General features: G+C 38.3%; 77 protein-coding genes and 1 pseudogene. 27 read left to right on the top strand and 51 right to left on the bottom strand.

What is annotated here, in order from left to right; genetic code table 11:
* Window positions 1-247 precede the first annotated feature (247 nt).
* Entirely contained in the window at window positions 248-475 is a 228-nt protein-coding gene (locus PR761_RS00560) for a helix-turn-helix domain-containing protein (protein ID WP_154610584.1), read from the top strand.
* Window positions 476-506: 31 nt separating this feature from the next.
* Here the strand turns inward: PR761_RS00560 and PR761_RS00555 are convergent, their stop codons facing one another.
* Entirely contained in the window at window positions 507-776 is a 270-nt protein-coding gene (locus PR761_RS00555; protein ID WP_126437142.1) for a helix-turn-helix domain-containing protein, read from the bottom strand.
* 239 nt (window positions 777-1,015) lie between these two features.
* On the opposite strand from PR761_RS00555, the gene PR761_RS00550 reads away from it, so the two are divergent.
* Window positions 1,016-1,315, top strand: coding sequence for an HdeA/HdeB family chaperone (locus PR761_RS00550; protein ID WP_112837107.1), 300 nt, complete (start codon window positions 1,016-1,018; stop codon window positions 1,313-1,315).
* Between the two features lie 190 nt (window positions 1,316-1,505).
* Here the strand turns inward: PR761_RS00550 and PR761_RS00545 are convergent, their stop codons facing one another.
* From PR761_RS00545 to PR761_RS00515, 7 genes are all read right to left on the bottom strand, one after another.
* Window positions 1,506-5,078, bottom strand: a complete 3,573-nt coding sequence (locus PR761_RS00545; RefSeq protein ID WP_154610585.1) for a host specificity protein J — start codon at window positions 5,076-5,078, stop codon at window positions 1,506-1,508.
* Window positions 5,079-5,138: 60 nt separating this feature from the next.
* Window positions 5,139-5,741 carry a tail assembly protein gene (locus PR761_RS00540; RefSeq protein ID WP_154610586.1) on the bottom strand — a complete coding sequence of 201 codons (603 nt, stop codon included), beginning with the start codon at window positions 5,739-5,741 and terminating at the stop codon, window positions 5,139-5,141.
* Window positions 5,738-6,448 carry a C40 family peptidase gene (locus tag PR761_RS00535; protein WP_154610587.1) on the bottom strand — a complete coding sequence of 237 codons (711 nt, stop codon included), beginning with the start codon at window positions 6,446-6,448 and terminating at the stop codon, window positions 5,738-5,740. Before PR761_RS00535 ends, PR761_RS00540 begins: the two co-directional genes overlap by 4 nt.
* Window positions 6,445-7,188 carry a phage minor tail protein L gene (locus tag PR761_RS00530; protein ID WP_154610588.1) on the bottom strand — a complete coding sequence of 248 codons (744 nt, stop codon included), beginning with the start codon at window positions 7,186-7,188 and terminating at the stop codon, window positions 6,445-6,447. Before PR761_RS00530 ends, PR761_RS00535 begins: the two co-directional genes overlap by 4 nt.
* Entirely contained in the window at window positions 7,185-7,529 is a 345-nt protein-coding gene (locus PR761_RS00525) for a phage tail protein (protein WP_115164514.1), read from the bottom strand. The genes PR761_RS00530 and PR761_RS00525 overlap by 4 nt, the downstream gene beginning before the upstream one ends.
* A 61-nt stretch (window positions 7,530-7,590) precedes the next feature.
* The gene (locus PR761_RS00520) at window positions 7,591-7,803 is read right to left on the bottom strand and encodes a hypothetical protein (RefSeq protein WP_112837118.1); all 213 of its coding nucleotides are present in this window, start codon (window positions 7,801-7,803) and stop codon (window positions 7,591-7,593) included.
* 33 nt (window positions 7,804-7,836) lie between these two features.
* Window positions 7,837-10,878 (bottom strand): phage tail tape measure protein, encoded by a 3,042-nt coding sequence (locus tag PR761_RS00515; protein WP_154610589.1) that lies wholly within the window; start codon window positions 10,876-10,878, stop codon window positions 7,837-7,839.
* A gap of 154 nt (window positions 10,879-11,032) precedes the next feature.
* Here PR761_RS00515 and ivy point away from each other — a divergent pair, with 154 nt between their 5' ends.
* Window positions 11,033-11,479 (top strand): Ivy family C-type lysozyme inhibitor, encoded by a 447-nt coding sequence (ivy, locus tag PR761_RS00510; protein ID WP_112837121.1) that lies wholly within the window; start codon window positions 11,033-11,035, stop codon window positions 11,477-11,479.
* A gap of 78 nt (window positions 11,480-11,557) precedes the next feature.
* Here the strand turns inward: ivy and PR761_RS00505 are convergent, their stop codons facing one another.
* From PR761_RS00505 to PR761_RS00490, 4 genes are all read right to left on the bottom strand, one after another.
* Window positions 11,558-12,235 carry a hypothetical protein gene (locus PR761_RS00505; protein ID WP_126437154.1) on the bottom strand — a complete coding sequence of 226 codons (678 nt, stop codon included), beginning with the start codon at window positions 12,233-12,235 and terminating at the stop codon, window positions 11,558-11,560.
* Window positions 12,236-12,367: 132 nt separating this feature from the next.
* On the bottom strand, window positions 12,368-13,123 hold the full coding sequence (locus tag PR761_RS00500; protein WP_154610590.1) for a BRO-N domain-containing protein: 756 nt from the start codon (window positions 13,121-13,123) through the stop codon (window positions 12,368-12,370).
* Between the two features lie 74 nt (window positions 13,124-13,197).
* On the bottom strand, window positions 13,198-13,767 hold the full coding sequence (locus PR761_RS00495; RefSeq protein WP_154610591.1) for a BRO-N domain-containing protein: 570 nt from the start codon (window positions 13,765-13,767) through the stop codon (window positions 13,198-13,200).
* A 35-nt stretch (window positions 13,768-13,802) separates the two neighbouring features.
* A complete protein-coding gene (locus PR761_RS00490; protein WP_115164875.1) occupies window positions 13,803-13,985 on the bottom strand; it encodes an Arc family DNA binding domain-containing protein in 183 nt (60 codons plus the stop codon).
* Window positions 13,986-14,116: 131 nt separating this feature from the next.
* Here PR761_RS00490 and PR761_RS00485 point away from each other — a divergent pair, with 131 nt between their 5' ends.
* Both PR761_RS00485 and PR761_RS00480 read left to right on the top strand, forming a co-directional pair.
* The gene (locus PR761_RS00485; protein ID WP_154610592.1) at window positions 14,117-14,572 is read left to right on the top strand and encodes an Arc family DNA-binding protein; all 456 of its coding nucleotides are present in this window, start codon (window positions 14,117-14,119) and stop codon (window positions 14,570-14,572) included.
* A 9-nt stretch (window positions 14,573-14,581) separates the two neighbouring features.
* Entirely contained in the window at window positions 14,582-15,265 is a 684-nt protein-coding gene (locus PR761_RS00480) for a DUF4145 domain-containing protein (protein WP_154610593.1), read from the top strand.
* Window positions 15,266-15,322: 57 nt separating this feature from the next.
* Here PR761_RS00480 and PR761_RS00475 read toward each other — a convergent pair whose 3' ends face one another.
* The 16 genes from PR761_RS00475 to PR761_RS00400 all read right to left on the bottom strand — a co-directional run bounded on the left by PR761_RS00475 (window position 15,323) and on the right by PR761_RS00400 (window position 26,819).
* Window positions 15,323-15,787, bottom strand: coding sequence for a hypothetical protein (locus PR761_RS00475; protein ID WP_154610594.1), 465 nt, complete (start codon window positions 15,785-15,787; stop codon window positions 15,323-15,325).
* A 60-nt stretch (window positions 15,788-15,847) separates the two neighbouring features.
* Window positions 15,848-16,045 (bottom strand): hypothetical protein, encoded by a 198-nt coding sequence (locus tag PR761_RS00470; RefSeq protein WP_154610595.1) that lies wholly within the window; start codon window positions 16,043-16,045, stop codon window positions 15,848-15,850.
* Between the two features lie 90 nt (window positions 16,046-16,135).
* Complete coding sequence (locus PR761_RS00465; protein WP_154610596.1) at window positions 16,136-16,426, bottom strand: DUF1799 domain-containing protein; 291 nt, start codon at window positions 16,424-16,426, stop codon at window positions 16,136-16,138.
* A gap of 17 nt (window positions 16,427-16,443) precedes the next feature.
* The gene (locus tag PR761_RS00460) at window positions 16,444-16,746 is read right to left on the bottom strand and encodes a phage tail assembly chaperone (protein WP_154610597.1); all 303 of its coding nucleotides are present in this window, start codon (window positions 16,744-16,746) and stop codon (window positions 16,444-16,446) included.
* 34 nt (window positions 16,747-16,780) lie between these two features.
* Window positions 16,781-17,434 carry a phage tail tube protein gene (locus tag PR761_RS00455; RefSeq protein WP_154610598.1) on the bottom strand — a complete coding sequence of 218 codons (654 nt, stop codon included), beginning with the start codon at window positions 17,432-17,434 and terminating at the stop codon, window positions 16,781-16,783.
* Window positions 17,435-17,482: 48 nt separating this feature from the next.
* A complete protein-coding gene (locus tag PR761_RS00450) occupies window positions 17,483-17,884 on the bottom strand; it encodes a phage tail terminator-like protein (protein WP_154610599.1) in 402 nt (133 codons plus the stop codon).
* The gene (locus tag PR761_RS00445; protein WP_154610600.1) at window positions 17,885-18,463 is read right to left on the bottom strand and encodes a hypothetical protein; all 579 of its coding nucleotides are present in this window, start codon (window positions 18,461-18,463) and stop codon (window positions 17,885-17,887) included.
* A gap of 1 nt (window position 18,464) precedes the next feature.
* Window positions 18,465-18,815 (bottom strand): hypothetical protein, encoded by a 351-nt coding sequence (locus PR761_RS00440; RefSeq protein WP_154610601.1) that lies wholly within the window; start codon window positions 18,813-18,815, stop codon window positions 18,465-18,467.
* 2 nt (window positions 18,816-18,817) lie between these two features.
* Window positions 18,818-19,300, bottom strand: coding sequence for a DnaT-like ssDNA-binding protein (locus PR761_RS00435; protein ID WP_154610602.1), 483 nt, complete (start codon window positions 19,298-19,300; stop codon window positions 18,818-18,820).
* An 83-nt stretch (window positions 19,301-19,383) separates the two neighbouring features.
* On the bottom strand, window positions 19,384-20,349 hold the full coding sequence (locus tag PR761_RS00430; RefSeq protein ID WP_154610603.1) for a major capsid protein: 966 nt from the start codon (window positions 20,347-20,349) through the stop codon (window positions 19,384-19,386).
* A 13-nt stretch (window positions 20,350-20,362) separates the two neighbouring features.
* Window positions 20,363-21,139, bottom strand: a complete 777-nt coding sequence (locus PR761_RS00425; RefSeq protein ID WP_126437174.1) for a hypothetical protein — start codon at window positions 21,137-21,139, stop codon at window positions 20,363-20,365.
* 112 nt (window positions 21,140-21,251) lie between these two features.
* Window positions 21,252-22,373 (bottom strand): hypothetical protein, encoded by a 1,122-nt coding sequence (locus PR761_RS00420; RefSeq protein ID WP_154610604.1) that lies wholly within the window; start codon window positions 22,371-22,373, stop codon window positions 21,252-21,254.
* On the bottom strand, window positions 22,370-23,740 hold the full coding sequence (locus PR761_RS00415; protein ID WP_154610605.1) for a DUF4055 domain-containing protein: 1,371 nt from the start codon (window positions 23,738-23,740) through the stop codon (window positions 22,370-22,372). The genes PR761_RS00420 and PR761_RS00415 overlap by 4 nt, the downstream gene beginning before the upstream one ends.
* Entirely contained in the window at window positions 23,740-25,227 is a 1,488-nt protein-coding gene (locus PR761_RS00410; RefSeq protein WP_154610606.1) for a terminase, read from the bottom strand. The genes PR761_RS00415 and PR761_RS00410 overlap by 1 nt, the downstream gene beginning before the upstream one ends.
* A 2-nt stretch (window positions 25,228-25,229) precedes the next feature.
* Window positions 25,230-25,829 (bottom strand): hypothetical protein, encoded by a 600-nt coding sequence (locus tag PR761_RS00405; protein ID WP_174217595.1) that lies wholly within the window; start codon window positions 25,827-25,829, stop codon window positions 25,230-25,232.
* A gap of 474 nt (window positions 25,830-26,303) precedes the next feature.
* Window positions 26,304-26,819, bottom strand: coding sequence for a lipocalin family protein (locus PR761_RS00400; protein WP_154610607.1), 516 nt, complete (start codon window positions 26,817-26,819; stop codon window positions 26,304-26,306).
* Between the two features lie 472 nt (window positions 26,820-27,291).
* Between PR761_RS00400 and PR761_RS00395 the strand changes: the two genes are divergently transcribed.
* The 3 genes from PR761_RS00395 (at window position 27,292) to PR761_RS17140 (ending at window position 28,969) form a co-directional block, all read left to right on the top strand.
* Complete coding sequence (locus tag PR761_RS00395) at window positions 27,292-27,423, top strand: entericidin A/B family lipoprotein (protein WP_112837156.1); 132 nt, start codon at window positions 27,292-27,294, stop codon at window positions 27,421-27,423.
* A 188-nt stretch (window positions 27,424-27,611) separates the two neighbouring features.
* Window positions 27,612-27,845: a DUF1161 domain-containing protein gene (locus PR761_RS00390; protein WP_154610608.1), complete on the top strand. Its 234-nt coding sequence runs from the start codon at window positions 27,612-27,614 to the stop codon at window positions 27,843-27,845.
* Between the two features lie 911 nt (window positions 27,846-28,756).
* Window positions 28,757-28,969, top strand: coding sequence for a KTSC domain-containing protein (locus PR761_RS17140; protein ID WP_154610609.1), 213 nt, complete (start codon window positions 28,757-28,759; stop codon window positions 28,967-28,969).
* Between the two features lie 115 nt (window positions 28,970-29,084).
* On the opposite strand, the gene PR761_RS00385 is transcribed toward PR761_RS17140, so the two are convergent.
* From PR761_RS00385 to PR761_RS00285, 21 genes and pseudogenes are all read right to left on the bottom strand, one after another.
* The gene (locus tag PR761_RS00385) at window positions 29,085-29,555 is read right to left on the bottom strand and encodes a lysis protein (protein ID WP_154610610.1); all 471 of its coding nucleotides are present in this window, start codon (window positions 29,553-29,555) and stop codon (window positions 29,085-29,087) included.
* Window positions 29,552-29,758 (bottom strand): hypothetical protein, encoded by a 207-nt coding sequence (locus PR761_RS00380; protein ID WP_154610611.1) that lies wholly within the window; start codon window positions 29,756-29,758, stop codon window positions 29,552-29,554. Before PR761_RS00380 ends, PR761_RS00385 begins: the two co-directional genes overlap by 4 nt.
* Window positions 29,755-30,339, bottom strand: a complete 585-nt coding sequence (locus PR761_RS00375; RefSeq protein WP_154610612.1) for a Rha family transcriptional regulator — start codon at window positions 30,337-30,339, stop codon at window positions 29,755-29,757. The genes PR761_RS00380 and PR761_RS00375 overlap by 4 nt, the downstream gene beginning before the upstream one ends.
* Window positions 30,340-30,531: 192 nt before the next feature.
* Window positions 30,532-31,017 (bottom strand): TIGR02594 family protein, encoded by a 486-nt coding sequence (locus PR761_RS00370; protein ID WP_154610613.1) that lies wholly within the window; start codon window positions 31,015-31,017, stop codon window positions 30,532-30,534.
* The gene (locus PR761_RS00365; protein ID WP_112837165.1) at window positions 31,010-31,315 is read right to left on the bottom strand and encodes a phage holin family protein; all 306 of its coding nucleotides are present in this window, start codon (window positions 31,313-31,315) and stop codon (window positions 31,010-31,012) included. Before PR761_RS00365 ends, PR761_RS00370 begins: the two co-directional genes overlap by 8 nt.
* A gap of 1,148 nt (window positions 31,316-32,463) precedes the next feature.
* Window positions 32,464-32,610, bottom strand: a pseudogene (ymcF, locus tag PR761_RS00360) (cold shock small protein YmcF); the annotation flags it as partial.
* Complete coding sequence (gene cspE / locus PR761_RS00355; RefSeq protein ID WP_112837166.1) at window positions 32,594-32,806, bottom strand: transcription antiterminator/RNA stability regulator CspE; 213 nt, start codon at window positions 32,804-32,806, stop codon at window positions 32,594-32,596. The gene cspE and the pseudogene ymcF, both read right to left, overlap by 17 nt.
* Before the next feature lie 523 nt (window positions 32,807-33,329).
* Complete coding sequence (locus PR761_RS00350; RefSeq protein ID WP_154610614.1) at window positions 33,330-34,325, bottom strand: YbgA family protein; 996 nt, start codon at window positions 34,323-34,325, stop codon at window positions 33,330-33,332.
* Window positions 34,326-34,563: 238 nt separating this feature from the next.
* The gene (locus tag PR761_RS00345) at window positions 34,564-34,932 is read right to left on the bottom strand and encodes an antiterminator Q family protein (protein ID WP_112837168.1); all 369 of its coding nucleotides are present in this window, start codon (window positions 34,930-34,932) and stop codon (window positions 34,564-34,566) included.
* A gap of 122 nt (window positions 34,933-35,054) precedes the next feature.
* Window positions 35,055-35,447 (bottom strand): hypothetical protein, encoded by a 393-nt coding sequence (locus PR761_RS00340; protein WP_272519327.1) that lies wholly within the window; start codon window positions 35,445-35,447, stop codon window positions 35,055-35,057.
* 66 nt (window positions 35,448-35,513) lie between these two features.
* The gene (locus PR761_RS00335) at window positions 35,514-35,729 is read right to left on the bottom strand and encodes a DUF7740 domain-containing protein (protein ID WP_154610616.1); all 216 of its coding nucleotides are present in this window, start codon (window positions 35,727-35,729) and stop codon (window positions 35,514-35,516) included.
* Window positions 35,726-35,908: a hypothetical protein gene (locus tag PR761_RS00330; protein WP_154610617.1), complete on the bottom strand. Its 183-nt coding sequence runs from the start codon at window positions 35,906-35,908 to the stop codon at window positions 35,726-35,728. The genes PR761_RS00335 and PR761_RS00330 overlap by 4 nt, the downstream gene beginning before the upstream one ends.
* Window positions 35,905-36,378 (bottom strand): recombination protein NinB, encoded by a 474-nt coding sequence (locus PR761_RS00325; protein WP_154610618.1) that lies wholly within the window; start codon window positions 36,376-36,378, stop codon window positions 35,905-35,907. The genes PR761_RS00330 and PR761_RS00325 overlap by 4 nt, the downstream gene beginning before the upstream one ends.
* Before the next feature lie 271 nt (window positions 36,379-36,649).
* Window positions 36,650-36,904 carry a Lar family restriction alleviation protein gene (locus PR761_RS00320; RefSeq protein WP_154610619.1) on the bottom strand — a complete coding sequence of 85 codons (255 nt, stop codon included), beginning with the start codon at window positions 36,902-36,904 and terminating at the stop codon, window positions 36,650-36,652.
* Window positions 36,905-37,974: 1,070 nt separating this feature from the next.
* Window positions 37,975-38,142 carry a hypothetical protein gene (locus PR761_RS00315; protein ID WP_154610620.1) on the bottom strand — a complete coding sequence of 56 codons (168 nt, stop codon included), beginning with the start codon at window positions 38,140-38,142 and terminating at the stop codon, window positions 37,975-37,977.
* A 10-nt stretch (window positions 38,143-38,152) separates the two neighbouring features.
* Window positions 38,153-38,404 (bottom strand): hypothetical protein, encoded by a 252-nt coding sequence (locus PR761_RS00310; protein ID WP_154610621.1) that lies wholly within the window; start codon window positions 38,402-38,404, stop codon window positions 38,153-38,155.
* A 25-nt stretch (window positions 38,405-38,429) separates the two neighbouring features.
* Window positions 38,430-39,338, bottom strand: coding sequence for a recombination-associated protein RdgC (gene rdgC / locus PR761_RS00305; protein WP_154610622.1), 909 nt, complete (start codon window positions 39,336-39,338; stop codon window positions 38,430-38,432).
* Window positions 39,339-39,347: 9 nt separating this feature from the next.
* On the bottom strand, window positions 39,348-40,034 hold the full coding sequence (locus tag PR761_RS00300) for a replication protein P (RefSeq protein WP_154610623.1): 687 nt from the start codon (window positions 40,032-40,034) through the stop codon (window positions 39,348-39,350).
* A complete protein-coding gene (locus PR761_RS00295; RefSeq protein ID WP_230083537.1) occupies window positions 40,031-40,981 on the bottom strand; it encodes a replication protein in 951 nt (316 codons plus the stop codon). The genes PR761_RS00300 and PR761_RS00295 overlap by 4 nt, the downstream gene beginning before the upstream one ends.
* Window positions 40,982-41,048: 67 nt before the next feature.
* Entirely contained in the window at window positions 41,049-41,375 is a 327-nt protein-coding gene (locus PR761_RS00290; protein WP_112837175.1) for a hypothetical protein, read from the bottom strand.
* A gap of 132 nt (window positions 41,376-41,507) precedes the next feature.
* The gene (locus tag PR761_RS00285) at window positions 41,508-41,717 is read right to left on the bottom strand and encodes a helix-turn-helix transcriptional regulator (RefSeq protein ID WP_154610625.1); all 210 of its coding nucleotides are present in this window, start codon (window positions 41,715-41,717) and stop codon (window positions 41,508-41,510) included.
* Between the two features lie 107 nt (window positions 41,718-41,824).
* Between PR761_RS00285 and PR761_RS00280 the strand changes: the two genes are divergently transcribed.
* The 7 genes from PR761_RS00280 (at window position 41,825) to PR761_RS00250 (ending at window position 45,225) form a co-directional block, all read left to right on the top strand.
* Window positions 41,825-42,469 carry a LexA family protein gene (locus tag PR761_RS00280; protein ID WP_154610626.1) on the top strand — a complete coding sequence of 215 codons (645 nt, stop codon included), beginning with the start codon at window positions 41,825-41,827 and terminating at the stop codon, window positions 42,467-42,469.
* A 9-nt stretch (window positions 42,470-42,478) separates the two neighbouring features.
* Entirely contained in the window at window positions 42,479-42,820 is a 342-nt protein-coding gene (locus PR761_RS00275) for a DUF3024 domain-containing protein (RefSeq protein WP_006658129.1), read from the top strand.
* 142 nt (window positions 42,821-42,962) lie between these two features.
* Window positions 42,963-43,199, top strand: coding sequence for a hypothetical protein (locus PR761_RS00270; protein ID WP_230083538.1), 237 nt, complete (start codon window positions 42,963-42,965; stop codon window positions 43,197-43,199).
* Window positions 43,162-43,446 (top strand): hypothetical protein, encoded by a 285-nt coding sequence (locus tag PR761_RS00265; protein ID WP_230083539.1) that lies wholly within the window; start codon window positions 43,162-43,164, stop codon window positions 43,444-43,446. Before PR761_RS00270 ends, PR761_RS00265 begins: the two co-directional genes overlap by 38 nt.
* On the top strand, window positions 43,443-44,198 hold the full coding sequence (locus tag PR761_RS00260; protein WP_154610627.1) for a DUF1828 domain-containing protein: 756 nt from the start codon (window positions 43,443-43,445) through the stop codon (window positions 44,196-44,198). Before PR761_RS00265 ends, PR761_RS00260 begins: the two co-directional genes overlap by 4 nt.
* Window positions 44,199-44,268: 70 nt before the next feature.
* Window positions 44,269-44,502, top strand: coding sequence for a putative hemolysin (locus tag PR761_RS00255; RefSeq protein WP_154610628.1), 234 nt, complete (start codon window positions 44,269-44,271; stop codon window positions 44,500-44,502).
* 330 nt (window positions 44,503-44,832) lie between these two features.
* The gene (locus PR761_RS00250; protein ID WP_230083540.1) at window positions 44,833-45,225 is read left to right on the top strand and encodes a transcriptional antitermination N peptide; all 393 of its coding nucleotides are present in this window, start codon (window positions 44,833-44,835) and stop codon (window positions 45,223-45,225) included.
* 71 nt (window positions 45,226-45,296) lie between these two features.
* On the opposite strand, the gene PR761_RS00245 is transcribed toward PR761_RS00250, so the two are convergent.
* Window positions 45,297-45,509 carry a YccJ family protein gene (locus PR761_RS00245; protein ID WP_036951028.1) on the bottom strand — a complete coding sequence of 71 codons (213 nt, stop codon included), beginning with the start codon at window positions 45,507-45,509 and terminating at the stop codon, window positions 45,297-45,299.
* Between the two features lie 424 nt (window positions 45,510-45,933).
* On the opposite strand from PR761_RS00245, the gene PR761_RS00240 reads away from it, so the two are divergent.
* Entirely contained in the window at window positions 45,934-46,152 is a 219-nt protein-coding gene (locus tag PR761_RS00240) for a hypothetical protein (protein ID WP_006658123.1), read from the top strand.
* Here the strand turns inward: PR761_RS00240 and PR761_RS00235 are convergent.
* Window positions 46,149-46,361, bottom strand: coding sequence for a hypothetical protein (locus PR761_RS00235; RefSeq protein WP_051422624.1), 213 nt, complete (start codon window positions 46,359-46,361; stop codon window positions 46,149-46,151). The genes PR761_RS00240 and PR761_RS00235 overlap by 4 nt on opposite strands.
* Window positions 46,362-46,504: 143 nt before the next feature.
* On the opposite strand from PR761_RS00235, the gene PR761_RS00230 reads away from it, so the two are divergent.
* The 11 genes from PR761_RS00230 (at window position 46,505) to PR761_RS00180 (ending at window position 53,816) form a co-directional block, all read left to right on the top strand.
* Window positions 46,505-46,729, top strand: coding sequence for a hypothetical protein (locus tag PR761_RS00230; protein ID WP_132494917.1), 225 nt, complete (start codon window positions 46,505-46,507; stop codon window positions 46,727-46,729).
* 106 nt (window positions 46,730-46,835) lie between these two features.
* Window positions 46,836-47,018, top strand: a complete 183-nt coding sequence (locus tag PR761_RS00225) for a hypothetical protein (protein ID WP_132494915.1) — start codon at window positions 46,836-46,838, stop codon at window positions 47,016-47,018.
* A gap of 127 nt (window positions 47,019-47,145) precedes the next feature.
* Window positions 47,146-47,298, top strand: a complete 153-nt coding sequence (locus tag PR761_RS00220) for a hypothetical protein (protein WP_154610630.1) — start codon at window positions 47,146-47,148, stop codon at window positions 47,296-47,298.
* Window positions 47,291-47,599, top strand: coding sequence for a hypothetical protein (locus PR761_RS00215; RefSeq protein WP_154610631.1), 309 nt, complete (start codon window positions 47,291-47,293; stop codon window positions 47,597-47,599). The genes PR761_RS00220 and PR761_RS00215 overlap by 8 nt, the downstream gene beginning before the upstream one ends.
* 15 nt (window positions 47,600-47,614) lie before the next feature.
* Complete coding sequence (locus PR761_RS00210; protein WP_154610632.1) at window positions 47,615-48,232, top strand: ERF family protein; 618 nt, start codon at window positions 47,615-47,617, stop codon at window positions 48,230-48,232.
* Window positions 48,233-48,742 (top strand): single-stranded DNA-binding protein, encoded by a 510-nt coding sequence (ssb, locus tag PR761_RS00205; protein ID WP_154610633.1) that lies wholly within the window; start codon window positions 48,233-48,235, stop codon window positions 48,740-48,742.
* Between the two features lie 229 nt (window positions 48,743-48,971).
* The gene (locus PR761_RS00200) at window positions 48,972-49,736 is read left to right on the top strand and encodes a hypothetical protein (protein ID WP_154610634.1); all 765 of its coding nucleotides are present in this window, start codon (window positions 48,972-48,974) and stop codon (window positions 49,734-49,736) included.
* A 130-nt stretch (window positions 49,737-49,866) separates the two neighbouring features.
* On the top strand, window positions 49,867-50,088 hold the full coding sequence (locus PR761_RS00195) for an excisionase (protein WP_230083541.1): 222 nt from the start codon (window positions 49,867-49,869) through the stop codon (window positions 50,086-50,088).
* Entirely contained in the window at window positions 50,043-51,218 is a 1,176-nt protein-coding gene (locus PR761_RS00190) for a site-specific integrase (protein ID WP_154610636.1), read from the top strand. Before PR761_RS00195 ends, PR761_RS00190 begins: the two co-directional genes overlap by 46 nt.
* A gap of 214 nt (window positions 51,219-51,432) precedes the next feature.
* Window positions 51,433-52,977 (top strand): AAA family ATPase, encoded by a 1,545-nt coding sequence (locus tag PR761_RS00185; RefSeq protein WP_154610637.1) that lies wholly within the window; start codon window positions 51,433-51,435, stop codon window positions 52,975-52,977.
* The gene (locus tag PR761_RS00180) at window positions 52,974-53,816 is read left to right on the top strand and encodes an HNH endonuclease (RefSeq protein WP_154610638.1); all 843 of its coding nucleotides are present in this window, start codon (window positions 52,974-52,976) and stop codon (window positions 53,814-53,816) included. The genes PR761_RS00185 and PR761_RS00180 overlap by 4 nt, the downstream gene beginning before the upstream one ends.
* Window positions 53,817-53,988 lie beyond the last annotated feature (172 nt).

Here is a 53,988-nt window from a genome sequence, read left to right as displayed (position 1 = left end):
TTCAACTCCCGCCAGCTCCACCAAATTTTAACTGTCAGTGATGTGACAACAACTTTAAAAACAGTAACTTGGCAAAGTTGAGCAGACAGTAACATTACCCAGAATGGACTTCAAAATGCACGCGAAATGCACGTGTATTAGAAGAATAGAAAAGCTCACTTCGGTGGGCTTTTTTGTTATCTACCAAGCACTAAATTTGTAACACAGCCATCATTATATTTAACCAATTGAGTATATAGGGGGTATTATGACAAACAAGATGTTCGGTAATTTCATAAAAAAAATTCGTATCCAAAAAAACATCTCAACTTCAGAGATAGCTAAGAACTTAACTGTATCTGAAGCTGAGTATATTCGATATGAAAATGGGGATATGTCTATCTACATTGATGATCTGTTTGTTATAGCGAAAATTTTAGATACTGATGTGAATTATCTGCTGAATATATATGAAAAAAACAGTTCATTTTATTAAATAGAACTACAGAAAGTTCAGCTTATGCTTGTTATATTTTTATATTATAATCAATAGGTTCTTTGTAAGCTTCTTCCATCACCTGTTCGAAAAAAAACTCAATATTAACATTTAATACTTTAAGTGCTGATACCAAAGTATCTATATCAATTTTATTGATCCCTCGTTCATACCGGTATAACTGCTGCTCGCTCTTACATCCTGTCAACTTGGAAAACTGAGATGCAGTATATCCAGCATCTCGCCTCAGAGATTTAACTTTTTGTCCTACCAACGCTGATACTGTACGATTCATACTCATATTAATGCCCCATCCAACAGTCGTTAAATATAATAATTAAACTTTAACTTCTAGGTTTATATATCTATTACATATCAAGTATAGATGTCATTTTAGAATCATCCATAAAAGATAGTTATATTTTGATAATTATCACTTATCCATGTTTTTCTGTTGACTTTACTGGTATATAGCACTATTTATAAGTAAAGCATTTTATTTCAATAGCTATTGCCACTAGAAAATGAAGAGGAATATTTATGAATAAGTTTATAATTTCTGCTTGTATGATTGCATCAAGTGCCCTGTCCTTCAATGCATTAGCCGCAGACAAAATGACCTCAACCCCCGAAAATATGACATGTAAAGAGTATGTGGACCTGAACCCTAAAAGCTGGGCTCCAGTTGCCTTATGGGTAACATCACAAGATACTCAGTTTAAAAGTGGAGACTGGGTGGCATTATCTGAGCAGAGCGTTGCGGAAGCTCCTTTAATCCTTGAGTTTTGTAAGAAAAAACCTGAAGGAACTTTAAAAGATTACCTTGCTAGCAAGAAATAAAGTTTTTAACAAGTAATAGCCGCAGTTTATTTTCTGCGGCTATTTAGATTATTCACAGCAATTCTATTTTCTCTATTCCCATCCTTGATACCAATACAGTAGTAGTTTTTATTAACTTCACCGCTTCAATGAATGAAATTGTCTTCTAATATAGTTTAACCATCCAGAAAAATAGATTTAATAGTTATTGCTACTGATTTATTGGCCTAATGAGTGTTGAGCCTTCTTTATATATTTCTGCTCTTTTTGTATTCGAAAAGGTAAATTTCACATATCTATTTGTATTACTTGATACAGCAACTGTATAGGCTCGCAAATACACAAATATGCTTTTCCCTCGTCCCAAAGCAGGTATAGGAATATCATTTGCTGTTAATGTCATCTTCAATCCATTATTGATGTCTTCTCTTGCTTGGCTACTAACAAGAGTTTTTATGCCACCTTCTCCATCATCAACACCCACTAAAAATGCATATGTTGAATAATTCATTCCTGGAGAGGCTCTGGACGTTTCAAAAACACATGACAGCCCAGCATCAAATACACGAACGAAATTATCAGAACTAATCTCTATTGCTTTAATCCATCCTGTTTCAAGTGCTCCTTTGGGAAAGGTTTTGTTCAATGGCGTTCCTGATATCTTTTTATTTGTTGCAAAGTACACATCACCTAAAACTTCCTTTGCATCAACAGTTCCACTAAAGTGACCATCTGCACCATCAATTCGCCCTCGGAATGTAGCAGCATTAAATTCTGCATTACCATCCTTATTAATTGACCATCCTGATTTACCCGAAATGAAGTTATTCGACTGAATCACATTCCCTATCTTGGCATTGCTAATCGATGCATCGGCGATGAATGACTCACGCATGTAAATCTGTCCATTTTTCATGAACATCAAAGGTTCCATTTTTCCTCGTGTTGGATTAAAAAAGGCAAAATTATTCGCATTAAACCCAATATATGATTCGATTTGTCCACCCTTTACTTCAGCACTCACCACCATACTTGCCGCATTATATTTTTTCCCATCAACCATAATTGTGATGTTTGTACTGTGCATCGCATATCCACTCCCCTGAGAAAACTGCGCTTGCATCTTGGTATTAATCATTGCGGCTTGGTTTTCAAATTTTGCCTGAACTTGCTTTTGAGATTCAGCAAATGATTGGTTTAAATCGATAATCGCCTTATCGAGTTTAACGATACCAGCATCAATGCTTTTAACGGAATCATTTAGCCAATCTAGTTCATCAGCAAGTTGTTTTCCCGCTTCTGTAGACATAAATTGGTCACTTAAATCAGGAAGGATAGTATTTACATCAAACTCAGATTCCCCACGCACGAATGATGTCCACTCGGATTCGTTCCCCGACTTATCCACTAAGCGAGCCCTAAAATAAAATACAGTTCCCGCAGCGAGCCCCGTGATTTCATGAGAACGGGAAGGATAAGGCACATCAGCTAGCAACATCACACCGTGACCATCATGGGTTTTACTGTACTGAATTTCAGTTTTTAGCGTATCACTGGTATTTTCATCAAACCCCCAATCCAACTTAATACCGAACACAAGTGAGGAAGCTCTGAAATTCACGGGCTTCGGTGGATTACCGACTTTTCCAGTCAGACTCGTTTCGGGCGCATTAGCCCACACACTGGAAATTTCAGCAGCATTAATCGCTCTCACTCGCACTTGATATCGACCCGAATAAATCCCGTTAACCTCAAACCCCAGTGAAGATGTCCGTGGAACATTAATCCAGTTCCCGTTGTCACGACGCCACTGAGCCTCATAAGCAATGGCACTTTCCGCTGCATCCCAGCTAACACTGAGTATTGAAAACGCTATGCCTTGGTCAACAATTGAGTAAGAAGATATTTTTACACTGCTCGGAGCAGGTTGAACGCTAGGCGGAATAATAGTCACAGGGCGCTCATCTATTCGCGCACCAGAATCGATGTGCTCATAATTATCCGGATTGTGGGCTGCACCACTAATAGTGTAGGTGTTATCGCCGTTATCACTGATATTAATCACTCGGTATAGTTGAACGGCTAAATCATCCGAATCCACTACCCACACAGCGTCTTTCTGCGGTACTTGAGAATACCCAACAGAGACAGTTACAATCTTATTATTCACCGCTGTCACTGTACGCCCCTCTGATCGTCCATCCGGAAGGTTGATGATTAAACGATCCCCCTCTTTAATCGATGTCACTCTATCGAGTGTAATATTTCGTCCATTAGCCCCAGCAATACGTCCACCAGTCTCTCGCCCTGCCAAGTTTGAATCGGCTACGGCAATGATATGACCCGGTGAAGGAATAGCCCCTTCTAACCCCGTAGCAAATGTGATCATGCGGTCATTTGCATTAGTCAATAATGCCCAGCGACCACGACGATTCGCTTCACTTCGACGGGTACACCCAATCGCGGACAACTCGGTTTTACGCACCCCATATCGGCGCTGAAGCTGTAAATCCACTACAGCCTCGATATCATCATGACTGTGGTTATCTGTATCCGTAAATGAGACCAGTGCTTGGGTGTAACGATTCTGGATGCTTCCCCCCGAATAGGACGGTTTCCCCCCAACAATATTGGCATTAGTAAACGTACGAAAGAGAGGTGCAGGCATATCGGCAACCGCATTGACTTTATTGTCCGCCCAAAAAGTCATTCCCCGAAAAATAGCCGCAATATCGCGTAATACGGTATACGCAGCCTCTTGTGATTGAATATATACATCACATAAAAAACGAGGCTCTTTACCGTCACCTCCTCGCCCATCAGGCACCAATTCATCACAATACTGTGCGATTTTGTACAAATCCCATTTTTCTATTTGATTCGCATTGATTCGTTCACCACAGCCATAACGATTATTCAGGACTAAATCATAAAACACCCACGCGGGATTATTTGTCGCCGCTAATTTGAAAGTCCCATCCCATACCCCTGAATATGTTCGATTAACAGGATCGTAGTTCGTTGGCACTTTGATGAGTAGCCCTCCTTTTGGACGAATGCTCACCTTGGGGATCCGATTATTAAATTGACGCGCATTAAACGTCACAAATAAGAGTGCGGTATTCGGATAGCGTAACTTTGCATCAATCACCTCAGTCACAGCAGCAATCATCACTTTATCAGCAATACGTGCGGTATTTTGGTTTGGTGTTAGACGACGAACACGCAGTTGCCACCCAGTTGTCGCTTCGGGTAAATCAATACGGTGAGTACGTTGATATTCGCTTGTGGTTTTACCATCAAATGCAGACTTAATGAGTTCTTGATACCCAGCACCATCAGTAGACAAATCAATCGCATACTCAATACGGTACCCCGTTGTATCGCCGTTATCATGCTGACGCATTAGCTGAGGAATCGAGAAGCGGACACGAACAGCCGATAATTGAGTATTATTGAAAGTTTTAACGTAGGGTTGATCATGCTTCAGCTCCATGCCGACACTAACTTCATTATCAACAGAAGGGATCCCTTTGATGTACTCTTGCTGCTCGCTACCGGGGCGAAACTCCCACGTCACCCCTTCGAAATTTTTCGTTCCGTCAGTATTACCAATAGGCGTATCATCCAAAAAAATACGGGTATCATCTAATCCACCCGCTATTTCCCCCTCAGAGATAGCTAATAGTATTTTTGCGGTCGATTCTGAAAGAAGATTATCTTTGGCTTCTACTGGCGTATGACCGCCCCCGCCGCCACCTTTAGCGCCGTATATCGTTTCCATATTTCACCCATAAAAAAACGGCACTCAAGCCGTTTCCGTATATGATAAAGATTAGTTTTGTTATTTTTGGTCTTCGGTATAGATACCCGCGGAGATAATCGCACCTCCGACTTCGCGGCGATCTAGTCCATATAACAGCGGCACGGGATTGCCCTGCACCGTGGTATTTACAGCGCCACCAAATGCATAGGATGGCTTATTATCCGCATCTTGCCGCATGGATAACCCTCTCGGTTGAGGTGAAAGCATCTGCACAATCCCACCTAGTGCCAGTGCAGCTCCTCCCATTGCAGCAGCGCCAGCCCAGCCCCCGGCTGCAAATGCTGCCGCAATTCCCCCTGTTGCCCATGATGCAACAGCAATTAATGCCGCACCCAGTATGGTCTGAAAAAAACCACCACGTTTGCTCCCTTTAATCACGGGTACAATACGAATATCTTCACAAGTATCGAGATACAGCTCATCCTCGTTGATGTTCCGCTTACCTTTGAACACCGCAAATTCCAGCCCTTTGAGATGTGCATTCGCTAGAAACTGCTCAAAACCATCATAAAGTACGGGTAGCGCTTTAATCGCCTCTCGTGGAGAATTGATAGCAAGCTGATGTTCACGACCAAATTTAGCTCCGATTACACCATACAGACGTATGTTTTTTAAACTCATACCAACTCCTTACGTCTCACTATTTTCACGGTTCTATCACGCCAGTAATCACTGTAAGGAACTATTCGGCTTAATTGCCCATAGAGATGATGAAGTAACATACCATTCACTATCACCCCAGCATGATTCGGTACCTCGGCTTGCACTTGCATAATGATCATGTCGCCGTCCTTAAGGTCGCCAGAAAACTCGACAAATCCCGCTTTTTGCCAGTTCTCCATATACAAATTCTCGCCCTCTTCCCACCAGTGTCTATCAACGCTGTAATTATGCAGCTCAATCCCGTGCATCTGTCGGTAATAATCCATAATGAGCGACCAACAATCTGCGTGACCAAGCACAAACGGACGACCTTCTAACTCACGCTCAATTCTAGGCTGGATTATGCGGATATCACCTTCCGGATAGGAAGCAATCACCCACGGTAGCCCCGAAGCATCACATTGCAGTTTGTCTATTTCGCTCGGCTGAGACGTCACCCCATCTCCGCAATGGCTATGAACAATGGCTATTGGATTGCCCCAATCTTCAGCTGCGGCATAGTCTTCTGGTGAAAGTTCAAAGTGTTCAGTGGGGTTATTTGAAAGATTACTGCAGGGAAAGTATTTTTTGACTCGGCTTTTTTGACAAATAACGCCACACGCCTCTTTAGGATATTCCGCTTTTACATGCTGAAATATCTCCTCAGTTAATTTCTTTGTGATCATCGTATTAACCCCGCGGCAGGGAATCCTCCAAAATCCAAAGGTTCATTTTCGCCAAAACGCTTTTTACAGTCGCTAATGAGTCCACCGCACTTATCTAATGCAGGATCATCAACAGACTCACCACGTTCATCAAAATATTTATTGCCGGTATAGTTACAGCCTCTCCCGCTTCGATAATCGCCTTTCATGCACCAGAAACAGAGGTTATGTATTTGGCGACCGGGGATCATAACCCCTTGTAAATCGAACGGACTCGACAACTCAAATTCAACAGCTTCTCCTGCCACTTCGTTCGTTTTTCTGTCTATGAAATAAACCTGCTTGAAAAACTCTTCTGGGTTAGCTGTAGGATTTTCCTCTGGAAAATTCTTAGCATCTAGATAGTGCGCGAATGTTTCATAAATAGTCACTTTAGCTAGCGCCATGTCATCAAATTGCAAGCACAACGAGGATATCAGACCATCGATATTCGCTACTCTTAATATGGGTCTGGCTGGGCTACCATCACTATTTTTAGCAATACCCTCAATTTCATAAGCCCATGCGCCATATTCATTTCCTTGCCACCAAATGGACTTCGGCTTGATGTCTCCCTCTGTAGCGTCAATTTCTTCGGATGTGTACGGTAGGTTGTAGGCATGGAATCGAAGAGTTGGTCCATCAAATTCACTGCCATCCACCTCAATTAATTGAACCTTATTCCCCGGTTCTAATTTTTGAATGTCAGATGTTATATTCATACACTAAACGCCTGTTCAAAGGTTGCAGTTATAGTGATAGAGCTACCGCCAATTGGCTTTAATGTGATGGAATCAGCTTTCACTCGATATAGTCCTTTATCACCAAAAGGCGGGATCCACAGAAATGATCTTACCGTATGAGCTCTAATGAATTGAAAGATGGGTTCTACTTCTGATTTATGTCCCGTATAAGTAAATGGCCATGACTGCGTTTCAGTATTGATACCATCCCCTGAAACTTGTTTATAGCCATCACCAAATACAACTTCTCTTACACGATGTTTAAATTCACCAGTTGGCGAGTCTTGAATTTGAGTTCGCCACTTAAACTCTTCAATCATGATCACCTCAAATAAAAAAGCCACCCGAAGGTGGCTATGTGAGAATCAATCTAGATAATCTTTACTGATTTAATAATTTGATAGTTTTTCGTGCGTGATCTTTAGCTTCTTCAAAGTATTCGGCTAGCGGTTTACTAGAGTTAAAGTTTGTTTGATAAACTATATTTGCCAATACAAAATCAACGCTAAATTCATCACCTTTATAGACATCGACAGGAATACTGATTTGCTCATCTTCTGGGTTAATGATTACAGTTCCAAGTTTTAATTCCATAACTACCTCTCATTAATTATTTTAATACAGGACTTATCTTCCAATAGAAACGGCTTTAATTATTTTGTACAAGTCACCACCTTCACGCCCTTCTATTGCCATAAAGCGCTTAAGTTTATTATTTAAGGATTGCTCCGCAGCTCGGATATCAATATTTTGCATAGAGCTTTGTTGTTGAGCGCCACCTTCAACGCTGATACCACCAAGGTTAAGATTAACGTTAATCCCACCAGTAGATTGCGCTCCGTAAACTTGCACTCGAGGCTGATTAACTGACATGGGCTGAGAACCCCCGACATAACCACCAGATGCATAACCTCTCTTTCCTGCATCCATCATCCGATATAGATTAGCTTTACCTAATTTCGCAGTGCTCTCTTTGTCAAATACGAACTCTCCACGATGAACAATTCCAGCTGGGTCGTATTTTCCGCCATCTCCGGTATATCCTCCAGAATCATATTTATCTATCCCGAGAAAGTTGCCTATCGCAGTTCCACCAAAAGCAGCTTTCATAGCATTCAGCATCGCCATTTGTACTAGCATTTTTGTGGTCATTTCTAAGAATGAGCGAGTGAAGTCACCGAAACTCGCTTTACCCGAGATGACAAAATCAGAAACGCTATTACTCATACCTTGAAATACTGATTGGCTAATTTGAGATACGTTACCATAAACATTGGAGACTTGGTCTTGAAATTCTGAAAATCCCCGTTTAACTCCAGCCTCCCAATTGTTACGTAACGAATCTTCTTTACTGTAATAATCCTCTAATGCCTGCTTCTCTGCTGGTGATTTAGCTTGCTCAAGTGCGATGTCACGTTGGTACATACGGTCAGATTTACCGGAACCCATATCCAGTGCTCGACTCTTAGCTTTTATTTCTTCTACTCGTTTTAGTTGTCTATCTAACTCTCTATTATGTTGCTTTTGACGCTCTACTTCATCGCCAACTACTGCTAACGCACGCTGAGAGGCTAATACATATTCTTTTTTAGCCAATAACGATTGCTCATCATTGGTAAGCTTACGTGTCGCTTTTGCTTCTTCTAATACAGCTATTTTGGCTTCCATATCCCAAAGTTTTTTACGCTCTGAGCTAATCACATCAGCAACAGTTTTGTGCTCTTTTAATACTTTAAGTTGAGCCTGTAGAGAAACGAGAGCTTCATTGGCTGACTCATCCGCACGAGTGCCATAGTCAGGTCGATAGGTTTTTTTAGGCGTGTTATCTTTAAATTGTTTCTCAATACCTTTCCTTGCTTTATCTATATCTGCTTGACTCCATAAGGAAACAACACCTTCTTTAGCCTGTTGCTTATTCTGGTGTATTAACTTATTAAGTTCCTTTTCAATTTTTACTCGTCTTTCTGCTGGACTAAGCCCACTCTCAACAAACCTATTAAACTCTTGCTGAGCTTTTATTGCATCTTCTTGAGCCTTTCTCGTCAAACGAGCTCTCTCAGCTTCCAGTGCTTCTGTAGCTACCGCCTTATCGGCAAGTTCATAGGCTTGTTTTGCAAGTTCAACTTCGCGCTTAGCGCTTGCTAAACGCTCTGCATTTCTTTTATCTATTGCTTGAGTTATTTTACTGTTGCCTTGATAACTTCCAGAATTACCTAAACTATTTGCTAATGACTTATATTTCTTTTCAGCCTCTTGCCATTCAGTAAATGCTGTTTGTCGTTTCAATGCGTTATCAGGATTTCGACCAATCCCCAGCATCGAATCCCAACCTTTCTTGGCTGCATTCTCAACCCAATTCCATGCGCGTTCTAACGAACCTAAATTTTCAACAATCGATCTTGAACGCTGATTCATTGCTTCTGCATAGGCTTTAGTCGCTAGTTCAGCGGCTTTTTCTGTTCTTCCTTGAGCTTCTGCCGCAGCAATTTGTTCATATTGCTTAGCAGTTAAAAAATGAAGTGATTTATCTAGTTCAGCAACAGCTTTAACCGGGTCCTCTTTTAAACGCTGAAATTGCTTGATTGTTTCATCAATTGACTGACCAACAGCCTTTTCCATTGCAGCTGCTGTTTTGGAAATCATCCCAACCGCATCACCGGAAAATGTTCCTGAACCAACAACTTTTGATATAGCATCAGCCATACCATGCTGAGTAATGCCATTTCCTGATAAGTTTCTAGCAAGAGCATCCAATTGTGCCGCTGTCTTCCCTGCATACCCACCAGTAAGAATCAGCTGTTTGTTATACTCTCCAAACTCTTTAGAACCTTGATATGCAGCAAGTGCCACCGCTGAAGCGGCACCAGCAAATCCAAACATTGCAACTCTTGCCGGGGTAATTAGCGATGCTAACGCCTTCAATGAATTACCTATACCACCGAAGGAATCTTTTATCTGTCCACCTTGCTGTATCATCACCATCCATACAGGCATTCCTGATGCTAGTGACGTGACAATATCCGTCATTTGAGCGGGTAATTGACGCATAGCATTTCGATATTGACCAATCGTAATTGAACCATTTAAAAATGCTTTCTCTTGCTCTTTTAACCTGCTGATCATCGGCGCAGCCTGCTGAGAAACCCCCATTTGCGCTGCTTTCAACTCTAAAATTTCAGTTTTGGTTTTCCCTATAAAATCCGTCTGATTTTTAAGAGATTTCAAAAATTCATCCGCGGCTTGTTTTGCTTTATTTGTTGCTGCTTCTTGAGCTAATAATGCTTGCCCTTCCGCAGTCAGAGACATATGCATTCTTTGCAACTTATCTCTAGTTTGCTCCAAGATATCGTTATAATCTTTGAATTGATCTTTGGGAAGTAACCCTTTTTTACTTGCTGCTACAAGCTTTGTTTGCCAGTCATCTAATCGTTCAAAAGCTTTATTTGTAGGGTTCAGCTGATTAAGTAACTCATGAAGCTCTTTGCGCTGTTTTTCAGCTGCTTGAGTTGCTTTTTTCTGATTATCTACACCGCGTTTAAATTGTTCATTCAGGTCTTGGGCTGAGCCATTTACCTTTTCTGCTGTGCTGCCAAACTCCTTTAATTTTTGAGTCCCGCGCTCTAAATCAGACGTATCAGCTTTAAGCGAGATGGTTGCTATATCTGCCATTTACCTTTCTCCAGATATAAAAAAACCACCCATCGGTGGTTAGATTAGCTTGTATGTAACTTTTATTTAAATTAACGCCATATTATTCTAGAATTTCATTCTCCAACATTCGTTACTAACCAGATAACCTTTAAACGCACAAAGGATTATTAACATGCTTAGAAAATTGACACTCATCGCAACCCTTTTCATCGCAGCCAATGCTCATGCAGGCAACGATTTAACTATCAGTAAGTTAGCTAGTGATACAAATACTAAAACAGCATTCCTTCAAGTTGTAAAAAATAACGACCTCCCATCATGGGTCTTAACTGGTGGTACTGAATCCCCATCAAATACTGTGACTTTAAACGGTAATGAATACCAAGTAGCAACAGCGTGCAAACCTCACAATTGCCCAGCAGAGCGAATTGCGATTATGTACTCTAAAGAAAAGAATGTTATGGCAGGTGTATTCTCTTCAAATGATGAAAAGAACAATACTGAGGATTTACTCTGGTTTAATATCACCGATGATTTATCAATCGATGGGAAAACGGTTTTATTTGCAGCTCTTACGGGCAGCCTCGATAATCACCCTAATGATTTCAATTATAAGTAATTAAACCTAACATAATGAACTGGTATCGGTTAGGGATGCCAGTTCATATGAGCGATATTTAACCATCAAAAAGGGAAATTATTCCTTATTAAAATTACTAATTACTTTGTATTTGATAAATTCGTTAGTTGCATCTAAAACCTCAACTCTAGCTCCTTTATATCCAATAACTTTAGATTCAGATAAGTCATACTCAACATCGTTATTAAATGCTGGTCTAGCCATACTATTTGATGCTTCCCTATATCCTATATTAATTTTATTACCGACTCGTCCATTATAAAGTAGTGTTTGTTGAAACGAATTATCATTTGCCACATTTAATGTCGTTTTTTCATAAGGCATATTTGATTCACATACAGCAACAGAGAATACCGTTATTACACATAAATCTTTATTTTTGGCTTTTACCATAATGGCATTCCAAGGGTCTGCAAGAACAGCTTTATCGATGGTACCTGAATCAACAGTCCCAGTTGGGAAGTAAAATTCACCATCAGCGCTCTCACCTATCTTTTTGAATACACCAGCGGTGATAGTATAAGCCCATGAAACCTTAGCTGGAGCAGTTACCTTTAACCCATCAAATTCACTCATTATTCCTTGCTTAAGCATTGAGTCACCAACATAAGCTGTATTTATACTCCCTATTGGTGGCTCACTAATATTTTTTACTTTAGGCATATAATTATATTTTGTCGACGTACACCCGCTGATAAAAAGTAGTGCAGACAATGATAGTATTAAATTTTTCATTTCATTCTCTATTTAGCTTTTATTAATATTTCTTATATTATCTATATAATGATGATTTTTAATAGAAGAATAAACGCCGTTAAACTACTCTTGTGATCTAGATTACAAGCCCATCCTTGGGCTATGTGTAAGTTAGGCAACTTCCTTCCCGTGAATGATATGGCGTAATGCGCTAATACCGTTCTCGTTATAGCGGAATGCTTCAACCTGCTTTGATGAATGAGCTGACTTGTCCAAGAAAAACTTACCGAATTTGTCAGTTTTCAATCCGTTCTTGTTGGCAATACGACCAATTTTATTTGCTGACACTTCTAACATATCACCTACTTCACCAGCGGTGTAATACTTTTGTTCAAGCACTGGTAATGGTACGGCTTCAAAGCCGACAATAGGATTCACAATGTTAGCCGCCACACACTGTTTTGACTCATTACTTAGGTTGGGCATCAGGTCAAATAAATTGGCAATAGCATCAACCGACATTTTCAATGTTCTGGCTTGACGATATTCAAGTAACCCAGATTGGCTTTTCTCAATTGAATAGCTTCCTGTTTCCATAATTTCAGGTAAAACTTGCTCACACACCCAATCCTGAACATTTTCCGCTGATGATAGTTTGCTACGCATAATCAGACGGAACATATCAGACTGCCCAGCCAAAATAACACCTTTAGGATTATCAAAGCCCAATTCTAACGATTCGTTATAATTAAGTTTAATCAGTGACTTACAATGGTCTTTTAATGCTTTTGACGGATTTGAATACCCTAATGAAATAGCTAACTCAACAGCCAGAAATACAGGCTTACCTTTGTATTTCAAACCTGAAACGGTCACTAATTGCTCGTTGCTTGACTTATAGTTAAAAACTCGAATACTATTACTCATAAATATACATCCTATATTTTAGTTTAAGATGAGCCGATAGCTGTAACTATCGGCTTTTCTGCCTTTAGTGCTAATCACTGTGTTAATCTTCTAACCTGCTTTTTACTTGCTATCTTTTTCATACTTGCTGTATACATCCAAAACATATTCATCGTTGAGCTAAGTCGGTTAGCCATCTTGGGATCAAATACTGCGATATCATTTTTGGCTAACTCCCATGTATCACAAATCAAATTCAATCTAGCCAATAACACATTCACACTAACTGATTTTTGTCTTGTTACAGGCAAGCTCTGCTTTTCTTGAACCTCCTTGTCTAAGATATCTAGCACCCATTTACGGAACTCTTTTGCTACTGGAGTGTTAGAAAACATTGCGATCAGATGAGCGCCGCGTAAAGAGAAAACTCTAACCATTGCATCAACTTCACCAGTTTTTCTAACCAACGTCATTTTGACGGTGGTTGTCATTGACGAGGTAAACTCATCAGAATTACGAGAGTAAACGCGGTTAACGTTATCTGTTCTGCTATAGCCTAACGCTTTAGCCAATTCAGTTGACGTGAACCACAACTGACCATCTTCAACGATTGGGTTGAATGTGAAGTTCTGGAAAGTCAAATCTGTTTTCGCTACAATATTCATGTCATTTATTCCTTTCTATGGGTTTTACTTGGCAACTAGCCTCGACTGTTCGCGCAGTTGGGGCTTTTCTTTTCTATCAGTCCGTATGCTTTTCTTAACTGATAAATCACTTCTGTATTAAATTTCCTGCACTCTAATTCGCCATTACGCTCTATTGCCTGACAAATATCCTCCGGAAACCTAATTTTCTTTTGATACATATCTTTTGCTTTCTGCATTATTTCATCCTTAAACCACTGAGTGCCCCAATGTGGGGCAATTTTATTGTCACACCGTGCGTCATTGAAGTCAACCCCACAGTGGGGCATAATTTTATAATCATTTTCATTACCGAAAACTGGAATTCATCATGAGCCGAGAAGACCCACAGTTACGTATTAGGCTACCAATTGAATTAAAAGAAAAAATAGAAGTCGCTGCTAAAGAAAACACTCGTTCAATGAATGCAGAAATAGTCCAAAGGCTTGAGATGAGCTTTCTTAATGAAGTAAATACTGATGATTTAATTCCAGCTAAAGATGTTGTTCAGATAGCTAAAAAAGCAAGAGAAGAGCTATCTGGAGTGATTCTTAAAAGAACATTTGCGGAGATAAACAAAAAGGCTCGTATTGGACACACAGAGTTTTGTATCTCTCTTAGTGACTTAGAGCTAGAGATCCTTGATGAAGAGGATTTTTTCGCCATTCTCAGCCCGACATTTGAACAACTCAATAAATTAGGCTACGAGGTTTCAGAAAGAACAATTGACAATAATGGTTTTTTGATAGGCATATCAGATAAAAATCACACATCAACTGATAAATAAGGTTTTTTAATGAGTAAGGCTATCTCTCCATCATTACACCTTGAAGCATTTAATTGTCCTCATTGTGGCGCGTATGCTCACATGGAATGGCATGATTTATATTATGACTCAAACGAATTCATTGGCAGGACTAAATCCAAGATCCGCTATGTCCAGTGTTCAAGTTGTAAGGAATATAATGTTTGGATAATTACTAAATTTATTCCAACAGTAGGAGGCTTACTAGACTCAGTTGGTCACATGATATCCCCTGTTTCATCTAATATTGCTCTGCCTTCAGATGATATGCCTGAAGATGTTAAGCAAGACTATATTGAGGCTGCTAACATCTATCAAAAATCACCTAGAGGGGCAGCAGCCCTTCTACGTCTTGGACTGCAAAAGTTGTGCAAGCATCTTGGTGCTGAAGGGAAAAACATAAATACAGATATAAATACACTAGCCAAAGATGACAAAATTTCAAAACAGCTCATCAAAGCAGCTGACATAGTGAGAATAACGGGTAATAACGCAGTCCACCCAGGAACTATTAATGATGAAGATTTTGATAATATAGCCATAAAGCTCTTTGACTTGCTTAATATTATAGTTCGCCAAGGAATAACCGAACCCAAAGAAGTTAATGAGTTATTTAATAAAATGCCAGATGGCCCTAGACAATCCGCAGAAAATAGAAGCAAACCAAAGCCCTAACCACCCAGCCCAAGGAAGGGCTAGATCCAGACAATAAAAAACCCACCGGAGTGGGTATTAATGATTAGGGGAGAAATCTTCTTCCCATTTTAAAAACTTAATAATTTGATGTACAACATCTAAACTGGTATTGACTAGCTCCATATTTCTATCAGAATAATCAAAACCATGTTCCAGCTCTTTTCCTCCATGAAATAAATTGTTTCTTACTGTTTTTAAAGCACTAACAATATTATTTAACTCGTTGCCTGTATTATTAATTTCAACCCATCCCACATCACCAACCACCTGTTTTTTAGGCCTTAATTCAAATAATTTTTTCCCTGCTGGTATGTTTTCATATGTTATTCTTTTTTTATTATCTTTAACAAGCTTACCCCAATCAGCTTCTGCGTTCTTGCCTACAGGTTGTCTTGCTGGGTCTTTTAATTTTAATTTTAGACAATATTCTAATCTCGCATATGCATACATGAATTCAAACATCGCAATCTTTTCTTTTTTTGGAATATGATCAGTAATCATATAAAAATCCTTAATAGATAATTTAACACTCGTCCTGCACCTCGCTGTATAAAAATCACACTAAAACCTAGCTGCTACCCCAGCATCTCTTAAAATATTATTTGCCTTAGCAGAAGCTATTATAATTAATGGAACCTCAATTTTTCTTCCTGACACAATGTGATACCACATTTCATGTGTACTAAAATTTGATTGCGCTTTCCACCCAGCATCTTTCATTAGCCTTGCTACTTCGGAATAAAAATTATATACGCCCATATACTTCCCCGCCATTTAGTAAACCATCTAATGGTAGACCGAACACTAAAGTGAGGCAATTCTCTTTATCCTTGATATGTGATTAGCTCATCATTGCGCCCTCTTATGCATCACCTCCAGCGCCTTAACTTCCATAATACGTAGATCACTAAACACGGTCGCCCTATCTTTGATGTTGAGTAAGTCCATCACTTGATTTAACGAATTGTAATCCAATCCAGTAATACCATTCATACCAACTCGCCACTGTGTACTCATCGCAGAAAATACCAGATATGACTCCCATACATCAGGAACAACTTCAACATCATCAAGATCAGGAGGAAAGCCAAAAGCTCGCTCAAAATTTTTAGCCTCTTGCTTTGTCATTCCCCCATACATTGCTTCAGCGACCGATATTAGTTTTTTTCACGATTACCTAACAATTCATTGTAATACGTTGTTGTAATAGCCCCTGCGGCTGATGGATAGTTGTCAAATAACAACTTCAAATTATCCTCGTTATAGGGCTCTTCAATTGCCCAATCGGCAATAATTTTAGTAAAGAATTCATCTACAGGTTCCTCTTTCAATTCTTCCAATTTACTCATTGGTAGATGATTAAACGTAAACGTAACAACCTCTGGCTCACTCTTGCCAGCCACACAGATTTTTACATCAGCTTTAAATGTTGGATTAGGATTCAAGGTAAACTTAGCCATTATGTTTCCTTAAAAGCCCCATAAGGGGCTGTTATTATGCGGTTGTGTAAATTTTCATATCAGATTTAAGAGAGAAACGTGCAGATACGTTTTCAACCTCGTTAATTGCAGTATTAGGAACACGTTGGAATGACACACTGGCTGAGTAGTAACGGTCTTCACCAGCCCGTTTATTATAAAAACGAATCGCTGTTAACTGCTTCGTATCATCCAAGGACATTAATAACCCTCGAATAGGTAATTTCGCATCATGAGCAAAGGTATAAACCTGCACGATACCCGATTTATAGGTATCAACCGTTTCTGCTTGCTCATCTTCTAAGAATTGAATTTCTTGAGTTTGCTGCTCACCACCTTCTGTTGATAAGGTCATGACTTGCGGCATGACCTCCCACTCTTGAACAGACTTCAGTGTCCCTTTGCCCCCACCTGTTGGAAAACGCTCAGTATCTGTCGTATCCACACCCTCCAGCGTGATACTTGTACTTTCCGCTGATTTAACACGAAAAACACCGGACATTTGTTTCCACCCAGATGTGACGAGAACAACATCTCCGGCTTTAATGCCACTTGACGCTGTGACAGTAAGTACAGCTTCAGAGGCATTACTTGCCGCCGTAAACTCAACATCTTTTCCGTATTTACTCGCCACATAAACACGCGAGCCATTAGGAATGTTATAAGCCATTATGAACCTCATTTTTATGCATAAAAAAACCGCCATTTAGGCGGTCGCTTATCGGATTGAATGACATCGATAGGATGTACGTATTGGAATGGTGTAGTTGATATCACTGGTAAGTGGCGGTAGCTGATTTGGTTCACTGTCTAGATACAGTGACTCCGTAAGTGTTAGACCATTTTCAAGCTGCTCTTTGATGGCATCAACCAAGCTAATAACCATCGAATCACCATTACCAATCTTTTCAACAACATTAAGTTGAATAACACCTTTTTGAACTGGCATGTCTAACGCTAGACCTAGATTTTCGGTTATGGCTGGCATTATATGTAATTGCAAATATGGAGTACTAATATCGTCAAACTCAATATTTGACCAAGCCACCTTTATCCCTTCTTGCTTAGCAATTTTTGCCACCAGCGCACGAATATACTGATTAATTTCTGATTGTTTCATTTACTTCATCTCTACGATAGCGTCTCTAAAGAACTTACCTACATTTTCAGCGGTAATTGCAATCATGCCATTAGGAGCTTGTCTTGAATGCCCCATTTCCAATCTGTAGGCATAAGGAACATTGTTAGTAAAATAGATAGCATTCATACCCACTTTGAACTGTTCAAGCACATAGTTACCAACCGCCTTAGTCATGTTGCCTGATTTATCAACTCGCCCAGTTTCACCATCAGCAGGTACATCAAAAGTGACTTGCCAATTTCCACGGAATCGCCCCCCTGTATAACCCGGAGGTGCCTTGATATCCATCGAGTCATTAACGCGAACGCGTTTTTTTAATTGACGCCTTTTCGGTGTCAGGTTATTAGGGTCTTTTCTTAACTCTGCATTGTGTTCAAATACGGCTTGGTTATAACTGACAGCCGTCTGATTAACCTCCCATAGTTCAGGATTACCCACCGGTGACATTTGAACAAGTTGAGCCAAAATCTTAACGCCTGTTTTTTTTACCACCGCCTCCATATCTGATTGAGATTTCTCTACAAACAAATTAACGGACTTCATGAATGAATCAACCATATCAAGCCCTCAACTGAGGCTTGTAGCAAATAACAATATCAGCAGGCTTAACTGGGTTAGGCTCACACACACGCAACCATATTCCATCAACTAGAACAGAATCTCCTTTTCGAATATCGACCTCTGGAGAAAGAACCATTTTAATATCCGTAGAGAGAATTAAAGTTCCATCAATTTCATATGGCTTGTACAAAACCTTTACACCAATTACTGCAAATAGAGACTCACGCTCATGATGCTCAACACCATCATCATCAACCCAAAATTTTCCCTCTCGCTTAACTTGATATGATGAGCCATATTTTTTCAGTAACTTCAGCGCCGAATTATGACCACGTTCATATATGTTCATCGCTACCTCATCGCAAACGTATTAATAGCAAAACCGTCTGAAACATCTAATAATCCAGCGAGTAAGTCATTCAGCCATGGGAATCTCTTCATTCCATTATTGGTGCCTTGGGCATACTTAATATCCATAACACCTTCAATACGTTCAGAAATGATTTCCGCACCAATTGTTGGCTGTAGTTCATGACCCATTGATTCAATCGCCAAACGACACTGAGCTTGAATCAACTGCTTAGGTATTACATCACGTGGAATAGGTACGCCATCATAGAACAGTCCTGAACGAGGAAATGATAATTGCTGATTATTATCCGCTCTCTTACCTAGCCATTTTTGTGACTCAAGAAAGTCCATAGAAACAATCAACAACGCCTCTAACCCATTGTCATCTGGCAATATAAAATGCCGAGCAGATGCATAATTTTTCAAGTCATTAATGCCAGCATAGCTATTAAATGTCGGTGAGTTTTTATCGGTATCAATCATGACCACCTCAAAAATAAAAGGGGCATTACGCCCCTATTTTCACTTGCCATCAGTAGTTTTTTTCCTTTTAACTACTTCTGGCTCTACTGCTTTGCTGAGCTTTGACCCTGTGCGGTTAATTTAATCATCACTCCCGCAGTAAGCTTGTCACTGGTAAAATGCTTTCTCCAATTACCCGCAGTACCTAATTTGGTTAGGTCTGGATTTTTGCCTTTTGATTCATCCCAGCTATATCCGAGCACCCCAACGTTAACAACACCTTCGCCACGATACCCAATTTCTAAGTTTTCCTTATCATTGATTTCAAATGAACGGAAGGTTGGCTCCTGTGACTCAGTGATAGTCACTGCCCCAGGAACAAGACCAAAGATAGCATCAACTGGTGCACTGTCTGTTACCAAGACGGGTTTACCTAACGTTCCCGGCTGACCACCATAGATAACCACACCTGCCTCTTCGTAGACTTTGTTATCAATCGCTTGGTCAACAATATCGAAATACATCGTGGAGTGCATAACGAAAAGATTTACACGGTTAAACTTGTCGCCATATCGACGCAATCCTTTGGTGAGTGTTTTTTTCCCATCAGTAGCAATATCTGCGGTCACAACCATATCAGTATTACTACCGATAGCTGCCCCCAATGCGGCTAAGGAATATTTAATGTAACCTTCCAGAGATGCATCCGCAGCATCAATACCGACTAACTCAGAAAACTCAGATACATCTCGACCTCTACGTTTAAACGCTTCTTCTGTTGTTGCATATGGACCATATTTCCATGGTGCTTTCACTTCAACAGACTCGCCAGCACCAATTTTTTTACTCTCGACGGTTCCTGTTGAATCAACATCACGATGCTCAATTGACCCACCAATTTGATAGAAAGCGCGCTTACGGAAATCACCCTCAATAAAAACATTATCAAGCACAATGGCACCATTCGATGCCTGATTAAAGACAGCCAAATTATCTTGGCGGCGCTCTAAAAACGCTGTTTGTGCCAAGTCGTTGTAAATTACTAAATCGCTATTAGTCGTCGTAGCCATTACTTATCTTTCCTTACTCTTTAGGTAGTTTTAAAAATTTGTCACGCCCATATCGGCGGATATAATCAGCTTTCTCACTCGCAGACATTTGAGAGCGCTTAAGGTGCGCCCAACCTTGTTTATGTTTTCCTGCATCTGTACCTGAAGCATCAGGGAACAAGTGAGGCGCACTTTCTTTTAAGGATTCGACCCATTCAACAGGTGATAACGGTGTTCGACCATCTTTACCCATGATTGGATTACCATCATCATCAACAGCTACGGCTTGACCTTCATCGTTGATTTGGAATATGCCTTTGGCACGTAAAATTAAATCTTCTTGTGCGCTAGCTAATGCGCCGGCTTTACCAGCCGCGGAGCGCACCTCATCCCCTAATACACGTTGGCGAAACTTATTAGCAAAAGCCTCTGCCCTTTCCACTCGGCTATTGGCTTCTTTCAGTTGTTTATCAACGTCATTGCGTAAGCGCTCAGTACGTTTATTAATGACTTCATCAATTTTGCCGTCAGCAATTAACTTAGCTTCTTCATCATTTTCAAAACGCTTGAGAATTCCACGTACAGCATCAGGATCAATACCGTCAAAACGCTTAAGGTTATCGTTTTGCTCTTTGAGCTTACCGAGTAACTCATCACGTTTAGCCTTTAACCCAGATACTTGTTCGCTGACTGCTTTATCGATAATGGCTTGAATTTCCGGTGTGATTACTGGTGCAGTCCCGCCACTTCCACTACCCGCGCCATCATCAGCCTGTGAGTAATATTTGCGTTCGATATTCATAAATAACATGTTGTTCCCCTTGGGATTCATTGCGCCTAGCGCGTTAAAATAAAACCAGCCCTTGGCTGAATTTAGACAATAAAAAAGGTCACCGAAGTGACCTTGTTAAATCGTTAATTGATTAGCTATAACCCGCATCCTTAAATGCTCTTTCATCTAGTTTTTTGAGTTGCTCTAACGAAATAAACTCTCCCTTATCGGTATAAAACTCAGAAGGATGCATACCGCCCTCTTTCATTAATCTAAACCGTGTTTCACCGAATACTTGCCGTTGTCGCCATTCTGGTTGTCGCTGTACCCAATCAAGAAAATTGGTCTCTGCTGGAACTTGCCCATCCATTGATGCTCTCGTTCCTGCGTCCATCTCATTCACATCAAAACCTAATTCACGCCATGACTTAGTGATGAAAGTTTCCGTTGAGCGACAATTAAAATGGATTTTACCGGGACCTTGTAGATAGGGGATTTTGTGTCCTATTGGTTTACCTTCCAATGTATACTTCAACCTATCCCGCACAATGCAGACATGAGAGGTTTTATTATCAAGAGTTGATAACCATTGTTTGCAATTGAAAATGTCTTTATTCGCCTCCGCAAATTGCTCTCGTGCAGTGGCTTGCAAGTGATTAATTGCTGTCTTTGCTATTGCTGTCGCGTTAGCTCGACTTAGCTGTAATACGCCATCTTTGTAACCTTGGCTTGCATGGCCACGAATCTTGCAACCAATTTCTACCGAGCTATCACCATTTAAAAAACCATTACGAACAGCATTATTTATACGTGTCATACGGTCAAATTCTAATCCAGTGGCCCATTCAGACAGTAGTTTCCCTTGAAATGGGCGAGACATTACTGAGGAAAACAACATCTCCTCAGTAATGTCCATAAGCGGATATTGACGTAGAACAGCATCAGGCAATAAAGCATCAAGTAATGAGGAATAATAACCCGTTTCATACAATGCATGTTCTCTCATTTCGTCTGTTAGCAACGTAAACGCACTATCAATTGCACGTTTATTAATGGCTTTCACGCTAGACAGTAATGACTCTAATCGTCTTACAGTAAAACTACTTACATCAATAGTGACATCATCTAAGGCTGCAATAAGCGAAGCAGTTAATTCAGAGTCAAACTCATTGAGAGCTTTTATCATGCGCCTTGCAACACCCGTAGAATAACGACCAGAAAACAACGAGTGAGCAATCAATTCATCCCTTAACCGCTCATTCACTGATTTCATGTTTTACCTACCATTGTTGGCTCCTGATTGTTAAGTTCATCGACGACCATATCAACATCATCAGCGGGGTCGATAACATCATATTTCTGTAAACTTCTCACCAAATCAGACTTGCGTGTTGCACCAGATTGCCATGCAAACACAATTTCACGGATCATAGCGCTATCAGCAATGTGATTAACGAGGTCTTTGTTAATTTCAAAAGACGTATCTTTAGTATCTAAACCTAAGTATTCAGCGCACCACATTAACGCTTTACTAAATGCTTCTGAGACATTTGAGCAACAAATACTAAGGATAGAAGTTTGGGCATTCTGCTCACCGACAGACTGAATAACTGTTTTGACTTTACTATCTGAAGAAACTAACTGAGCGCCCAATGCCACCATATAATCACGCTTACTGTCCATTGCCTCTTTTGCTAGCATATTAGGCTGGGCTTGCTCGTAACCAAAGAACCCTTTCACTGGCAGCATTAAAGGTGAACGAGACCCGACCATGATGCCTGTTTTCTCTAAGTGGTCTCGCCACTCCATATCTAATCCGCCTAGATATGGCTGAACTTGCCCGCAGAAAAACACGGAATCTTCATAATCAGCAGAATTTCGATAATGCCCTAGGTTGATTTTTGCTAGCCCTAACAATGGAGCTTCATCAATGGTGTGGTCATTGTTTTGAGCGCCAATAAACGTAAATGGGATTTCGTTCCAAGCCCCTTTACCTGCACGCTCTGGAATATATTCAGAATCAATCTGAAACACACTACTCCCACTTGGCTTACGATATACCCGACAAATAAACTTGCCATCTTCAATCACGAGTACGCGGTATTGAATGGCGTCTTTAAATCCAAAACCGTCCTCTTCTTCAACTGTTTCTCGCAATACCACCAGCGTTAACATAGTCCTGCCATTAATGCGGTCAGTCCGCCAGTTAATGATATCCTCAGCTTGATATTGAAATATGTACGGGAGCTTAGAGTCGCTGTTGTAATCAACATATAGTCCATGACGCCCAACCTCTAATACCGATTCAAGCGAAGATTGAGCTAATTGGTAAATGCTTGAACCCGCACCATCTGCATCATCTTTTAAACAAGACAGTTTTTCAGTAACCGTAATTAATGGATCTTTCTTGAATGCCATCCCTATCATACCGTTACGCGTATTTCCCGTTATAGGGTAGAACACAGCTCTGTCTTGATAGTCCTTATTACGTTTTATCTTGCGCTCATGATTTTTCTCTTCAAGTTCAGGAAGATAACTTTTTACATCTTCACCACCTCGACAAACCGAGCGCACTAACTCCCACTGAGGAGCAGCCGTTTTATACTCCGGTCGAGTAAAATCCACATTATTTATACTCATCAGAAGGTTGTTCCTAAGTTGATTTCGAATGCTGGGCGTTTAACATTTCGCCTACTTACAGCAAAATATCTAAATCCATCAGCATCATGTGATGTGTAGTCGTGAAGAGGTTTGTCTTTCCAGCAACCTCGTTTGTCATCCCACTCTTTGCGATACGCTTCAAGATGAGCTATCCCTTCACTACATTTATGTTCATCAAAAACACAGCGAGGGAGAATTTCACGTACAGCCTCAATACCTTCATCAATCGAAAGTTTTGGTACTGAGTTAAATTGAATGGAGTAAACTTGACCATCAATTTCATACCCTTCACGAGCTAGTTCTCTACGTGATTTCGCATCTGAACCAAATTCACGATTATCGATATCATGTGGTGCATTATGACTCGCGTATGTGTAGCCTTTATCTTTCAGCACTTTTATATAGTGTCTCAGACCTTCACCACTGTTTGAATAATGGTCTATCACGTGGAATTCATTACCGACTTCACGAATGAACCAAATTGACGTTGAGTCACCAACACCAATATCCCAATACGTATGAACTGGCAGGTGGGAATTATCAGGAGGTGTGCCAATACGTTTATTTTCGTACAGAAAGCGGAATTGTTTAGCGTAGTAAGAACCTTCAACCGATTGCTGGAATGCCTCCGCGGGTATTGACGGATATTCCCGCTTCATATCATCGCCAAGTGTTTTCTCTTTAGCGTAATACCACGCTTTCTGACACTCATTTAATTGAATATCATGCTTGCTTGATAGCTCATTAAAATAATCAACTAATCGCTGTGGTAATTGTTCAACAGGATTAATTGAATATTCTGGATTTTTCCACCATGAGAAAAAAAAGAATTTCCAATCTAGGTTAGAGAGGGTCTTACTCTGAATTTGTGCTTTCTCAGCAGACTGACAGTAATCATAAAAGTAACCTGCCCGTCCTTCCGCCGTACTTTCTATCGTTGTAAAACAATCACTTGATACCGCCTCAAATGCGCCAGTAACAATCTCTCTTGCTTTATCAGGATACTTAGCACATATCTTACCAAACTCAGACACATGCAAATATCGAAGCGTGCCACCACGAAATGACGTGCTGATATAAAGCGACCCGCCTTTACTAAAAACCAATTCACCCGCCGCATCATTACTTGCTGGGTTTGCTGCTTTAATTTCATCTGGTAGTTTTTCGTAGGCATACTTTATCTTTTCCCTGAATAGCCGCTTAGCATCATTAAGCGTATGTGCTATCAGTGCACACTTAGCCGCCTCAAATAACGCAGCGTCTAATTGGATTATGCAGACTTCAGTAGTGAATCCAAGTTGACGAGCTTTAAGGATAATATTTCGTGTGTGCATTCCCTTAAAGTATTCAAGCTGCTCAGGCGTCATTTTAAATCGAACTGGCTTGCCTTCTTTGTTAGTGATCCAGTACAAGTGATTCAGTCGCCAGAGCTTATCTCTCAATAATGCAAGATGTTCTGGCTTCATGCTTATTCCTTCGATAGGTCATCCATCAGTGACGATATAGAGTCGGATGCTTTATTCTGGTGCATTTCATCTAACCCATACGCTTGGCGTTCAAGTCCAATTAGATTTTTAAGTGTCTCACTCAGTGCTTTAGCTGATTTGACACGTTCGGGGAGGGAGATGATTGAGTTATAGATTTCATTCAGTTTGTCGCGCCCGTTATCATCGGGGTTAAACATTAGCTCGCCCAGTTTACTTAAAGCTGGTACATCAGCACATTCAGCGGATAGCTCATCAAATAAACTGTTGGTTAACTCTCTAGCCCTGCGAATATCGCCTCTATGCACCATGCGAACATTGGCAATGACTTCAGCATTAGCTTCGATAAGTTGCCGCTCAGAAATAGCCTTCTCGGCGGCAACCAGAGTGGCAACCTCTCTTTTGGCAACCAAGTTTTCAGCCCTAGCCTTAACCTTTGCCTTTAAATCTCGTTCCCATCCTTCTTTCTTTGCGCGTTTACTTATCGCTTGATGGGTTATCTCATATTGAGAGGCTATTTCTCTTATAGACATCACGCCAGCTCGGTAAGCCGACTCAATGGCTTCCCAGTCTGGTCTTTTGATCATTATTCACCTTCATGATAAATCAACAAGTCAACACAAAAGTAAGAACTACATAGTTTCGCAAAAACTTTAAATCTGACTTAAATCAAAATAATGAAAAATACATTATTGTATTTTAGCACTTCATTGTTAATTCTATTGCTAAATACAATATTTAGTATTACTGCAATCCCCCTTATTGTGTTCATTGCAATAAGGGGCTTTTTTTATCAACACACATTTATCTTTACATCTTAGCCGCCAATTATTTTGTTGGTTGGTTTCACCAAAAACCTTAAAGCCTCTTAACAAGAAAAAGCTTGTGCTCTAACTATGAATATTTCTTAAAGAATTCCTCACAACAAATTAAAAAAATCACCGTAGTGAGCTTTGTTATTTGCAATAAAAAACCCGCACTAGGCGGGTTATCTTTTACTGTGATTACATTTTACTTTTCAATAAATTAATGTCGCAACAAATAATAGACTAGTGATTCTATTGAAATATCAATACTCTTTGTCTATCAAAACCATTAGCGCTAGCAAAGCTAAGGTATTCATCTAAAAGTTCTGGCGGCATAGTTGGTGTACGCGATAATACCCATAAATAATCTTTATTAGGACCTACAACTAGTGAATACTGATAATCTTCATCAAGTTTAATAATATTATAGCCACCGTAAAAAGGGCCGAAAAAAGATACTTTCAAGGCACCTATATCCGAAGATTCAACAAAATAAGCTTTTCCTATACTCTCTTTCCACTTTTTCCCGTTTGAATCCCATCCTCTGTTAACTACCTTTATACCCCCATCGTTGCGTAGAGAATAGTTTGCAGAAACTTTACTTAGCCCCTTTTCAAATCGATTATCTATTCTAGCCACCTCATACCATTCACCAAGATAACGAGATAGCTCGAAATGTTTAACCAGTGTTATGTCATGTGGCACCTTAACGCTACACCCATTAAGTAGCAGCATACTTACAAACATAAAAACTGACTTTATCTGCATTACAACCTCACAGAAAATTGATCTATAAGATACTTTCGCATAAAAAAGAGTGCAGATCGACTATAGTGATTTAGTATTTCGTAACTATAGAACCCAGTATTTAAATAAAGTCATTGCCGCGCTAGCTCGGATTATCCTAACCAGAGTGGTAAAGCGATTGATGATAATATCAAAAGAATACCGACTAATAGGTATTGAAAAATATTGAGCATACAGATAAATATTTCTTTTAATATCATAGAATATATCCTTCATTGCCAATGTTGATTAACCGCATATAAGTATTAACACTTAAAATATAGCAGCTCATTTTCATTTGTCAGATATCACTGACCTTATAATTCAACATCAATGCTAAAGGTTAATATTAATATGACTGCTCTATGCAAATGAAAATATCAATCAGGTTGTTCTACTATAATCAAAAACGATCTTTTGTAACTTATAACTTCGCACCCAAAAGGAAGAAAATATGTTGAAAAAAATCACTTTCCTCATCTGCTCATTAGCTGTTATTTTCACACTAACTGCCTGTAACACTACTAAAGGTGTTGGTGAAGACATAGAGGCTGGAGGTAAAGCAATACAGAGGGCTGCACAGTAAAATCCATATTAAACAGATTAATAAAACACTAACGAGTTAGAGATAAAGATATCTTCGAGTGTTTTACTCTTACAAGACTAACTTTTACTGCTATCAACGGATAGCTTTAAATATTTTATTTAAGTATGCTTATTAAGCTTTTAAAAGAATTTCTATTAACTGACTCCTGCTTATAAGGAATATTACATATGAAAAGAAGAATGATTATAGCTATATTAATGACAGTATTTATTCCTGTCATTGCAAGTGCTTCATGCGAAAGCGTTGTTGAAGAAATTACGCAAAAAATTATTAACAATGGTGTGCCTGAAGAGAGCTTTACCATTACTGTCGTTTCAAATGAAGAAGCAGCTTCACAACAAGGTACTGTTGTAGGTAATTGCTCCAATGAAACACAAAAGATTATTTATACAAAAAAATAATTCGCCCCTAAAGGGCTTGTTACAAAGCCCTTTCATTTCTAATTGCTAACGTAATAAAGCACAATAATCTTCCAGAAAATGGTCACCAACTACAAGTTAATTTGTGTTATTTACTTTTGTAAAGTTCGCTACCACTATCGCGATTACAATCTAGGTTGATCCACCTTAAGCTAAATTACTCAAGCCATTATGGAGTGTTTTATTAGCATTGGTGAAACTTTTATATTAGTTGTTAGCATCTTAACAGTTTCAGTAGTTGGATTTGTTGACCACTCTATTGTTAGGCTCGTTGTTGCTCAATTTTCCGGATTACTTTCTTGCTAAAAACGCCGCTATTTTCCGAGGCTCAGATTTGTAATATCCGCTTGAGATTACTACCTTTTTAAGGTTGTGGTCATTCACGATTAACGTATAGTAACACTCTATTCATAAGCAGTTATTTTCTATTTTGCCCCGATATCTGGGGCATTTTTATTTTTAAGCTTTGAATAATATCCACTGCTTAGCGAAATTACGCAGAACAAAATTAAGCTTCACTTTCTCATCATCATAATTAGTAATTCTTAAATCATAACAATGAATTACCGAAATTTAGCTCTATTTCTATATAACTAGCAGTTTAATCGCTTCACAAATAAAAAACGCCACCTGAATAAATTGGGAACTATTACTAATAATTTTTTCTTGTTTTTTATTGCTACTAAACTCTTAATTTCCAGCCATAACAACTTAAGTTAAACTTATTTGATTACAAAGATTTAATCATTTCAGCATTAGTCATATCTAGCATAAATGAGAAATATTTTGAAATAACTTGAAATAATTTGAAATGTAATAAATTTAAACTACACTTTTTACTTGGTTTTATCTAAAAACTAGCACTGTTATTTATTTCCCTGTGATGGATAGAAATGTACAGACTCAACATTGACTCAACAATCATACATCTCATTGATTATAATCATGAAAAAAAGACACTTAAAATTAGTTACCATAGGAAAGGTACTTATCAATACAAAAATGTTCCATATATTGAATATCAAAGATTAGTCGTAGCTAAAGATAAGCAACAACACATTGATCGATACATTATTGGCAAATATATCTCAATAAAAGACATTTGATTATATATAACGATTACTTTCCCTCAGCATTGAGGGAATTCTTATTTCTGCTGAGTTAAATATTTCTATCTTTTATCGAGAGTTATCTATACGCTCCACCTTAATTAAATGTAACTTATTTCAAACACTCCGTCCGAATGTAATTCTGTAAGTACAGAGTTTGCTGCTCATTCTCAATCATCATTTCTCTGAGACGCCAATAATCTTGTTCAACTGCGTCACTAAGTCGTACGGTACTTTCATTGCCTCCGCTTTTGGTTGAATTCGTTTTGAGCTTTGGACATTCGGCGTTGATGTACACGCGCTGAGTACCATTGCGAACATCATTACGCAGCTTATCCATTTCAACTTTTGCATTAGTGAGTTCCTTTGTGTGCTTAATGTCGAGTTCGTGAAGGGAGCTAATGCGCTTTTCGTAGTCTTTGTTGATAATCACTTGCTCATAAAAATCACCTTCCAGCTTGGTGTAGTGACTTTCCAATTTCGAATGTTTATTGCTTAACTTGTCAAAATCATCAGTGACCCACCAAAGCCAGAACAGCAAAATGACACAAACAGCCATTAATACTTTCGTTAATGTCGTCATTTTTTGCCGCCTGAATACTTAATAGCCCATGCCTTAGCCACATTTAAGCAGTCATCAAACATCCTACCTTTTCGGCTCGCTTGTGAATTTTTGCGATAATGAAGTAACGCCATATCACAAGCCTTTTGAATAACAACAAAAGAAAAGCCGAGCTTTTTTAACTCGGCTTGTACATTACGTGTTATAAATTGCTCGTGATTCATGCTGGCTCACCGCCTTCAGGAAAATCACCAAGATCACAAAGTTTAAACTGAATTAAATCTTTAACTAATTGCTCAGCCTTTTTAATCACCTTCTTTTCTTTCTTCCGAAGCGTCATTAAACCACTCCCTTTTTGTCCGTGCTCTTCAAAAGAGAATTTTTCAGCCCGAGCAACTCGGTCTTGCATTTGCTGGATAGTTAAATCAGTCAACCCAGAAAAATCGAGAAGATTAATATCACTTCCTCCCTCCAGCGCAGTCATGTGATCAAAGACTTGTGCTTGTAACTCATAACTGTAACTCATGGCCATTAAACAAGCCTCACGCTTAGGGAATTTATAGCATGGATAAGTACGACCTTTATCATCGGTGTAATCGGCTAAAAATTTAGCCGATTGAACCTCCCCCAGAACCCTAGGAACTTTCGCCATAAAGTTTTTATGAGAGAGTTTTTTATATTTCTTACATGGAAACACCAATCCTTCAGATTCAGCCTTTGCCCTTCTATCGGCATTAATGTAATCAACCATTTCTAAACTCGTCATAGTGGGTTGAACATTATTGATAACGGTTAATTTAGTCATAGCGTATTACCTACATTTGAAATGAACCCTCGTTCACACAGAAAATCAGCCCGTCGAAGCTCGCCAGCTATAACTGACTTCCTCGAAGGCTCATATCAAAGTGATTGGATTCGACGGTTAAAGACTTGCTCTGTGAATGAGCAATAAAAACTCAGATATAAAAAAGCCCTGAACAATGTCAGGGCTACTTGATTAGAATTCGTTTATCGATAATGCCGAATCACCAATCGGTAAAGGTCGATTATCAATATCAATCCCTATAGGATAGCGATAACAGACTACTCGGGATGTCTCGAAGGCTTTGATGTTAACAGCATCGGCTTGATTACCGCCCAATACCAGTAATGAGCCTGATTCTGTCCTGCCAACAACAAATCCGACATGCCCGCCTCCTGAACGCGCAAAAACGACAATGCAACCATATTTGGGCTCTGAAAGTTCCACACCATAATCGATGTAAGAGCGAGATGAATCAGAACGGGTCGAACGAATACCCGACCGTTCCAGCATGGCGTTAACAAATCCTGCGCACCATGGCACCTTATCATCCGTACCAACCAATCCTGATAATTTGCTATCACGCCAATATTGGTCAATCCGAGGATTAGAGGCAGGACCTTTAATTTCACGCTGACCTATTTCTTTTCTGGCTTCAATCAGCCATTTAAGTTCATTCATCAGACACTTTCCTTAAAAAACGTTTTTCTAATGCACTAACTCCTGCAGCACCTGTCCAGCCAGCCATTCCAGCAACGCCTCCTGCAATCTCTGGCTGCCAGACGAAATAACTCGCAGCAAGTAATACCATAGAGCCTGCAAACATAGAGATAATGACCTGAGCAATAAAGAGACCAAGTCTAAACGGCTCGCCTTTCAAAACCTTATTGGCATAACTGGCAATACTTCCCAAAAAGGTCATCAAGCCAACCAACATAACGGTTAATAAATTTATATTATTGGGTTCTTTATATGGCATGTGTATACCCACCCACAGATGAGTGTTTTGTGATTAAAGTGAATGGAAAGCCGACTCACAGCTCTTAAGTAAATAAAATGAGTTAGTTATTGATTCTGTGGCGGCTAGAAAAAGAAAAACCCCGCCGATTGGCAGGGTTTCAAAAATTTGACGTAAATTGATCATTATTTGATTTTTTGGGTGTAATCATATAATGATCAACTAACTAATTATCGATTACTTAATCCAAAAAGGAAGAGCAATAAAAAGCAAAATAAACACGGTTAACATCATAACTTTTTGAATCGTACTAAATATAGTCATATAACCATCCAAACTAATAGCTTTTATTATTTAAATATAGCTATTATTGTTTGATTGTAAATATTTATGGCTACCTAAATTTAAATTGCTTATCTGAGTTATACGGTAAATCAATTATCTATATTAAATAAGCACGCAATAGTGCTCTTATCATGATAATTTTTCATAAAATATTCAAGGTATAAATCTACAATTTTTAGATTCAATATCTCGACTTTCTAGTGACACAACATGAGCATACATTGACAAATTTATAATTTATTTTTTTAGCAGCCTGAATCGCCTGTATTATATTTATAAAATTACCAAGATATAGCCGAGTTAAAGACAATGGCATGTTATGGCAGCCAACTCTATGTATGTTATAATTACCTTGAGATCCTACTGATGTCTGAATGTAATAATTCATATATATCTCATTTTTGTTTTGCAAATGGATCATAACAGATATAAAACACCATCAAATTTTAACTTTTTGTCTTAATCTTAATAAGACTAAATATTCTTTCAGTTGAGTTAATGATGGTATAATTTTACATCCAGTAAACTATCGCCACTGTCGCTAAAAGCAAAACAGAGATGGTTAGAGCGTTTTGTACAAATAATAAAATTCGCTGAGAAAATATAGGTAAGTTCATAGGTGATTCCTTTGGATACCGCATCTATTTTTCAAATAAAAAATTGCAGCAGCAAGATTTGCTATGATATAGCAATGAGGTAGATTCAATCTTTATTCTAACACATTACTTGAATAAATACGTTTAATAAGCCTTAAATATGAAAAAACCTCGCTGCAGCGAGGTTTTTAATAATATCTAATCTGATTATTGACATGCCTGAGCTTTCATAACACTTTTACAAAAAATACATTTTGCTCCATGAGGATTGCTTATAGAGATATCAAACTGTGATGTTCTATATTGAGAGCCGCTACAACAAGGACATTTAAAATACAGATAGATTTTTATAGTGTTCTTAAAGCGCCACCACATGCCCAGCGGCAGGGCCTTTTGCGCCATTTTCTATGATAAATGAAACTTGCTGGCCTTCGATTAAAGATTTGAAGTTATCGCTCTGAATTACAGAGAAATGAACAAACACATCTTTAGAGCCATCAGCTGGCGTAATGAAACCAAAACCTTTATCGTCGTTAAACCATTTTACTGACCCAGTCATTGTATTAGACATAGAATTTCCTTTAATTTTTTAAATTTGCCATATGGCGAAGAGGTTTGTTTTTTTATTTTTACTTATGGGAATTAATTAGAAGGAATTCGCAATGAAGGGGTATCTTAGATAACGCTAAATGGTGAACAACTTTAAACTGACTAGCATAAATAGGCCTGTACTTCCAAACCGATGACTTGATTAAGCCACACAAACACTAGGATAGCAAATTTAATTTTCACTCTCACCACAAAAGAGTTGGTTTTTTAAGGCGCCATACATTCACCACCAATCACTTTTTTAAATAAATCATATAGATAACAAAATACTTATCAATCCTATTGTTTTTCCAATAGTATTGATTGGATTTGATTAACTGAGGGTATATATGAAAAAGCCTCACTAGGTGATTTTATTTAAATATGAATGATTTCGTTCATCCCAACAGTTATACGCTAACACAACTTTTAGATTCAATATTCATATGATTGGAAAAACCAATCATATGAGCAACGTTGAAATACTAAAGCATTGTTTTTAATAATCATAATCCATATCGCAGTCTTAATGACTGAGGATAAGGATGAAAGTACTTTTGGTTATTCAAATAGTTATCAGGGTATTCAGATAAATAGTGTGTTATTAATGTTAATGGGGCTAATAAAGGTTGTGTTCCTTGACGATATTCTAGGATTAACTTGCTCAATGCTTGTCTTTGGTTTGATGTTAGATAGCGTTTAAAATAGCCTTGGATATGCATAAGCACATTAGTGTGATTGCGCCTAGTAGCTTGGTATTGTAATAAATTCATAAACTTATTTCGATACTCATCAAAATAAGAATCGATTGAATTCCATTGATTGTTACTAGCAACAAAACGCCCAAGTTCCCGATAAAGAGATTGTGAATGCGCTAATAAAAGAAGTTTATATCGAGTATGAAAGTCGATTAATGAATGACGATTGAATGAGTTTTTCTTTAGTTCATTTAGCTCATGAAGAGCAAATACCCGTATAATGAAGTTTTCTCGAATATGGGGATCACTTAATCTGCCATCTTCCTCAACAGGCAACCAAGGCATTGCTTTTAGTAATTGTTCAGTAAAAAGCCCCATTCCAGACTTTTTATTACCATTGCCAACAGAATCATATACTCGAACCCTTTCCAAACCACAGCTAGGTGAGTTTTTACATACAATATAACCACTTAAATTTGAAAGCCCACTCAAATAGGTGGTTGAAAACTGGACCATTCCTTCAGTTAAATCGCCTTCACGACCATCACTAAATTTGAGTCTAACGTTATTTTCTTCAGATTTAACTAGCCTCAATGCAGGTCTAGGTGTCGGTAAGCCTATTGCCATCTCAGGGCATGCTTGTTGATATTCGAAATAATCTGATAACTCATCTACGGCAAAATGAAAGCGCTTATGGCCACCATCAAATCTAACACTATCACCCAATAAGCATGAGCTAATACCTACAGTGATTTTTTTATCTGATGTATTGCTCATATCACTAGAGGTAAGAATATTAACCATCACTGCCACCTTATATGAAATCATTTATATACAAAATTGATTTATAGTAATAATTGAATTCATATTAGTAACATTGCACTTTATTTACTAGCTTTATAAACCACTACTCTACGCTCTAATAAAACAAATAAAAAAGCCCCACAGAAGTGAAGTGAGGCTTATAAGCTGCTGACGTTGTTGTCATTCTTATCACAATATCAGCTATTTTACGTACGTAAAGCCTTGAGATTATTTTTCGCTAAAATTTATCCATTTCTAATGGCACATCAAGCATCATCAGCATTCCTTCAATTACTCCCTCAGCTTTTTGCAACTTTTTACCTATATGCCCATCAGAGCATTTCCGCTCTCTTGCTAGCTGCATGAATGTTTTCCCAAATAAATAATAATCAAGTAACAGGTCATGCATATCACTATTCTTTTGGTTTAATTGAGCCATGCAGCTAGAAATAATCATTGCGTCATCTTCACAGCATTGAGGTCGAGATTTAACCTTATTAGGTATTAAGCGACTAAACCCTGCCGCCGTCGAATACCACTGAACTGACTCTATGTTATCCGCAGCCCATGCGCCCCACATTTCTAGCACCTGTTGAATGTTACGCATCCATTACCTCGTGCTAATTTGCAAGCTTTTGCAGCAAAAAATAGATTTAATACATCTTGTATTTGAAATGGCACTATCTAATTCTTTGGCGAGACTTGAAGTGCCTTTTTTTGTTTGGTTAATCATAGGTCCCCCATCTGGTAAGTAACACCTTGTTGATACCAATCTGGTAAAGTGAACTCTATTCTTCTCATAAATCCCTCAGCTCTGAGTTCCTGCATACGTTTAAGCTCATTTTTCATGTGCTGATATAGCTCATCCATTTGCCACGGTTTTAACTTCACTGAAGTTCCTGCTAAACGTGCAACTCGGTCAATGGTCATTTCGCTGTAAGTAATAACAGCGTGAGCATTAAACTCATGGGGATCTTCGCCAAGTTTTCGATGGCAACCTACGCAGTGAGCAAAGGCATTAAAAGGATGGTATCGGGTTGATTTATGTCGTCGTGATTTGAAGTGAGAACAGTGGAGTTTTGAAGGTTCGTGTCTAAATTGTCTTCCGCAGTAGTCGCACACATAATTTGCTCTTTCCCGGACCAACTGCGAAAACACAATATCGTGCTTATCGCGTTTTAATGCCATTTATTTCTCCTGCATGCCCCACTCAGCAACAACAATCACAGCCATCGGGCTTTTGCTTAACTCTATCGTCCGCATAGCATCTACTGCATGAGGTAATATAAATTTACGCTTTAACATTCCAGCGCACTTCCTGACCGCATCATTAGATTTATGAATAGCCCAACATAGCTTTAATGTTGTTAGTGCGCTCATAAACGCTTTTGCTTCGTTTCTCATCTACCTTGCTGCCCCTTGTCGATTTCCTGCTGACAAATCATTTCAGCTCTATCACCAACGATAAGCTCTCTTACTTTTGCATGTAGCCTCTTTCTCCTTGGTAATAATGATGTGTCATACCAAACGCTTGCAGAAAACACCCTGCTACCAATCAATGCTATTTTTTGAATTTCAGTCATCGCTCTTGCTGCTCTTTGAGTTTCTGTTTGTCACCTATGCGTTGCGCCCACTCTAATTCTCGCCTTGCATCATCACTGAACTTGACGCCATTTTGTGAGCCAAACCAGTGAGCACATTCGATAACATTCGCAATTTCCCTTACTCGCATTTTGCTAGTACGTTCACCGAAATAGACAATGCCGCCACCTAGCCCTACAGCCGACCGTTGAGCCTCGCCATTAGATTGCTTGTTCAGTACGGTGATTAAGTCCTTCCAATCCTCTTTATCGTACCGTTGACCGTGCCACATGACCTGTTTAGACAAATCAGTAAGAGTTGCCCACATACGGTCATTTTGCGCTTTGGTTCGTTTAGGTTCGGAGAGTTTTACTTGGTATGGTTTGTCTGAATCTATTGGTAGGTTTTGTATTGCTTCGATGGCGTTCTGTCTGATGTTTTTACTACTGAGATAGTATGTCTTTAGTGACATTTAACCTCCTATTCCATTTTTGATAGTCGGAAACCTTTACTAGATAAATATTTCAATTTGTTACAATATATAAGAGCCATAAGAACCAGTTGCGTATGGAGTATGTCGCTGTGATTTTAGGTTATAAGATTTTTTTAATTCTTTTGTTCGGTGTTTTTGCTTTCACAGGCTTTGATACTACTGATGCAATTGAATCGCTTATTAGGTATTTAAGAAAAGAAGTAATCTAAACTTAGGAGTCGGAAATCTGCTACCAAGTTAGCCTCCTGTATCACTCACTGTTAGCTCTCCTGTTAAACCGCTGCGCTGAATAATTACGGTCAATTTGCATTAATTCTTCTGGCGTCATGTCATCAGAATTATCTGGGTAGATATCGTTATTGTGGATAAAAGAGAAATCAGCACCACAATCAGTATTTGTGCATTGGATATGGTCGCAAAGGTGATTATCTTCTGGGTTTGTCTCATTCTCGCCACACCATTTAACTTTGCTGCCACACATGGGGCATTTCTTTAGTTCGTTCATGCTATTTATCCTTTTTAAACGGGAATTTACTTTCGATATAGTCAATTGATGAAAATAAAAACTCTCGAGTCTTCTTTCTAGCAAAGTGGATCGGAGTATCAATTAGAAAAAGCAGAAAGCAAGCGACACTTATTGGAATCACGAACACCACTCCGATTATCCATCTAGCTAGATAGGTAATCTCGTTACCTTTAAATTTCTCCCACTTCATCATTCACCCTCTGGCATTGGTGGGAGCTGCAGAGGTAGCCAGTGTGTATTGGGTAGTCGTCATCCTGTTCGTAAAAATCATTATCGCTGATGAATTGATCTGTTTTTTTAGATCATACAGAGTACCAAATAACCTCACTGACGGAGCTAATACAAAAACTAACATCTACTAGACTACTGTAGAATAGACAATATGTTAGCTCAGTATTTTAAATTTTAGTTGCTAACTATTGTATACTACCCCTACAACCACCGCGACAATACACCAGAGCACAATAAATACTAAGTAACGTTTAATCATGATTATCATCTTCCTGCATGTGTGGGAGAGGTATAGGTTGCTAGAAATCAAAATCAGCCTACTAAATGACTACTTACTCAGCCGTCACCAGTATTGACATAAGTTCATCCCTCTGAATTATATTCACCAGCTATATATTCATATGTTATTAATAATCTAGAATAAATTACCACCCCTCTAGTTTTTGTTCACTCACCTTAACTAGCTCCCTATATTCTGGACTCTATTTAACTTGATGATTAGGTATCTCCTTAGATACGATGTTCCTGCCATTCAAGTTCTATATCGTTTTTATCTATCTCATCAGCACACCTCTTTTCAAATTCTGTTAGTTCGATTGCTTTAGCCATAAATTTTAGCTTCCCCACATAGATTTATGAGCTTACTGAATACCTTTCGTGAGGAATCAAAGTATTTTTACATATTCAAGTTCAACAATAGTTCCATCAAAACAAAATCACTTAACTAAGATTGTCTTTGTTATAATGATTTCTGCTTGTCGCTCGCAAAATTTATTAAGCTCTATAAACGTTGTTCCTTTCATCACTCAACACCTCGCTTAATTGCCATAACTAATTTTTAAGCTACCAGAAATAGCAACCACCACTAACAGCAACCATCCCCAACCCTCTTTGTCGTGGTAAATCAGGAAAGCCACTGATAGAAAGCCAGTGATGGGAACTAGCATGAAAAATAATGTACCTAAAATATCGCGTAGATATTCCATCTAGAAGTCCTCAATTAATGGCTTTAAACTTGTAAAAATCATCGGCTGTTATTGCTGGCAATATACAATTACCGAAAAGTATTTTTCCATCTGGTGACTTGATAAATCTGAAATCCTTATACTCAGGTTTAGGCTGAATATTCACATCCATATCACTAGGAAATTCGTCATACTTTCCTAGCAAGTAGCACATGGCATCTGTCCATTCGTGCTTATCTTTGTCAGTAAACATGTATTCTTGAAGAATTGCATATCCGCTCATCTAGAAGTCCTTATGATTTGGTGTGTTAATAACTAGCTTCACCGCCAAGTGAGTCAATGAGTGAGTCGATTAGTCGCGTCATTTCACCTGTAAACAGTGCAAAATCTGCATCAAATCGCTGAGCAATATCTTCCCTGTCGATATCATCATTTTGCGCTTTCAGCACGTCTGAGAACTTGATTTTTTTAAGTGATCCATCGTCGCGCAAGGTAAATTGAATTGTTTCATTCCAGTCTAGAGATAATTTCGTTACTAATTTACCTGCTTCAATGTGTGAGGCTATTTCATCAGACACTAAATCTTGCTTCTTGAATCGTGCAATTCCGCCTTCTGCTAACATTGCTTTAAGCTCCGCCTCATCGGTTAAATTAAACCCTTGAGGAATTACTCCGTCACGCAACCAGTCTGTGAGAGTTAACTCAATTGGTGTTTTCATCGTTAGAGGAACCACAGGCAATGAACCTAGTGCTTTTCTCAATAGTGCCAGTGTATCTTCGGCTCGTTTTGCACTACTTGTATCAACAATAATTCGCTGATTATCGTTATCAATCCAAACACTAACCGTTGATTCTTTGCTAAATGCTCGTGGTAGCAAATCCTGAACAACTTCATCCTTCAAGCTATCTTTCTCGGTCTTTTTCAGTCGGCGTCCTTGTTCTGCTTCCAATTTATCAATCTTGGCTTGCAGTTCTTTTTTGATAACATCTGTGGGTAATACTTTTTCTTCGCGCTTAGCCACAATGAGAATCTGATTACCGACTGAATGAGTTAACGCTTCGCCTGTTTTGATGGGGTTAGTCCAGCCAACTTTCATCATGTCCTGAATACCACAAGGTGAAAATTCAAGATTTTTTAATTGCGCTTCAAGTTCATCAGATGAAATTTGAATGTCACGCGTCATACGATACACAATCGCATTTTTAAAAATGTTCATGTTGATTCCTTAGAGGGGTCTGGATTTGAGATTTAATCTTTCACGTATTGCAGCAAGGTTATGCAGTGATTTTTCCTTACTGGTTGGTATGTGTTTTTGTTCAATCATCTGTACTGGTTCTGGTATTTTCTCTCCGGATTTAATGCGATTAGCCATTGTCTTAAGCTCTGATGTACAAAGCTTTCTAACTTCTGAATCGGACAGGTTTTTGCTCCTCATTTCTGAATAAATTTTAGTGACCATCCAGTAACAGGCACTTGATTGCCAATTGAATTTACCCCAACCTCGTTCTGAGCAATATTTTTTGAAAATATTGAATAACTCATCTTCTGTCGGCAATCCCATTGCTGCGTAATCTTCCTGCTTGCACCACTCGATGAATTGACCAACAGCAGGCCAGAATGGGTTATTGCTTACCCTTGCGTGTCTCATTCCATTTTGGAGTTGCTCGCGGGTAGTAATTCCATTTTCAGCAAAGGCGGCAACCCACTGTCGCTTAGCCGCGAGCTCGTCACTTTCATTTTTGAATATGGTATTTACTGCGGCAGGAAAGATTTGTTTCAGATTTCGGAATAACACATCAACGAGTTGCTCAGCTAGTGGGTTTACTACTTTTTGCGGCGTACTGTCTTGAGCAATTTTAGCCAGTGCGCCTGCATCACGATTAGCAATTGCAGTTGCCAAATGAGGTTTCATATAAATTCATTCTCCCATGCTTCACGAGTATTCCAGCTTTGTGTTTGCTCTTGCTCTACAACTCGTTTGTTTCGGTTTGGTTGCTGACTCTGAATGACTAAAGTCGCCCATTTTTCACGTAATTTCCCGGGGGATAACACATTGCTACACCAGAATGAATCACGATTAGCCCATTTGAATAGCCTGCAAATTTCTTGGTGTGAATGCCCGTCTAACTGTCGCATCAAGCGGATATCGTTAGCCCATGTTGACCAGTTTGGCTCTTTGGTTGTGGGGCTTACAATCAACACTTGCTCAAAAATCCACTGGGCCGCTTTCAGGTCGTCAGCATTTCCCCACTTATTGCCTTTGGGTGAGCAAACAACCGCATCAGCCTTCAAGGTTAAAATGTTATCCAGTGATTTGTCAGAGGATTCGTTAGAATTCTCGGACGAAAAATTATTAATATTATTGTCTTTGGTAAGACTGTTTTTGGTGTTGGGTGATTTCGCCAAACTAGAAACCTTTTTTTGCCCAACTTTTTGGGTGATTTCGCCCAACTTTTTTTGTGGTGTTTTTGGGCGTTTTTTGGGCAGTCTTTCTAACTGCCATTGTTCAAGATTTACGTTGACACTTACCAGCTTAAATCCGCCAATTTTTCTGAGATTGATAATTTTTCTCTCAGCCAAAACCTTTAACGCATTACCGATATCAGAGTCATCTAACCCTGTCATTTCTGCTAGATAGGTGTTGGTTACCTTATCCTCTGATTTATTCCAGCCATATGTGCAATCAATCACAGCATCGAATACCTGATGCTCTCTTCCAGCCATTTTTAGCTTTGGCTTGAGCCTGCTGATACTGGTGGCTAGACGCATATAGCCATTATCAAGACTAGCCACTTGCTCCCCCGACTTATCAGTCAATCGTCGTTTATTAGCAAAATCCACATGCCTAACAATACTCATAGCGACCTCCATATCGATTTGTGATGTAATTCATTTTCATGTATAATCACCTTGCGAAATTAAATAGTTAATGCGCCTCAGTTGCTCCAACAACTGGGGCGTTTTCTTGTGTAAGTAAGCGTGAAAGCTCGCCTATTTGCTTCCACAAAAAGCGATATTCCTCTTCACTAATTTTCTTTTCACCCGGCAAAACAAAATCAATTACCCCTGCCGCTGCTAATGTTTCGCATAGCTCAGGTATCTTTTCGGTTCTACGAGTGATAGTTGAGTCATGAACGCCTAATGATTTAGCGATGACTGTTTGAGATGTTGTTCTGATAACTTGATAAGCGGTTGCTACCAAGTGATTGGATACAAATCGGTTAAACGATTTGCGTGAATTTGCGTTTTCCATAATTTATATTCCTTCATATACAGTTAATCCGTTACCCACGATCCTGTGGGCATTTTTATATCTGGTAAATCTGCCGCTTTATCAGCGACTCCGTAGCAGCAAAAAACTGCGATTGTTAAAGAGCTGTAAAATCTATGATGTTTTAGGTGGGAAAACATCATCTAGAGAGCATTTTGCTCCAAGTTTTTGTAGCACTTCGACAATTACTCGACAGTCACTCAAACTAGGTGTTCTGATGTTTGACTCGTAGTTTGCAATTCGCGATTGCCCCCACCCGATTGATGAAGCTAAAACAGCCTGAGAAATTCCTAGTTTTTTTCGCTGTTCTGCGATGTTATTCATTATGAATATCCTCCATGTCCATTCATTGCATTACACACAATATGTGATTACATGTCAATCACATATTGTTTGGATACTTGAATCACATTTTGTGTTAAAAGATATACATGAAAAAAATAAATGAAATTATCGGTGAAAGACTGAAGTCTATTCGTGAATCAAGAGGCTTAAGCCAAGCGCAACTTGCAAAGCTGTGCGGATATTCAGCAGCCTCTAGAATTGGAAATTATGAACTTGGGGAAAGAAAAATAAGTGCTGATGATGCATTGATCATCAGCGAAGCGCTTGGTGTATCGCCAGCAGAGTTAATGTTTGGTGCTCAAAGTGATCAAGTAATTAGTAATTACGAATACCCATTACTGACCAAAATCCAAGCAGGCGCGTTTACCGAAAATAGTAACTCTTATACAGAGAAAGATGCCATCGCATGGATACCTACAGCCAAGAAAGCAAGTGAGCGCGCTTTTTGGCTTGAGGTTGAAGGTCACTCAATGACAGCAGCGCAAGGAGGTAAACCTAGCTTTCCTGAAGGAATGTTGATACTTATTGATCCAAAAGAGCCTGTGAATGTTGGTGATTTTTGTATCGCTAGGCTAAACGGTAACGAATTTACATTTAAAAAATTAATTAGAGAATCAGGGCAAACATTCCTTGAGCCTCTTAACCCGAAATTTGATTTAATCCCAATAAATGAAAACTGCGAAATCATAGGTAAAGTTATAAAGTGTCAATGGTCTGATGACACCTTTTGAGGAGAAAGCATGGCATTCAATGATATTGAACTAGCAAATATTGAAAAGTGCATGGAATTTTTCTTAGAAAAACGCCGCCCAGCAGAACATCTCAGAGATGAGCTCGATTTACAATATCGTATTGAAGATGACTCGGTCGTTATATTCGAGGTTAGGCAGCTAACATGGAGTGACTCAAGAGTAGAAGAACCTGTAGCAAAAATAATACATAACAAAATCACAGGCTCTTGGTCACTACTATGGATGGATAAAGACAGTAACTGGCATCATTACGATGAAAAAATGTTAGGTAGTTTTTCAGATGCTATTAAGCTTGTAGAAGATGATTTACAAGGTTACTTTTTTGGCTGACGACACTTTTAGGGTGTAGTTTTAATTAAATATTAACGGATGACTAATAGTGGCAAAATGTACTGATTATCAACCTAGCCAAGTAGAGGTTGACAATGTTCTATACTGTGAAAAGTACGTTGATTTCTCTGGTGTTAGTTGGATGGAAAAGCCTCCCCCAAACAGACCATTTTTATGGCTTCAAATGAATATTTTGCCATTAGACAGGGATGGAATACCAGTGCAAGGATTAACTGTTTTAATCCAATGGAAGCCTGATCATGAATCAAAACAAGATGGCGATGAAGCATTCCCAAAGATAAACATTGTCGCACTTTATAACAAAAAAAGAATATTTGCAGTTGATAGTTATCCATTTGATAGGCATACAAATAGATAGGCATACAAATAGATATAAAGTAGATCATCCTGACTTTGTAAATTATATTGTAGGTGCCCACTACCATGTTTATTATGAAGAAGCTGGGCGCTATAATCCAGTAGGATTCCCAATTAAAGAAGCCATAAAATCAGATGATATTAGAGGGTTTTGGCAGTTTTTTTGTAAATATTTAAATATAAAATGTACAGGCGAACTCCCTATACCTTTAGAAGATATATCTGGACAAATAGGATTACCATTATGATGTGCTCAACAGTCATATCTAATCTTGGTTTTGAATGCCACCCTATAGGTGCTGAATTACTAAGAATTATTAGCCCATTCACTTTCTGTGATGATGGGGAGCATGTTGGTGCTTTTGTAAAAGAAATTAATGGTAAATATCTTGTAAGTGACAGATGCGATGCGCTAATGAATATGGAAGCAAGGGGTATTTCACTTACAAAAAAAAGAATTGATGAAATACGTAGCTTTATAAGTCATCAAGGCGCAGAGCTTAACGACAGAGGTGAAATTGTTAGCTGGGCAACAGAAGATACAGTTGGGTCAGCCACCTCCAATGTAATCAGAGCTGGCATATTAGCATCCGCCTTATCTATTGACTGGTATCAATCGGTCAGAGTTGAAAAATTTGAAAGTGAAGTTATAGATTATTTATATCACTCCAACTTAAAAGATAAGATTTCATTGAGGTCTAACGTATTAGGGATGAGCGGACACAACATAGTCATTCCAGTAACAGTCAATACAGAAGTACCAAAATATCTTTTTACATCTAGCGTAAAACAAAGTGGGAGTTGGAATAGCGCATATTCTTTACTTGGTAAACTAATTGACCTAAAAAATGCAAACATCACATTAAATAATCGATATGTTGTTGTTGATAGCGAGTCAATCGGCGACCAAATGCAACAGCTATCTCTTTTGTTTAATGAAATAAGCCATGTTTTACCTTTCTCAAAAAGAGATAAATGGATATCTAAGCTAGCCGCATAGCCTTCACTCCAGCCCTCCCTGCGAGGGCTTTTTTGTATGTAGAAATCACAGCCATCTAACGGATAACCACATGAAAAAAATCATGATTTTATCAGCTTTAATTTCGTTAACTGCCTGCTCTTCGGGAAAAAATGACAATCCTCCAACACAAGTAGGAATGGCTAACCCTGCTTCTGTTTATTGTGCAAAATTAGGCGGGAAACTAGATATAGTTAACACCAATGATGGGCAAGTTGGATATTGCACCCTCCCCTCTGGTGAAAAAATTGAAGAGTGGTCTTTGTACAGAAGAGATCACAAATAAACATAAAAGCCCTAATGGGCTTTTTTTATGCCCGCCCCCTACGAATGTGAATTAAATCACAAATCGTGTCTAAAAATAAAATATTTTTCATTTAAAATCATCACGTTAATATACAAACTGAAAATAAACACAAATTGTGGTTGACATTAAAATCACATTTTGTGAATATTATAAGCATCAACGGAACACAGCTCGTTGGTGCTCTTTAACAACGATGATAGTGAGCTGTGTATTAACTATCAGAATGGAGTCGCTGATAAAGCGGCAACCTTCTCAGAAGGTTTTTGTGAGAATAAGGTGTTCACTCACTCCAGAGAGTTCTGCCCCGACATGGGAAACCGCCCTGTCAAAACAGATATAATTAAGGGTTTCAATCCTTATTCTCACCAAAACCAACTATTTGGAGGGCATATGGCAACTATTTATGTGAAAAAATCACGCAAACCTGAATTTTTGCGCGGATTATCTAGAAATAGACGTCACGCTAGACGAAAAGCTGAAGCTATTTCGAAAAAAAATATTGAAATGAAATTGGATTCAATATTTCCAACAAGAAAAAATGTAAAACCAATTACCCGAGTTGAAAAAGCAATATCAATTCGCAGTACTAAAGTTTATGACTCAGTAGATAATACCTGCTTACCCAATACTAGTATTTACTCAACTAAATATAGGGCGTCAGGAACATTATTAGAGTCAGGCGAAGTGACAGCGAGAGCTTAAAGCTCATTAGGTGAGCGGGTGATAGATAAGAATTAGAAATATGATAAAGCCCTATTAAGGGCTTTGAATGACTAAACGTTTTTACGTTCGATTGTCTGCTCGCCCCAAAACAACTTATCGTCTGTTGTTTTAGAAAAAGCTAGAGGGAGCACTTCATCAGAACCTTCTTCCCAAATTTTCTCAGCTAAAACTTCATCATTTTTAGCTAGCTCAAATATAGCTTGAGCAATCTCAATTGAAGTTTCACGGACTTTCGCCCACTCAGATATGTGATGATCTTTCATGCTTTATATCCCTTAGTAGTTGGTACTAAGAGAAATAATAGCATGGATACAGAAATTTAAAAAAGCAGCTTAACTTGCACTGCAATTACAAAAGTTCACACTCAACAATACCCCACTAAAAGATTAATCGGGTTTTAGTAAAAAAAGCGCATAACCCTGATGAGTCAAAACTATCTGTTCGTTTCTGTTGGTTTGAAGAAAACTTTCAAGTTAAATTCGGAACTTCTTTTAAGTTCAATGACATCTGCGAAGAAAGCTTTAATAAATCCAAACCCTTAGAGATAAGTACTTCGAAGTAATCAACCAAGAAGAGACCGACAAAGTTGTGACGGCAATCATGCAAGAAATTTAATCATTCATCGAATAGCAATACTTACTCTAGCGTCTTTACGAGGGCGCTAGGTTGAATAATAGGAGGTATAGAATGGCTGGTAAAAAAGTACAGTTACATAGAGTAAAACTTTACGGTAAAAATTTTTATTTTCATGAGAATTCAATTTCTGGGTTCTGGGAAGATGATGAAGATAAAGAAGATATCAGATCAGCAATTATGCTAACTAGCGGTAGTGACTTAGTTTATCCCGTACCGCTATCTGAGCTACTAGAACAATTAAAAGAAATTATTGATTTTCAGCTACCTTAAAAGGTATCTAAGAACGCTTTCGATGGAGGTGGGTTTTCTTTACTCCATTGCTTCTTGGCGACTTCATAGCATTCAGGATATAGAACTTCAATCTCAGCCATTAGTTGCTCTGGTGTCTTGATTGAATTTTGTTTAGCGGCTAATGCTAGAGCCATATCAAAAGCAACCCTTTCTACAGGGTTATGTTCGGTAATAACATTTTTAGACATCAATTCAATCCTCTCTATCTCAGGGGAGGAATAAGTATATCCAATTTATTACTGGGAAGTAATAAACCTCAGCTGCCTGACGTGGTTAAAAGCAGGCAATTTGATACTTATTTTACTCAAAAAAACGCACATAAGGAGGCAAAATGCCACACGCTAAAGCATCAGTAGATATTAACTTGAAACTCATTCTGTCTGATGAAATGCCACCAAAAGTAAAAGGTATGGCTGAAATATCTGTACCTGAAAATGAGCCAAATATTCAAATGCTATTGGATGAGTTTGTGAAAAATCTAATCGGGAACGAAGCGGTGAAAACAGCTCTCAAAAAAGCCGCATTAGAAACACTAGTCAGAGACATTATCCATTAAAAAGACTTACCTCTTTCATATTTAACCAAATAAATATTACCAACACCAGGGTACTTTCTATCGCTATCGCAAGATAAGTGAGGGTTTCGCACATCCGGAGATAAGCATGAATATTGATAAATACAAACTTTGTTTAGCTCAATCACAAGCTGGAATTGCACGCTATCTCAAGGATGAGAATGGATGGAGCGAAGCAAATGAAACATTAAAAACAGCATATGGAGTCAAATATGAACGCAAAGCAGAAATACATAAAACAGCAAATATTCGCCCTACTGCGCGAGTCTGACATGACTGATAAACAAATAGACGAATTAGTAGCTGATTGGAAATTTAAACAGCAATGCGAAAAGACAAATCGAATCCTACGGCAAGTTAACTCTCGTGGGTCATACGCATTCACGTAAGGATGAGATATGAAAACTTCAGAGTGTGAACTAAAGCAAAGGCAGGATGCCGAGAAAAGACGCAGAGAGCGCGAAGAAGAAGCTGAATACTATCGCATGGAAAGCTTAGGTGTTCAGCAACAATCAACCCCTATTCGCTGGATGAGAGGTGAATATGGGTAAATATCTAGTTAGATGCTTTCCATCTAACCCTACAAAAGAAGCTGCGCTAAAATCAGCGATAGCGCAAATAAAATTATCTAGGCAAGGAAAACCACAAAGCATTAACGCATCACGGAAGATGCGCGAAGCCACAAATGTGTGGCAATCAAATCTAGCAATGTCGAAATTCTTCCCTCCCCTACCTGGTCACATCGAACAGCAACGGATTGCTGAAGACCTGATGAGATATGCGCGTTATATAGCGAAAGGAATCGCTCCAGACAACTACGGTTATGGTGAAGGTAGAAATATGGGTGACTAAATTTAGGAGTTAATTATGAGTGAGGTATACAAAGCAATAAGTAATGTTGCCAAGGAGCTAGCAGAAACAGGGATTAAAAAGGAAAGCGAGAATAAACAACAAGGATTTATGTTTAGAAGTATAGATGCAGTCTATAACGCATTAGCTCCTGCGTTAGTGAAGCATGGATTGCTAATTCTACCAAGGATGATTAATAGAACAGCAACTGAACGAGTTACTCAAAGAGGCGGTGTATTAATTTACGTAACCGTCAAAGCTGAGTTCGATTTTATATCCACCAAGGATGGTAGCAAGCACACAGTCGTAACTTACGGCGAAGCTATGGATAGCGGGGATAAAGCCACAAACAAAGCGATGTCAATTGCATACAAATACGCAGCATTTCAAGCCTTCTGCATTCCTACGGAAGAAACAGCAATTGATGCAGATGCAGAAGTTCATGATGTCGCCCCAAGGACGGCCGAGCAGATATTGAGTGATTACACTGGATTCTTGCATGAAGCAACTAACGAACTTGTGATTACTAACGAGTACAAAAGAGTATGGAATGAACTCAACGGCAACAGTACTCAGCAAGAAGAATGTAAACGATTAACAGGAATAAGAATTAACGAACTTAAAAAGGCGGCATAAATGGCAGATAGAGGAGTAAATAAGGTCATCATTATTGGTTATCTAGGTAATGACCCAATAGTTAGATATGCACCTACTGGTACTGCATTTGCTAGTTTTTCGGTTGCGACAAGTGAAATATGGAATGACCGAAATACTGGAGAACAAAGAGAACGTACTGATTGGCATAATATTTCCATACAAGGAAAGTTAGCGGAAATAGCCGGGCAATATCTAAGAAAAGGCAGTCAGGTTTATATCGAAGGAAAACTCCGAACTCGTAAATATCAAGGGAATGATGGGCAAGAAAAAAATATTACTGAAGTTTTTATAGGCATCAATGGAACAATGCAAATGCTAGGTAATAATAGCCAAGCAAGAAGCTTGGAACCACGACAGCAAATACAGAGGCCTGGTCAACACCAACAACAAGCATCACAACATATTGAGCCACCGATGGATTTTGACGATGATATTCCCTTTGCCCCTATAGGACTCACCTATCCTCGCCACTCTATTTACATAATTTAGCAAAGTACTCAGTGTAAAGTGCAATGAACCAAAATAAAAAAAGCCGACCTATGGCTAAGCCGGCAAGCGAACGAATAACACTAATGTAGAAGGACATCCTTTTAACTATAGACTATAGATTAGAAATAATGATGAATTATTTTAATCTTATACGTTAAAGAACGTCTTTTGACAGTGGATTAGTCACATGGATGTGAGTATGATTCCTGCTTTAAAATAAGGAGGGGTTATGTCTGATAAGAAAGAAGATTGTTTTTTCAGTGCAATGAGAACTGCTTTTTTAATTATACTAGGGTTGATTATTTTTTCTCTTGGGTATTCGTTTATTTATTTTTCAAAAATAAGCCTAGATAGCAAAATATCATCATTTTTTAGTTTTATTTCATCGTTTGGTATTTTATTCACTATTATTGTTTACCTTTGGCAAAAAGGTGACAATGAAAAACAAAAGATAAAAAAAATAGATGCAATAAAAGAAATTATTAGCAAAGAGTGTAAAGCAATACACTGGTTAGTTGTTCAAATCGAAAGAGGATTCCAATCAATAGAAAACGAAAACAAACAAATCATAGGAATGTGTTTAGATAAGAATGGCTACAATTATATTGATGTTACATATAGAATCGAAAATGAAAGATATATTATTAATATTTTAAATAATTACGATGATAGTATTTTTTCTGGTGATTTATTACCATCAGAAATGTCCATACCAAAGGTAGATTACGCTAGATTATCTGAAATGCTTTACACCGCAGCATCATTAGACCTTGATATATACAATAAAGTATACGAAACAACAATAATAATAAAAGAGGCCAACCATGTTTTAAATGGCCTTCTTAACTTTAATAATAAAAAATTATATGGTAACACTGATGAACTTATAAATTACTCAAAAGAGACCGTCGGTGACTTATTAAAAGAAACCAAAAACTTGTTCTTTTACTGTACAGGAAATGAGTTAAAAGACACGGATTGGAGCGTTAGGTAGTCATGCTAACAGGGTTCTTCTGTGCCTGTATCTAAGTCAATATACATACAGACTAATGCGAGAGCTGTAGTGAGGCTTTTAAGAGAGAATCAATAATTAAATCCATCTATAGCAAAATATGGAGACTATTATGAATACACACCTTTCTGTTGAGTGCTTACCAATATCTAAATACTGCGAATTGTTTGGTGAGAGCACTGATGCAATCAATAAACGAGTTCAAAGGCGCTTCTGGCAAGAGGGAGTGCATGTATTAAAAGTCGATGGTTCAAAAGAGCGTTGGATTGATATAAAGGAAGTCAACAAATGGGTCAGAAAAAACAAGCAGGATACCTACTACCAAGAGGCGTAACCATCCGTCAAAATAAAACCAAAAATACGTTGGTTATTACATTCACTTATAAAGGGGTTCTGTGTAGGGAACCTCTATCCAGACTAACCGTAGATAATAAAAATATTAAATACGCAGAAAGGTTACTTGCTGAAATTCAAAATAACATTGAAAAAGGTACATTTAATTACCACAAGTATTTTCCTAACTCTAAAAAATCAAATTTCTTCGGAGATAATAACCGTGAAAAAAGAGTTATTGATTATTTAGAAGAATATCTTGTGATTTGTGAAGCTAGAAATCTGTCACCATCGACTATCAAAGGCTATGAAAAATGCAAAAGCGCCTTGTCTGATTTGCATCAATTTCATGTTTCATCACTTACTCCTGCTATTCTTAAAAATTGGATACAGAAGCAAACGACAGTATTAAAAACCATCCGTAATCAACTCTCTTTCTTGCGTAGCTCGCTAGATGAAGCCATTACTGATGGGATTATATCAATTAACCCAGTCAGCCTTGTATCTGCATCAAGATACCAATCAAAAAATAACGGTGCTGAAAGTAACTATATTGTTGACCCATTATCACCACAAGAAGTATCCGCCCTACTCGCTGCAGCAAAACATGAGCAATGGAAAAACTTATTCCAGTTTGCCATTAATACTGGGTTAAGAAGCTCTGAATTATGTGCATTGAGATGGAGCGATATAGATTTCATAGAAAATACCGCACATGTACAATCCGCTAGCGTCGTCGGTGTTATTAAGAAAACCAAAACCAAAGCCGGCACCAGAAAGGTTGAGCTGAATAGTGAGGCTATGAACGCCCTGAACGAGCAAAAGCAATTCACATTTATGAAAGATGGTGTGATTTTTGAAGACCCGAAAACAAATAAAGCCTGGGCAGGCGCTGATGCGATTAGGAAGAAAGCATGGGTGCCAACGCTGAAAAAAGCGGGAATCAGGTATCGTAATCCTTACCAAACAAGACATACATTTGCCACGAGACATATTAGCCGAGGCGCTAACTTATTTTGGCTAGCAGGACAAATGGGGCATAAGGGGCCTGAAATGCTGTTTAGGCACTATGGGGGATATCTTAAGGAATATGATGGGAATGTTATGAATCATGCGAAGATGCTAGGGTAAGTTTAATTTTATTAAGACGGTAACTAACCCTATATCTAACTGTTTCTTTACTAATTACACAAAATCAAAATATAAAAAATATTCTATTGAATTTAAAAGAAAAAAAAGCTAATTTACTTTAAATATAATTATTAGAATTCCATCAATTCTTAAATATATTTTGTATGCTCATTTGATACTAATTTCACAGGAAGCATCAAACGGATGGTGAAAAATGATATTTAAAGTATTACCTGCTGGAAGTAGGTGCCCTACTCAGGAAGCGAACTGTGCATATTTAATTACCGATAATTGGGATGATTGGTTTGAATTTTCAACCATGTACACATTAGTATACATTGATTCATCTAGCTCAATAAGAAATATTGGCTCCACAAAAATAGGTCAATTAAATATGGAAAAAGGTCAAGATAGGCCTAAAATTCCTAAAGTTTTTAACCAGCTTGATGAACAATTTTTCTCTGTTGGTCAAGATGATAGTTTTTATGAGGCATTAAATGATTTAGGAGAAGGCATTCGAAGTGAAATATTATCCTCATTAAATGATATCGCTTTAAATGAGGATATATACAAACAAGCTATAAAAGAGCGAGTTACAAACATATCTCTTCTAAGGTTCGTCTCTATTACATCAGTCACTGGACAATTCCGTAGGCTTGCTAGGGGCGATGCCCGTCTTTCAAGATACTCTTTTACGTATAATTCACCAATAATGAAACATACGAAGTCCGAGCGTATTAGCTTAAGCTTTGATGTAATCCCTGAAAGCAATCCTCCTACAAATATTCATGTTTTAATTGGTCGCAATGGTGTTGGAAAAACGCACTTAATAGACAATATGATTAATTCTTTGATTGATGAAAAATCAACTCCAGCTAAAGTCGGTGAATTTATACCTGATGAAGGGCAGGACTATGGCTCACTTTTTTCTAATGTAGTATCAGTAACCTTTAGCGCCTTTGATGAGACAGAACCATTAGCAGAAAGAAAAGATAAGTCTAAAGGTATTCAGTTTTCCTATGTGGGACTAAAAAGAATAAAAACAAGCAGTGATACAAGAAGCTTGTCGCCTAAAAGTCCAACAATATTAAGGAATGAATTTGTTAGAAGTCTATATTTTTGCATCGCCAGTGGAAAAATTGAGCGATGGAAAAGAGCGGTAAGAAAACTTGAATCAGACCCTGTATTTTCTGATATAAATATAACCGCAATATTAACAAAAAAAGATGAGGATGAAGATGAGTTTAAGCTTATTGCTGGAAGGCTATTCACAAATTTGAGCTCTGGCCATAAGATTGTACTATTGACAATAACAAGATTAGTAGAAACAATCGAAGAAAAAAGTTTGGTTTTTTTAGATGAACCAGAAGCACATCTTCACCCTCCACTATTGTCTGCGTTTATTCGTTCCCTTTCCGACTTATTAATTAATAGAAATGCGGTTTCAATTATAGCTACTCATTCACCCGTCGTTCTTCAAGAAGTTCCCAAAAGTTGTACATGGAAATTATGGAGAAGTGGTCATTTATCTAAAGTAGAAAGGCTTGAAATCGAATCATTTGGTGAAAATGTTGGAGTATTAACTAGGGAAGTTTTTGGATTAGAAAATACTGACTCTGGATTTCACAATTTGCTAAATGATGCTATGAATAATTATGAAGATTACGAATCAGCGATGAATAGTTTCAAAGAGCAACTAGGAGTAGAAGCTAAAGGTATTTTAAGAGCTTTATTTATAATTAAGAATAATTCAATATGAAAAAACTAATTAAACCAAACGATAATGTACTTGATGTATTTAATACATGTATTTCTCGTATTCGGGATCAAGATTTAAAAAATAAACTTACTGCAATATCCCAAGAAATTGAACTTTCGTCTATTGAATTTGATACAAAAGCCACTACCACACAATTGCATACGATTTCTCCTCATTACCACATCGCCAATTCTGTTAATGTAGATGAAATGAAAGCTATCTATACAAATAGAATGGCTAAAAAATTAGCACCGGGCCGAGTTTATTATGATAGGATAATGTCTCTTCCTGAACATGGTCGATGTCCTCTTTGTGCTCAAAGAGTTGTATCAACATTAGATCATTACCTGCCAAAAGCTCATTTTCCATCTCTAGTAGTAACGCCCTTTAATCTAATTCCAGCATGTCAAGACTGTAACAAAACGAAAAATCAGGATATTCCTAATAATTCTGAAGAGGAAACTTTACATCCATATTACGATGATGTTGAAAATATTAGCTGGATTAAAGCTAGACTCAGCGAATCTATTCCTGTTGCCGTAGAATTTTACGTAGATCCCCCAGCAAATACTGATCCTATATTGATTAAGCGAATGCAGTTTCATTTTAAATCTTTTAACTTGGCAGCACTATACGCATCACATGCAGCCGAAGAGCTTGCAAGCATAGAATATACAGCTAAATATATCTATAATAACGGTGGTGGAATCGAATTAAAAAAATACTTGACTGAAACCGCTAATGGGAAACTAGCAGCAAACTTAAATTCTTGGCAGTCTGCATTATTCACATGTCTTTCAGCGAGTCATTGGTATTGCGAGGTTAGGTTTGGATTATAAAAATACTTAATTAAGTCAAAATGGAGAGATAAAATTATATTACGATTTTTTTATTCAAATAATGTAATACTAGTCGATACACCGACACCAATATGCACATCTAATGCACATGATTGAACCATATTCAAAATATCCTTTCATAATCAATAAATTGAAAAAGGCCGGATGCGGA

The sequence above is a fragment of the Providencia sp. PROV210 genome (assembly GCF_028479445.1).
GTDB classification, from domain to species: Bacteria; Pseudomonadota; Gammaproteobacteria; order Enterobacterales; family Enterobacteriaceae; genus Providencia; species Providencia rustigianii.
The sequence above is the reverse complement of the archived record's forward strand: the minus strand, read 5'-3'. Positions and strand labels throughout refer to the sequence as shown.

Excerpts from the sequence above, each read along its gene's own strand:
- PR761_RS00560 (WP_154610584.1), top strand. The coding sequence starts at position 248 with ATGACAAACAAGATGTTCGGTAATTTCATAAAAAAAATTCGTATCCAA.
- PR761_RS00555 (WP_126437142.1), bottom strand. The coding sequence starts at position 776 with ATGAGTATGAATCGTACAGTATCAGCGTTGGTAGGACAAAAAGTTAAA.
- PR761_RS00550 (WP_112837107.1), top strand. The coding sequence starts at position 1,016 with ATGAATAAGTTTATAATTTCTGCTTGTATGATTGCATCAAGTGCCCTG.
- PR761_RS00545 (WP_154610585.1), bottom strand. The coding sequence starts at position 5,078 with ATGGAAACGATATACGGCGCTAAAGGTGGCGGCGGGGGCGGTCATACG.
- PR761_RS00540 (WP_154610586.1), bottom strand. The coding sequence starts at position 5,741 with ATGAGTTTAAAAAACATACGTCTGTATGGTGTAATCGGAGCTAAATTT.
- PR761_RS00535 (WP_154610587.1), bottom strand. The coding sequence starts at position 6,448 with ATGATCACAAAGAAATTAACTGAGGAGATATTTCAGCATGTAAAAGCG.
- PR761_RS00530 (WP_154610588.1), bottom strand. The coding sequence starts at position 7,188 with ATGAATATAACATCTGACATTCAAAAATTAGAACCGGGGAATAAGGTT.
- PR761_RS00525 (WP_115164514.1), bottom strand. The coding sequence starts at position 7,529 with ATGATTGAAGAGTTTAAGTGGCGAACTCAAATTCAAGACTCGCCAACT.
- PR761_RS00520 (WP_112837118.1), bottom strand. The coding sequence starts at position 7,803 with ATGGAATTAAAACTTGGAACTGTAATCATTAACCCAGAAGATGAGCAA.
- PR761_RS00515 (WP_154610589.1), bottom strand. The coding sequence starts at position 10,878 with ATGGCAGATATAGCAACCATCTCGCTTAAAGCTGATACGTCTGATTTA.
- ivy (WP_112837121.1), top strand. The coding sequence starts at position 11,033 with ATGCTTAGAAAATTGACACTCATCGCAACCCTTTTCATCGCAGCCAAT.
- PR761_RS00505 (WP_126437154.1), bottom strand. The coding sequence starts at position 12,235 with ATGAAAAATTTAATACTATCATTGTCTGCACTACTTTTTATCAGCGGG.
- PR761_RS00500 (WP_154610590.1), bottom strand. The coding sequence starts at position 13,123 with ATGAGTAATAGTATTCGAGTTTTTAACTATAAGTCAAGCAACGAGCAA.
- PR761_RS00495 (WP_154610591.1), bottom strand. The coding sequence starts at position 13,767 with ATGAATATTGTAGCGAAAACAGATTTGACTTTCCAGAACTTCACATTC.
- PR761_RS00490 (WP_115164875.1), bottom strand. The coding sequence starts at position 13,985 with ATGCAGAAAGCAAAAGATATGTATCAAAAGAAAATTAGGTTTCCGGAG.
- PR761_RS00485 (WP_154610592.1), top strand. The coding sequence starts at position 14,117 with ATGAGCCGAGAAGACCCACAGTTACGTATTAGGCTACCAATTGAATTA.
- PR761_RS00480 (WP_154610593.1), top strand. The coding sequence starts at position 14,582 with ATGAGTAAGGCTATCTCTCCATCATTACACCTTGAAGCATTTAATTGT.
- PR761_RS00475 (WP_154610594.1), bottom strand. The coding sequence starts at position 15,787 with ATGATTACTGATCATATTCCAAAAAAAGAAAAGATTGCGATGTTTGAA.
- PR761_RS00470 (WP_154610595.1), bottom strand. The coding sequence starts at position 16,045 with ATGGGCGTATATAATTTTTATTCCGAAGTAGCAAGGCTAATGAAAGAT.
- PR761_RS00465 (WP_154610596.1), bottom strand. The coding sequence starts at position 16,426 with ATGTATGGGGGAATGACAAAGCAAGAGGCTAAAAATTTTGAGCGAGCT.
- PR761_RS00460 (WP_154610597.1), bottom strand. The coding sequence starts at position 16,746 with ATGGCTAAGTTTACCTTGAATCCTAATCCAACATTTAAAGCTGATGTA.
- PR761_RS00455 (WP_154610598.1), bottom strand. The coding sequence starts at position 17,434 with ATGGCTTATAACATTCCTAATGGCTCGCGTGTTTATGTGGCGAGTAAA.
- PR761_RS00450 (WP_154610599.1), bottom strand. The coding sequence starts at position 17,884 with ATGAAACAATCAGAAATTAATCAGTATATTCGTGCGCTGGTGGCAAAA.
- PR761_RS00445 (WP_154610600.1), bottom strand. The coding sequence starts at position 18,463 with ATGGTTGATTCATTCATGAAGTCCGTTAATTTGTTTGTAGAGAAATCT.
- PR761_RS00440 (WP_154610601.1), bottom strand. The coding sequence starts at position 18,815 with ATGAACATATATGAACGTGGTCATAATTCGGCGCTGAAGTTACTGAAA.
- PR761_RS00435 (WP_154610602.1), bottom strand. The coding sequence starts at position 19,300 with ATGATTGATACCGATAAAAACTCACCGACATTTAATAGCTATGCTGGC.
- PR761_RS00430 (WP_154610603.1), bottom strand. The coding sequence starts at position 20,349 with ATGGCTACGACGACTAATAGCGATTTAGTAATTTACAACGACTTGGCA.
- PR761_RS00425 (WP_126437174.1), bottom strand. The coding sequence starts at position 21,139 with ATGTTATTTATGAATATCGAACGCAAATATTACTCACAGGCTGATGAT.
- PR761_RS00420 (WP_154610604.1), bottom strand. The coding sequence starts at position 22,373 with ATGAAATCAGTGAATGAGCGGTTAAGGGATGAATTGATTGCTCACTCG.
- PR761_RS00415 (WP_154610605.1), bottom strand. The coding sequence starts at position 23,740 with ATGAGTATAAATAATGTGGATTTTACTCGACCGGAGTATAAAACGGCT.
- PR761_RS00410 (WP_154610606.1), bottom strand. The coding sequence starts at position 25,227 with ATGAAGCCAGAACATCTTGCATTATTGAGAGATAAGCTCTGGCGACTG.
- PR761_RS00400 (WP_154610607.1), bottom strand. The coding sequence starts at position 26,819 with ATGCAGATAAAGTCAGTTTTTATGTTTGTAAGTATGCTGCTACTTAAT.
- PR761_RS00395 (WP_112837156.1), top strand. The coding sequence starts at position 27,292 with ATGTTGAAAAAAATCACTTTCCTCATCTGCTCATTAGCTGTTATTTTC.
- PR761_RS00390 (WP_154610608.1), top strand. The coding sequence starts at position 27,612 with ATGAAAAGAAGAATGATTATAGCTATATTAATGACAGTATTTATTCCT.
- PR761_RS17140 (WP_154610609.1), top strand. The coding sequence starts at position 28,757 with ATGTACAGACTCAACATTGACTCAACAATCATACATCTCATTGATTAT.
- PR761_RS00385 (WP_154610610.1), bottom strand. The coding sequence starts at position 29,555 with ATGACGACATTAACGAAAGTATTAATGGCTGTTTGTGTCATTTTGCTG.
- PR761_RS00380 (WP_154610611.1), bottom strand. The coding sequence starts at position 29,758 with ATGAATCACGAGCAATTTATAACACGTAATGTACAAGCCGAGTTAAAA.
- PR761_RS00375 (WP_154610612.1), bottom strand. The coding sequence starts at position 30,339 with ATGACTAAATTAACCGTTATCAATAATGTTCAACCCACTATGACGAGT.
- PR761_RS00370 (WP_154610613.1), bottom strand. The coding sequence starts at position 31,017 with ATGAATGAACTTAAATGGCTGATTGAAGCCAGAAAAGAAATAGGTCAG.
- PR761_RS00365 (WP_112837165.1), bottom strand. The coding sequence starts at position 31,315 with ATGCCATATAAAGAACCCAATAATATAAATTTATTAACCGTTATGTTG.
- cspE (WP_112837166.1), bottom strand. The coding sequence starts at position 32,806 with ATGTCTAATACAATGACTGGGTCAGTAAAATGGTTTAACGACGATAAA.
- PR761_RS00350 (WP_154610614.1), bottom strand. The coding sequence starts at position 34,325 with ATGGTTAATATTCTTACCTCTAGTGATATGAGCAATACATCAGATAAA.
- PR761_RS00345 (WP_112837168.1), bottom strand. The coding sequence starts at position 34,932 with ATGCGTAACATTCAACAGGTGCTAGAAATGTGGGGCGCATGGGCTGCG.
- PR761_RS00335 (WP_154610616.1), bottom strand. The coding sequence starts at position 35,729 with ATGAGAAACGAAGCAAAAGCGTTTATGAGCGCACTAACAACATTAAAG.
- PR761_RS00330 (WP_154610617.1), bottom strand. The coding sequence starts at position 35,908 with ATGACTGAAATTCAAAAAATAGCATTGATTGGTAGCAGGGTGTTTTCT.
- PR761_RS00325 (WP_154610618.1), bottom strand. The coding sequence starts at position 36,378 with ATGTCACTAAAGACATACTATCTCAGTAGTAAAAACATCAGACAGAAC.
- PR761_RS00320 (WP_154610619.1), bottom strand. The coding sequence starts at position 36,904 with ATGAACGAACTAAAGAAATGCCCCATGTGTGGCAGCAAAGTTAAATGG.
- PR761_RS00315 (WP_154610620.1), bottom strand. The coding sequence starts at position 38,142 with ATGGAATATCTACGCGATATTTTAGGTACATTATTTTTCATGCTAGTT.
- PR761_RS00310 (WP_154610621.1), bottom strand. The coding sequence starts at position 38,404 with ATGAGCGGATATGCAATTCTTCAAGAATACATGTTTACTGACAAAGAT.
- rdgC (WP_154610622.1), bottom strand. The coding sequence starts at position 39,338 with ATGAACATTTTTAAAAATGCGATTGTGTATCGTATGACGCGTGACATT.
- PR761_RS00300 (WP_154610623.1), bottom strand. The coding sequence starts at position 40,034 with ATGAAACCTCATTTGGCAACTGCAATTGCTAATCGTGATGCAGGCGCA.
- PR761_RS00295 (WP_230083537.1), bottom strand. The coding sequence starts at position 40,981 with ATGAGTATTGTTAGGCATGTGGATTTTGCTAATAAACGACGATTGACT.
- PR761_RS00290 (WP_112837175.1), bottom strand. The coding sequence starts at position 41,375 with ATGGAAAACGCAAATTCACGCAAATCGTTTAACCGATTTGTATCCAAT.
- PR761_RS00285 (WP_154610625.1), bottom strand. The coding sequence starts at position 41,717 with ATGAATAACATCGCAGAACAGCGAAAAAAACTAGGAATTTCTCAGGCT.
- PR761_RS00280 (WP_154610626.1), top strand. The coding sequence starts at position 41,825 with ATGAAAAAAATAAATGAAATTATCGGTGAAAGACTGAAGTCTATTCGT.
- PR761_RS00275 (WP_006658129.1), top strand. The coding sequence starts at position 42,479 with ATGGCATTCAATGATATTGAACTAGCAAATATTGAAAAGTGCATGGAA.
- PR761_RS00270 (WP_230083538.1), top strand. The coding sequence starts at position 42,963 with ATGGAAAAGCCTCCCCCAAACAGACCATTTTTATGGCTTCAAATGAAT.
- PR761_RS00260 (WP_154610627.1), top strand. The coding sequence starts at position 43,443 with ATGATGTGCTCAACAGTCATATCTAATCTTGGTTTTGAATGCCACCCT.
- PR761_RS00255 (WP_154610628.1), top strand. The coding sequence starts at position 44,269 with ATGAAAAAAATCATGATTTTATCAGCTTTAATTTCGTTAACTGCCTGC.
- PR761_RS00250 (WP_230083540.1), top strand. The coding sequence starts at position 44,833 with ATGGGAAACCGCCCTGTCAAAACAGATATAATTAAGGGTTTCAATCCT.
- PR761_RS00245 (WP_036951028.1), bottom strand. The coding sequence starts at position 45,509 with ATGAAAGATCATCACATATCTGAGTGGGCGAAAGTCCGTGAAACTTCA.
- PR761_RS00240 (WP_006658123.1), top strand. The coding sequence starts at position 45,934 with ATGGCTGGTAAAAAAGTACAGTTACATAGAGTAAAACTTTACGGTAAA.
- PR761_RS00235 (WP_051422624.1), bottom strand. The coding sequence starts at position 46,361 with ATGTCTAAAAATGTTATTACCGAACATAACCCTGTAGAAAGGGTTGCT.
- PR761_RS00230 (WP_132494917.1), top strand. The coding sequence starts at position 46,505 with ATGCCACACGCTAAAGCATCAGTAGATATTAACTTGAAACTCATTCTG.
- PR761_RS00225 (WP_132494915.1), top strand. The coding sequence starts at position 46,836 with ATGAATATTGATAAATACAAACTTTGTTTAGCTCAATCACAAGCTGGA.
- PR761_RS00220 (WP_154610630.1), top strand. The coding sequence starts at position 47,146 with ATGAAAACTTCAGAGTGTGAACTAAAGCAAAGGCAGGATGCCGAGAAA.
- PR761_RS00215 (WP_154610631.1), top strand. The coding sequence starts at position 47,291 with ATGGGTAAATATCTAGTTAGATGCTTTCCATCTAACCCTACAAAAGAA.
- PR761_RS00210 (WP_154610632.1), top strand. The coding sequence starts at position 47,615 with ATGAGTGAGGTATACAAAGCAATAAGTAATGTTGCCAAGGAGCTAGCA.
- ssb (WP_154610633.1), top strand. The coding sequence starts at position 48,233 with ATGGCAGATAGAGGAGTAAATAAGGTCATCATTATTGGTTATCTAGGT.
- PR761_RS00200 (WP_154610634.1), top strand. The coding sequence starts at position 48,972 with ATGTCTGATAAGAAAGAAGATTGTTTTTTCAGTGCAATGAGAACTGCT.
- PR761_RS00195 (WP_230083541.1), top strand. The coding sequence starts at position 49,867 with ATGAATACACACCTTTCTGTTGAGTGCTTACCAATATCTAAATACTGC.
- PR761_RS00190 (WP_154610636.1), top strand. The coding sequence starts at position 50,043 with ATGGGTCAGAAAAAACAAGCAGGATACCTACTACCAAGAGGCGTAACC.
- PR761_RS00185 (WP_154610637.1), top strand. The coding sequence starts at position 51,433 with ATGATATTTAAAGTATTACCTGCTGGAAGTAGGTGCCCTACTCAGGAA.
- PR761_RS00180 (WP_154610638.1), top strand. The coding sequence starts at position 52,974 with ATGAAAAAACTAATTAAACCAAACGATAATGTACTTGATGTATTTAAT.